The organism is Corallococcus sp. CA049B (assembly GCF_003611685.1).
Taxonomy (GTDB): domain Bacteria; phylum Myxococcota; class Myxococcia; order Myxococcales; family Myxococcaceae; genus Corallococcus; species Corallococcus coralloides.
Genome location: NZ_RAWC01000025.1, coordinates 1 through 54,501 on the forward strand (window position 1 = coordinate 1; position 54,501 = coordinate 54,501).

A 54,501-nucleotide genomic window follows, 5' to 3' on the forward strand; every position below is an offset into this window, starting at 1 on the left:
CCGCCGGACGGGGGGCCCGGGCCCTCGCCGGAGGCTGCCCAGGCCCCCGACCCGGGGGACCCCGAGGGTTCCTCTTCCGGGAGCCCGTAGGCTTCTGATAGGTAAGCCCCCCTTTGCTCCATTCCGGAGACCAGGAGCCACCCACATGGCCAACAGCAAGAGCAAGCACCGCCGCGTGCAGATGAAGATCCGTCAGCACTGGAAGAAGCGGATCAAGAAGCAGAAGGAAGCCGCCAAGGCCGCCGCCGCCGAAGGCAAGAAGAAGTAGTTCGTCTTCCCTGGCGCCGCTCCCGGCGGCCCTGGCTTCACTGCCGGGTCGCCGTGAAGGGGCGCGCCACGTTGCATCGCAGGGCGCTGGTCCCCTGGACGCGCGAGAACTGGCCGGTGAAGTTCCCGGACAGGCTGCTGCCCACGCCGCCGTCCTCGGGTCCGCCGGTGTGGGTCGCGTTGAGGGTGTAGACGGTGCTCACCCCGCCATCGCTGCTGGGCGGCGGCACGCCGGTCAGGGTCAGATCGCCGGTCGCGTACACCTGACCCGTCAGCGCCACCCCCGCCAGCGTGCCCGTGAGCATGCCGCCCTCGGTGCGCTGGATGTTCAGCACCTCGCCTTCGGCCAGCGGCTGCACGTTCAGGTTCACGCACTCGGCGGGCAGGCCCGCATCTCCGGTGAACCTCAGGGGATACGCGCCCTCCACGGCGGGGCAGTTGTCGGCGCAGGCCACGCTCTGGCTCTCGTCACAGCCAGCGGGACCGAGCAGCAGGAAGGCGCTGGACACCACGGCGGCGGCGACAGCTGTCAGGGGTGCGAAACGTCCAGAAGTCATGGATGGCCTCTTGGGGAAGGGAGGAGCGGACTTCCTGGTGGGAATAACCATTCCTACGTTGCGCGCAGTCGTACTGGGGGACGGGGTGGGGCGGTGACGGCGGGCGATTCGAAGCGGTGGTCCAATTTCATCTTCGCGGGGCTGTTCGCGCTCGCGCTGATTCTCTTTTCACGCATCTTGCTGCCGTTCCTGATGCCGGTGCTGCTGGGCGGCTTCCTGGTCGTCCTGTTCATGCCCATCCAGGACTCCTTGGACCGGCGGCTCCAGGGCCGCAAGTCCCTGGCGGCCGGACTGTCCACCCTCGCGGTGTTCCTGCTGATTCTGGCCCCGCTGGCGCTGGTGGGCTGGATGGTGGCCCGCGAGGTGCTCCAGTTCGTGGGCCAGGCGCAGGACCTGTTGGATCAGGTGGACCTGCGCCACCACTTCCTCAACAGCCTGCCCCGGGGCCTCTCCCGCTACGTGCACTTCGATCCGGAGAGCTCGGAGACGGAGCGCCTGCTGATGACCGCGGTGTCGGGCGGCGCGGGGCTGCTCGCGGACGTGGTGGGCGCCGGCACGGAGCTGCTCGTCAACATGTTCCTGATGACGGTGGCCATGTACTACTTCTTCCTGGACGGCCGTCGTCTGGTGAACGAGGTGGCCCGGCTGATCCCCCTGGAGCGCCGCTACTTCGACGCCTTCTCCCACGAGTTCACGGACGTCGCGTACGCCATCATCTACGGCAACACCGTCACCGCGCTGGTGCAGGGCGCGGTGGGCTTCGTGGGGCTGCTCATCGCCGGAGTGCCGCACGCCGGGGTGTGGGGCGCGGCCATGGTGCTGGTGGCGCTGGTGCCGGTGGGCGGCACCGCGCTCGTGTGGGGGCCCATCGGCGTCATCCTCATCGCGGCCAACCGGGTGAGCGAGGGCGTGTTCCTGCTCGCGTGGGGCACGTTCCTGGTGGGCAGCATCGACAACGTCATCCGCCCCCGGCTGTGCGGCTCGCGCATGGCGCTGCACCCGCTGCTCGTCTTCCTGTCCATGTTCGGCGGGCTGGCGGTGTTCGGGATGATGGGCCTGCTGGTGGGGCCGCTCATCGCGTCCATCTTCATGGCCATGGTGCGCATCTACCGGCGCGACTTCCTGGGGCGTGCGCAGGAAGCCCAGCCGGCTCCCGTGGTGTCCCAGGATTCCTCGCCTTCGCTCACCCCGCAGCCCGCGCCAGTGTCCTCCACGGCCGGCGTGGGTCACGTGATGAACGCCTGAGCCCCGAGCCTGGACTTCGCCCCGGCCCTGGGTGAACCTGCCCGGAGCATGACGACCACCCGAAGCGCGAGGGTCCTCTCGGGACTGCCGCGGACCCTGGCCCTCGTCGGAGCCCTGTCGGCTCCGGCCGCGGCGGCCTCCGACGTCCTGACGCCGCCGGCCTTCCATGGCACCCGGGAGTCCCCGGCGTGGCTGTCGCTGCGGCTGGGCAACGGCCCTTCGGGCAAGGCGCAGTCGAAGGCGGAGCCGGCACTGGAGGTGGGCGCGCCCACCTGGGTGCGGCTCAACCTGTCCCTGACGGCGACGTGGCGGCGCTTCTGCGCGCGGCCCGGCGTGGACAGCTGCGGCGCGTACGAACGGCTGCCGGAGGAGGATCAGCTCGGGGACACGTCGGACTTCTCGTCGTCGTATCCGTACCTGGGCCTGGCGCTGGAGGCGGAGGTGCTGCCGCTGGCGCGTCACCCCACGTCGGCGCTGCGCGGGCTGGGGGTCCAGCTGGGAGCGCAGCGGGGCTTCTCCAGCTCCGACGTGACGCTCACCGGGGACGGCGGTCAGACGCCGGTGCGCGAGGTGAACGCCACGGACACGGCCTTCACCGCGCAGGCGATGTACCGCTTCTATTTCCGCTTCGGCACGACGCGGCCGCAGCAGGGCTACGTGGGCGCGCGCGCCGGCATCCAGACGCGCGCGTTCGACGTGGAGCAGTCCACGGACACCCCGCTGACCGGCACGCACCGCGTGTTCCCGTCCGTGGCGTTGGACCTGTCCGTGCCGCTGTTCAGCTCGGTGCGGCTGGACGCGTCGGGCGGGCTCCTGCTGTCGCCCAAGCCGGGGCACTCGCCGGAAGCGGACGGGGGACGGCGGGCGCTGGAGGTCCGCGACTACGGCACGTCCGTGTCCAGCTTTGGCTGGAGCGCGGAGCTGGGCGTGTCCGGGGACATCTGGGGGCCGTTCGGCTACGACGTGGCCTGGCGGCTGGCGCACTTCAAGGACCGCTTCTCCGGAGCCGGGACGCTCACCGGGTGGAACGACGGTGGAGCGGCCGAGGAGACGTACTCCAGCCTGCACGTCGGCCTGATCGCGACGTACTGACGTTGACGCTGTCGGGCGTGAGACATCGCCCTGAAGCGCGGGTGTCGGCACTCCGGCACGATGACTACCCCTTGCCTCCACGGCCTGTCACGGGCCCGTGACGCAAGGGGGACGCTGCTCGGTGCGAACAAGGCGATGGTGGACGCGGGGACTGGCGGGGCTGGCGTGCTTCGCCCTGGTGGCGTGCGGCGGCGGTGACACCTCGTCGCCCACGAACGACACGCCTTCCGGCACGGCCTCCGACGCGGGCACGCACCCGCAATCCGGCGACGGCACGGCGGATGGAGGCACGCAGCCTTCCTCCGACGCGGGAACGGATTCGCAGCCCGATGCGGGCACCGGGACGCCGGACGCGGGCACGGCCCCGCTGGCCTGCGCGCCCACGGCGGGCGACACGCGCTGGGTGCTGGAGGGTGAGGCCCTCACCGCGCAGGTGACGTGTTCGACGGGCCTCAAGGAGGGCGGGCTGCGCTTCGGGGTGAAGAACCTGCCCGCGGGCGCCACGTTCGACGAGGCCACCGCCACGCTGCGCTGGACGCCCGCGCTCAACCAGGGCGCGGTGTGGATGCTCGCGCTGGAGGAGCGCACCACCGGGGAGACGGGCACGCTCAAGGTGGGCGTGGCCAACAACGACAACGCGCCGGGCAAGGCCGACATCGTCGACCCCGTGGCCTACACGGAGGAGTACGGGCTGCCCGTGGTGCACCTGTTCTTCGGGAAGGAGGGCCTGACGTCCGGCGGCTACCGGCCCGCGGAGGTCGTGTACCGGGGCCACCGCTTCACGATTGAAGCGAAGTACCGCGGGGCCACGTCCAGCGTGTTCCCCAAGCGCAGCATGACCTTCAAGTTCGCGGAGGACGACCTGTTCTCCGAGCCCGTCTTCGGCGACGGCTTCAAGGACCGCAAGCGCGTGGTGCTGATCACCACCTTCAATGACAACTCCTACCTGCGCTCGAGGCTGGCGTTCGACCTGTGGCACCGGCTGTCCCCGGACGCTGTGCGCATCCGCACCTTCAGCGTGGTGGTGTACGCGAACAACAAGTACCGCGGGCTCTACACGGCGGCGGACCACGTGGACAAGCGGCTGATGGAGTGGAACGGCATCGACGATGACTCGGACCTCTACAAGGCCGACACCGGGGACGCCAACTTCTCCCGCCTGACGCGCAGCGGGCAGACGAAGGAGCACCTCCACGTCGGCTTCGAGAAGGCCGAGGGCACGCCGGACGACAAGCAGCCCCACGCCTTCGACACGTTGCATGCCTTCGTCGCGTGGGTGGCGGACTCCAGCAACGACAGCTTCCGCCAGGAGTTCGGCACGAAGCTGAAGGCGCGCGACTACGAGGACTGGTGGATCTTCAATACGCTCATCCAGGGCAATGACTCGCAAGCGAAGAACGCCTATCACGCGTACGATCCGAAGGCGGGAGGCCCCTGGCGCTACATCCCGTGGGACCTGGACGCGAGCTTCGGGCAGAACTACGACACCACGCGCACCAGCGCCACGGCGCGGCCCACCTACGCGTCGGAGAACCTGCTCTTCAAGCGGATGCTGGCGGAGCCTGGCATCGCGGGCCCCATGCGTGAGCGCTACCGGCAGGCCTTGAAGAACGAGGTGAGCGAAGCCGCGGTGCAGGCGATGATCGACGGCTACGTGCGGGAGCTGGGGCCCAATGCGCAGCGCGACGAGGCGCGGTGGGTGGAGCAGTACCGGAACTTCGCGAAGCCGGAGGCGGGGAGCGACGGGGGCTACGGCAACTTCCCGGACTGGCACCTGCGCCAGGACTTCAAGACCCACGCGGAGGAGGTCGAGTACATCCGGCAGTGGGTGCACAAGCGGTGGGGCGCGTTCCAGTCACAGCTGCCGTGAGGTTGGCGGCGCGGCGGGGGGAGGACCTCGCCGCGCCCACCGGGACTACCACTGCGCAGGGTCAGCGTCGGCGAACGTCGTGCCGGCGGCGATTTCGTCAATCCAGATGCTGCGGGTGCCCTGCATGTAGCCGCTGTCGTGCCAGCCATTGGCGTAGAGGCCGACGCGGAACTGGAGGTAGCGGTCATCCGCCACGGTGGTGGCCAGGTTGAACTGCTCCAGGACCTTCACGCCGTCGAACCACAGCTTGATGAAGCCGGTGTTGTCGCTGGCCCACTTCACCTGCATGACGACCTTGTGCCACTCGCCGGCGCTGACGGTGGCCAGGTTGCGGAAGGTGGTCGTCTTCTGGTCGCAGACGGTGCCGTACTTCACGCGGGTCGTGAGCTGGTTGCCGGACAGCCACACCATGGTGGTGGGCATGTGGCCATCGCAGCCCGTGTCGGAGAAGTTCGCGATGAACTGGGCGATGTTGAAGGACTGCGGCTGGAACTGCCAGTCCTGCTGCAGCCGGAACATGAAGCCATAGAAGCCCGTGTCGCCCCGGCGGTACACGTTGTGCTTCACGACCTCCGAGTGGTAGCGCTCGGTGTAGTTCGGGTCGTAGACCTGCGTGGCCTTGATGGCGGTGGAGCCCTCGTAGACGACGTTGGTCACTTCCTTCAGCGAACCGTTGTGCTCCACGTTGAGCGAGTTCCAGCCCGTGAGGGTTCCGGTGTTGCGGAAGATCTCCGCCGCCTGCGCGCTCAGCGCCAGGGCGAACAGCGCCACGCCCGCGACGACGGCGAAATGCTTGGACCGCATTGAAAAGCCTCCACTGGAAATTTACGAATTTGTTGCGATTGCTGGTTTTTCTAGCTTAACAGGTTCGTGCCTCGTTTGTCTTGTTGGAGTGACGCCTCCCTTCCAGGAGGCTCCATGACATTGGGAGTACCTGCCGCCGGGTTACGACGACGCGCCCACGGAGAAGTTCCCGCTGGTGGTGATGCTGCACGGGACCGGGGATGCGGCGAACCCGGCGGCGCTGCTGACGCTCTATCCGGCGTGGGGCACGACTCGTGGGGCCGGACGTACGACGGCTCGGCGGGCCATGACGTCTACGCGTGGCTCTTGAGCCACAGCCTCTGATTCCCGTCAGTCCGGTCCGCGAACGAGGTTCAATGGCGTTCCATGAGCTTCGTTCGCGGGATCCGGCGATGACGGATGGGCGTAGGACCTCCGGGCGCGGCTCCATGGTCGTCAAGGGTCCTCGTTCATGCCGTCAAGCTGCTCCGTCGCAAGGTCGCGGTAGAAGGGTACGACCTCGACGGCGAGCACATCGCGCATCTCCTGTCGCGCGCCGTCCCAATCTCCCTGACGCTGGAGCTTCCACATCCGGTGCAGTGCGTCTGTCAGGCGATCGGACCCGTCGGTGATGCGACGGGCGCACTCGCGCAGGAGCGCAAGGGCTCCGGCGTCCGTCTGGAGCGCTGATGCGGCGTCGGAAACGGCCACTTCGGCGGCGGTCTGAAGCAGGAGCGCGCGCACGTCATCACTCAGGGTCAGCGGTGCATCCTCGCGAAGGACATGCCGTGCAAGGTCGAGGAGCGGACTCCAGTCGGGTGGGCTCATTCGGTCCTCATCGCTTCGGCTTGGCGGGGCGGCATGGATTGAAGGGCCATACGTGTTGGCCTTCGCACCGTCGCAAACAGTCGGTGCAAGGGCCGGAGAACAGGCCGTCCGCGCAGGCGTTCCAGTTTCGCATGCACCTGTTCTTCCACGCGGGTAGGCGCGGGTCGTCAACGTGGTCCTGTGTCGCGGCGCGGAGCTCGCCTCCTGCCGGGTGCCAGGCCGGTCCCCGACGAGGAAGCCTGAGCCGCCACCTCAAGTGGGTGGCGGAGGGCCCTCAACCCGGTTAGCTTCCGCCGCGCGTGCGGCGGCCCCGGGGTGGGGCCTCCGAGCCCGGACGAGGTGCGCCGTACCCGGTCACGACAAGACGACGCCTTCACGGGAGTCGTGCGCCATGTCGTCGTCGTGGATCCTCCTCATCATCGCCGGCCTGCTCGAAGTCTGCTGGACGATTGGCCTCAAGTACACGCAGGGCTTCACCCGCCCGCTGCCCAGCGTGCTCACCGTCGCAACCATCATCGCGAGCATGGGCCTGCTGGGCCTCGCGGTGAAGCAGCTGCCCATCGGCACGGCGTACGCGGTCTGGGTGGGCATCGGCGCGGCCGGTGCGGCCATCGCGGGCATGGTGTTCTTCCATGAGCCGGCCACGCCCTCGCGCCTGTTCTTCCTGGGACTGATGATCGTCGCCATCATCGGACTGAAGTTCACCAGCGGAACGCACTGACCGCGTGACCGTAGGGGAGTGAACCCTCCTCGCGGATGGGCTTCCAGAGCGCGCATCCCACGAGCACAGGATGCGCGCCGGTTCCCATCACGCGAGGTGACGGCGATGAGCGACGCGAAGTTCGAGCTGTACTACTGGCCCGGCATTCCCGGCCGGGGCGAGTTCGTGCGGCTGGTGCTGGAGGAGGCGGGCGCGGACTGGGTCGACGTGGGCCTGCAATCCGGCGCCAAGGCCGTCTCGGCCATGATTTCCAAGGGCCCCGTGCCCGCGTACGCACCGCCCGTGCTCAAGGTGGGCGACGTCGTCTTCTCCCAGGCGCCCAACATCTGCTCGTACCTGGGTGAGCGCTTCGGCCTGGTCCCCGAGGACGAAGCCTCACGTCTCCATGCGCGCCAACTCCAGCTCACCGTCGCGGACGCGGTCGCGGAAGCCCATGACACGCACCACCCGCTCGCCGTGATGAAGTACTACGACGAGCAGAAGGACGCCGCGAAGCAGCGCGCCGAGGACTTCCGCACCCAGCGCATCCCGAAGTTCCTGGGCTACTTCGAGCGCGTGTTGAAGGCAAACACGCAGGGCGGCGGGAAGCACCTCCTGGGCCGCGACTTCTCCTATCCGGAGCTGGCGCTGTACCAGCTGGTGGAGGGCCTGCTGTATGCCTTTCCCAATGCCATGCGCCGCATCGCGCCGGAAGTCCCCGGCGTGATGGCCCTGCGTCAGCGCATCGCGGAGCGCCCTCGCATCGCCGCGTACAAGAAGTCCCCTCGCGCGCAGCCCTTCAACCAGCAGGGCATCTTCCGGCACTACCCGGAGCTGGACGACCCGAACGCGACGAAGTGACCCTCGGGCACCTCGACGAGCTCCCGGGCGAAGAACAGGTCTTCGCCCAGGCCGGCCACGCGCACCTGGATGAGCGGGTCGCCCGGGTACTGCATGGCCGGGTCGTCGAACACCAGCGCCACGACGACGCCCACGCGGCCCAGGAAGCGCTCCGACACGGAGTCATCCGCTTCGGTGCGGACGATCATCACCGCCGCGCCCATGCGCACCGGCGCGCCGTCCACGTCTTGCGTCAAGATGAGCGAGGGATCGTGCTTCATGGTGCGTAGGTCCGGGGTTTGAGTCGTTTCGACAGCGCCCAGGTCGCGAGCGTCAACAACGCCCATGCCCCCAGGTGATAGGTGGCCACATGGCCGGGGCCCTGCTCACACGCCAGCTCGCCCACGACCGCGCCCACCGTCCCCACCGCGAGCCCCGCCACCGCCGCGCGCAGCGGATCGAACGCCGCCGACCGCAACGCCACCAGCGCCACCACCAGGGGCCCCAGCGCCAGCGCCACGTGGCTCACCGTGCACACCCACTCGGGGAGGGTGGAAGGGCCCCGCGGGGTGGCCCGCGTCAGCACCAGCAGCACGGAGCTCACCAGCGCCAGGCCCACACCCACCATGCGCAGCCTGCGCCCTCGCGGGGCCAGCGCCCCCCAGGAGCACACCGCGCTCGTGGACAGCAGCAACGCCAGCAGGGGCGCGCGGCCCAGCAGCATCGAGCCCGTGGTGCGCCCCAACGCCAGGAGCACGCCCATCACCGCGAGCGCCATGCCCGCGGACGCCGCGAACAGCCCCATCGCCTGCGAACGCCACCCGCGCACCGGCCGCTTCAACGCCAGCTCCGCGCGCGAGGCCGCCAGCGCCCGCTCCATCGCCTTCGGGTCCAGGCGGGGCGGGGGGGACCGCCACGGGTCGTTCGGAGGGCTCATGACACGTCCTCCAGTCCGCCCAGCAGCTCGCGCAGCTTCTCGTAGCCCCGGTGCGCCCGGAGCCGGGCCGCGCCCGCGCGGATGCCGCGCATCTCGGCGATCTCCTCGAAGGACCACCCCTCCATCTTGCTCAGCACCACCGCCTCGCGCTGCTCCACGGGCAACTGCTGGAGCGCGTCCTCGATGCGCCGGCGCATGGCCGGGTCCCCGTCCGGCGCGGGCACCGACGTGGGCCCGTCCTGCGGCGCTCGCGCGTGTGCGTCCACGTGCTGCTGATGCCGCAGCGCGTCCCGGGCCGCGTTCGCCGCGATGGTGAGCAGCCAGGGGGTGAAGCGGGTGCCCCGCTCGTAGCGGCCCCGGGCGCGGATGACGGACAGGAAGGTCGTCTGCATGAGGTCCTCCGCCAGCGGTCCGTCCCTCACCATGCGAGCCAGGAAGCCATGCACACGCCCGGCGTGCCGGGCGAACAGCGCCTCGAACGCCGGCTCGTCTCCCTGGCGGAACTGGTCCATGAGCACTTCGTCCGTGACGCCTTCCATCGTCTGGCTCACGAACGGCCCTGCCCGGAAATCGTTTCCAAGGGCGGCCGATTGCCTCCCCGGCCCCTCCAAAGCCTTGAAATGACAAGCGTTGGACGTGACATCGCTGGAGGGCTCGCTTCCAGGACCCGAAAGGGTAGTGTCGCGCGCCTTACCGGTTTCAACGCGTTTCCCCACTTCGAGCGTCCATGTCCCCGGCCGAGGTCGTCATCCAGTCCACGCTGTTCGAATCGCTGCTTCGCTGCGTGCGGTTGGACAACGGATTGCGCGAGCGCATGGCGGCGGCGGGCTACGATCCGGACAGGCCGAGGGCCAGCTATCCCGCGTCGGTGTTCCTGCGCTGCCAGAACCTGGTGCTGCAGGCCGCGTACGCGGGCCGGCCTCGCGAGGAGGCCCTGCGGCAGATGGGCCGGGACCTGGTGCGCGGCTACTTCGAGACGCTGGTCGGCAAGGTCGTGAACGTGGCCCTGAAGGTCGCGGGCCCGGAGCGCGCGATGAAGCGGGTGGCGCTGAGCTTCCGCTCCGTGATGGAGCCGGTGGAGATCACCTCCACGGAGCTGGGCCCCAAGGACTGGCGGGTGACCTTCCAGGGCTACCCCTTCCCGGCGGAGGCCGCGGCGGGGTGCTGCGAGGAGGCCCTGCGCCAGGCCGGGGCCGCCAACCCCAGCGCTGTCCTGGAGTCCGATGACGGGCACGGGCGCTTCGAGCTGCACATGCGCTGGTAGGACGTCCGTGTGCACGCCGTAACGGTGATCATCATCCTTCCACCGCGACATGACTGAATGCGCTATGAGGGCCCCATGAAAATCGGCAAGGACAGTGTTGTCGCCATTGACTACAAGCTGCACCTCGGCGACGGGAAGATCGTGGACGAGAGCGAGGCGGGCGAGCCGCTCGTCTACCTGCACGGCTACGAGGAGATCGTCCCCGGCCTGGAGAAGGCGCTGGAGGGCAAGGCCGCGGGCGAGTCGCTGAAGACGGTCGTCTCCGCGGCGGACGGCTACGGCGACTACGATCCGGAAGGCGTCGAGGAGGTCCCCCGGACCGAGTTCCCCGAGGACCTGGAGATCAAGGCCGGCGGCATCCTGAGCGCCACGGATCCGGAGGGCGACGAGGTCGACTTCCTGGTCAAGGAAGTGCGCAAGGACACGGTGCTGGTGGACTTCAACCACCCGTTCGCCGGCAAGGAGCTGCACTTCGAGGTCAGCATCAAGGAAGTGCGCGCCGCCACGCCCGAGGAACTCGAGCACGGCCACGCGCACGGCCCTGACGACGACCACGATCACTGACCGCTGGGGCCCCTTGGCCGGCCCTTGCCATGCGTCCGGGCATGCCGCCCGGGCGCCGCGCCTTCGGGCCGCTTGGAGCGCCCATGGTCGGCCTGGGGCGGTCCCGGGTCGCGCTGCTTCGCCGCGAACGCCTCCATCTCCCGCTTGAAGATGGGATCCCTCCGGGGAACCTCCGTGCGCGGAAGCTCCTGGCGGATGATGCGCTCGATGTCCTGGAGCGTGCGCCGCTCCACCTCCAGCGCGAACAACGACGCCCGCCCACTGGCCGCCGCGCGAGCGGTGCGGCCGATGCGGTGCACGTAGTCCTCGGGCCCATGCGGCACGTCCAGGCTGATGACGTGGCCAATGTCATCCACGTCCAGTCCGCGCGCCGCCAGGTCGGTGGCCACGAGGCAGCGGTACTGCCCCCGGCGGAAGCCCTCCAACGCCTGACGCCGCTGGGCCTGCGTGCGGCCCGCGTGCAGGGCGGCGGACTTGTGGCCCGCGGCGGCGAGCAATTCCTTCATCTTGTCCGCGCGCTGCTGGGTGCGCACGAACACGAGCGCGCTGGCCTGATCCTGTGAGAGCAGCGTGAGGAGCAGGGGCCACTTCTCCTCGGGCTTCACGATGTAGAGGTGCTGTTCGGCGCGAGGCGCGGGCGTGCCGCTGGGCGTCACCTCCACGCGCACGGGCCTGTGCAGGGCGCGCTGTCCGAAGCGCGTCACGTCCGCGCCCAGGGTGGCGGAGAACAGCAGCGTCTGGCGCTCGCGGGGCAGCGCGTGGAGGATCTGGTTGATCTGCGGCAGGAAGCCCATGTCGAGCATCCGGTCCGCTTCATCCAGCACCAGCGTCTGGATGCGCGACAGGTTCACGGCCTTCACGCCCAGCAGGTCCACGAGCCGCCCCGGCGTGGCGACGATGAGGGTGGGGCGCTCGCGCAGCGCATCCACCTGCGCGTTCATGTCCTCGCCGCCGACGATGAGGACGGGCAGGACGCCCAGGGGCTCGCCGAAGAAGCGGGCCTGCTCCTCCACCTGCTGCGCCAGCTCGCGCGTGGGGGTGAGGATGAGTCCCCGCGTGCCCTTCTCGCCCGCGAAGCGCTCGATCATGGGGAGCAGGTAGGCGGCCGTCTTGCCGGTGCCGGTGGCCGCGCAGCCGATGACGTCGCGGCCGGACAGCGCGGGCGGGATGGCCTGCGCCTGGATGGGCGTGGGGGTACCGAAGCGGGCACGCTTCACCGCGCCCAGCGTTTCGGGGGACAGGCCCAGGGACTTGAAGGAAGCACTCATGCCCCACGCCTCCCACGTCCGGGCCGGAGAGGGAAGGGGGATTGCGGGGCATGAGTGCCCGGGCCGCGCCTCAGCCCGCGTTCAGCGCGGTTCCATGGTGGCGCAGGTGGTCTTCCATGAACGTGGAGACGAAGTAGTAGCCGTGGTCGTACCCCTCCTGCATGCGCAGGGTGAGGGGCTGGCCCGCCGCCTCGCAGGCTTCCTTGAGGAGGTGCGGGTGCAGCTGGTCCGGCAGGAACTTGTCCTTCGTCCCCTGGTCCACGAGCAGCGCCGGCACGCGCCGGCCGGCCTTCAAGAGCTCCGTGGCGTCGTACTCGCGCCACGTCGCCTCATCCGGCCCCAGGTAGCCGCCAAAGGCCTTCTTGCCCCAGGGGCTGCGGATGGGCGCGCCAATGGGCGCGAACGCGGACACGGACTGGTACCGGCCCGGGTCGCGCAGCGCCGTCACCAGCGCGCCGTGCCCGCCCATCGAGTGCCCGAAGATGCCCTCACGGTCCATGCGCGCGGGGAAGTGCGCGCCGATGATGCCGGGCAGCTCCTGGGTGATGTACGTGCCCATGCGGTAGCGCGCCTTCCACGGCTCCTGGGTGGCGTCCAGGTAGAAGCCCGCGCCGGTGCCGAAGTCCCAGTCCGCGTCCTCGCCCGGGATGCCGGCGCCGCGAGGGCTGGTGTCCGGCGCCACGAGCATCAGCCCCAGCTCCGCCGCCACGCGCTGCGCGCCGCCCTTGGTGACGAACGTCTCCTCCGTGCAGGTGAGGCCCGCCAGGTAGTACAGCACGGGCACCTTGCCGTGCTTCGCCTGGGGCGGGGTGAAGACGCTGAAGCGCATCTCACCGCCGCAGGCCTCGGACGGGTGCTTCCAGAAGGACTGCGTCCCTCCGAAGCACGCGTGCTCGCTGACGAGCGTGGGCGTCACGGCGCTCATCCGTACTTCACCACGCTGCGGATGGACTTGCCCTCGTGCATCAGGTCGAAGCCGTGGTTGATCTCCTCCAGCTTCAGCGTGTGGGTGATCAGCGGGTCGACCTGGATCTTCCCGTCCATGTACCAGTCGACGATCTTCGGCACGTCCGTGCGGCCCCGGGCGCCGCCGAACGCGCTGCCCTTCCACACGCGGCCGGTGACGAGCTGGAACGGCCGGGTGCTGATCTCCTGCCCCGCGCCCGCCACGCCGATGATGATGCTCTCGCCCCAGCCGCGGTGGCAGCACTCCAGGGCCTGGCGCATCGTCTTCACGTTGCCGATGCACTCGAAGCTGTAGTCCGCGCCGCCGCCGGTGAGGTTCACGAGGTAGGGGACGAGGTCGCCCTCCACTTCCTTCGGGTTCACGAAGTGCGTCATCCCGAACTTCTCCGCGATCTCCTTGCGAGCGGGGTTCAGGTCCACGCCGACGATCATGTCCGCGCCCACCATGCGCGCGGCCTGCACGACGTTCAGGCCGATGCCGCCCAGGCCGAAGACGACGACCTTCGCGCCGGCCTCCACCTTCGCGGTGTAGACGACGGCGCCCACGCCGGTGGTGACGCCGCAGCCGATGTAGCAGACCTTGTCGAAGGGGGCGTCCTCGCGGATCTTCGCCACGGCGATCTCCGGCAGCACCGTGAAGTTCGCGAACGTGGAGCAGCCCATGTAGTGGTGGATGGCCTGCTTGCCCAGGCGGAAGCGGCTGGTGCCGTCCGGCATCAGGCCCTTGCCCTGCGTGGCGCGGATGGCCGTGCACAGGTTCGTCTTCTGGGACAGGCACGACTTACAGCCACGGCACTCCGGCGTGTAGAGCGGGATGACGTGGTCGCCCTTCTTCACGCTGGTGACGCCGGGGCCCACGTCCACGACGATGCCCGCGCCCTCGTGGCCGAAGATGGCGGGGAACAGACCCTCCGGGTCCGCGCCGGAGCGGGTGAACTCGTCGGTGTGGCACAGGCCGGTGGCCTTCAGCTCGATCAGCACCTCGCCCGCCTTGGGGCCCTCCAGGTGCACGGTTTCGATGCTCAGGGGCTTGCCGGCCTCGAAGGCGACGGCGGCGCGGACGTCCATGGTGGGGCTCCTGTCAGTGGGGAACGAAGACTCCCCACTGTAGAGGCCACGCACCGCGTCGTCCGTGAAAAGAACCGGGCCGGCCCATCAGGGCCCGCTACTAGACGGAGATGAGCCCCTTGCGGATGCCCTCGGTGACGGCCTCCACGCGGTTCGTCACCTCGAGCTTCCGGTAGATGTGCTCCAGGTGCGTGCGGATGGTCGCCTTGGAGAGCGACAGCAGCCGGGCTGCCTCGCTGTTGGACACGCCCTTGGCGATGAGCTGGAGGATCTCCCGCTCGCGGTCCGACAACGGCTTGAGCAGCGGTTCATGCGCGGAAGAGTCCTCGGCGGGAGCGGCGGACTCCACGGCGGACGGCGCCACGGGCAGCGGCTCAGTGGGCACGGGCGCGGTGTCCGGCTCCACTCGGAAGTGGCGCAGCAAGCGGCGCGCGAGGTTCGGCTGGATGACCGTGCCGCCCGCGCGCACCTCCTTGATGGCCTCCACGATCTTGTCCACCGTGGCGCCCTTGAGCAGGTAGCCGGACGCGCCCGCCTTCACGGCTTCGAGGACTTTGTCCTCCTCGTCGAAGATGGTGAAGATCAGGATCTCCACCTTCGGGAAGCGCGCCTTCACCTCGCGGGTGACGTCGATGCCGCTCATGCGCGGCAGGCCCAGGTCCAGGAGCAGCACGTCCGGCTGATCGCGCTCCACCTCCACCAGCGCGGCCTCGCCCGACAGCGCGGTGCCCACGATGTCGATGTCCGGGTGGCCTTCGAAGAGGCGCAGCTGGTTCTTCAGGATCTTGGTCTGGTCCTCCACGACGAACACGCGGATGGGGAGGGCGGCGGCATTCGGGGTCGGGTCCACGGGGCGGATCTCCGGTGCGTGTCAGGCGGAAAGACAGGGAAGGGAGAAGGCCACCTGGGCCCCGGCGCCGGGCGCCGAGTCCACCACGATGGAACCCCCGAGCTTCATGGCCCGCTCACGCATGTTGAGCAGGCCGTAGTGTCCGCGCGGCGTGCGGCCCGGGTCGAAGCCCTTGCCGTTGTCGCGGACCACCAGGTGCACGCCCTCCGCGCTGAAGTCCAGGCGCACCTGGACCTCCTTCGCCTCGGCGTGCTTCGCGGCGTTGGCCAGACACTCCTGGAGGATGCGGAACAGCGCCAGCTGCGCGTCCGGGGGCAGCTTGCGCGTCAGGCCCGTGCGCTCGAAGCGGATGGCCTGCCCAGTGCGGTCGCGGAACGTCTTGACGTAGTCCTCCAGGCCCTGCGCCAGCTCGAAGTCGTCGCGCATCATCCGCAGGTTGCGGCGCAGCTCCTCGATGGACTCCTCTGCGGTGGCCTTCATCTCGCGGATCTCCGTGCGCAGCCCGTCCTCGCGCGCGAGGTTCAGGATGTACTCCGCCTGGATGATCATCGAGGACAGGGACGCGCCCAGGCCGTCATGGATCTCACGCGCCAGCCGGTTGCGCTCCTCCACCACGGCCAGCTCCTTCAGGTCGCCCTGCAGGGACACCACCTCGCGGTGCGCGGTGGCCTCGCGCTCGTTCAGGTACACGAGCACGTAGACGATGATGAAGTTGAGCCCCAGGTACCAGAGCAGCGTGAGCAGCTCCACCGCCGTCACGGAGCGGTTGAGCAAGAGGTCCAACCGCGTGGTGATGGGCAGCGCCAGCAGCGGCGGCAGGATGGCCAGCGGCTTGGGGAAGAGGATGGCGAAGAGCGTGGTGAACAGCAGCTGCGTCGCCAAGAGCGGGCTCTGAAGGCCGCCGCCCACCTGCGGCCGGGCGATGAGCACCACGGTGATCAGCAGGTCGCAGCACAGCGACAGGTACGTGACCCACCGGCCCGCCTTCGGGTGGTCGATGACGAGCAGGTTCGCGACGCTGTAGAGGAGCATCGCGAAGTAGCCCAGGAAGGAGATGGGCCCGTTGAAGCCGAAGTAGCCGCTCCACGCGGGGACCGCGAGGATGAGCAGGCCCAACGTGAGGAACATCATCCGCGCGTAGAACAGCGCGCGGGCCCGGGCGACGAAGCGGTCCTGCTCCCAGGAGGCCGCCGCCTGCTCCGCGGACACGTTGTCCGTGAGGTTGCGGCGCTCCAGCACGGCGCGGACGCGGGCCTTCAGGTCATGGGCCGGGTGGTCATCGCCGGGTCGGGGGTCGCTGTCCATTCGAGCGGCAGCTTACGGGACCTTCCCGGGGAGCGGAATTCCCGGCAAGCCGCCAGGAGAGCATCCTGGCGGGTGCGGAAGGGGGGAGCGGGCTACTTGGAGGCGCCTTCGTCCACGCACGCCTTCTTGGCCTCGGGGTGGCGCTCGAGGACGAAGTCCAGGCGGTCCTTCGACTCGCCGGTGCGCTCGTCGAACAGGGGCGTGCCGCCCGCGTACATGGTGCCCTTCTGGCTGCCGTACTTGTCCAGGTTGTGGGACTTGAGCCAGCCGTCCACGCAGGCCTCCAGGGCCAGGCGGTCGCTGGCGCCCGAGTCGTAGCTCACGGCGCTCGCGTCCTTCGTGCCGGCCTCGGCGGTGGCCTCCGGGGGAGCGGCCTCGCGGCCCGACTGGAGCTCCTCCTTGACGGTGCCGGTCTGCGTGGCCGCGTCGGGGCTCTCGCCGGTGTTCTTGTGGCAGCCGACAGCCAGGGACAGCAGGGTGGAAAACACGAGCGCGCCGGTCAGGTTTTTCATATGTCCTGGCAGGTGAGGGCCGCTGGTGAAGGCGGCGGGTAGGGAAGGCTTCGGGAGCGTCCTGGGGCTTTGAAGCCGGGACGTGGACTCGCCGCACCATATTCGTTCGTACCTCGCGGAGCACCAGCCCCATGCACGGTTCCCCGGATACCGACCATCACGCACGCATTCCCCACGCCACCCGCATCGAGCGCGCGCGGGTGCTGGTGGTGGGAGCGGGCGGCCTGGGCTGCCCGGCGTCGCTCGCGCTGGCGCAGGGCGGTGTGGGCCACCTGACGTTGGTGGATCCGGACCGGGTGGACGTGACCAACCTGCCCCGGCAGCTCTGGCACCGCACCCGGGACGTGGGCCGCTTCAAGGCGGAGTCCGCCGCCGCCGGCCTGCTGCGCGCCTTCCCCGGCCTGAGCGTGGAGGCCCTGCCGGAGCGGCTGGATGCCAACAACGCCGAAGCGCTCTTCCGCGAGCACGACCTGGTGGTGGACGCCACCGACGGCGTCGCGACCAAGTTCTTCCTGTCGGACGTGGCGGTGCTCACCGGCGTGCCGCTCGTCTACGGCGGCGTGCTGCGCATGCACGGCCAGGCCCTGCGAATCGACCCCGGCGGCCCGTGCTTGCGCTGCCTCTATGAGGACGTGCCGCCCCCGGACGCGGTGCCCACCTGCGCGCAGGCGGGCGTGCTGGGCGCGATGGCGGGGCTCATCGGCGCGGTGCAGGCGCTGCTCGCGCTGGAGCTCCTGGCGGGCGCGTCCACGGGCCCCCGGGGACAGGCCACGCTGCACGTGCTCGACGGCGAGACGCTGGAGGGGCGCACCGTGAAGGTGACGCGCGCGCCCGGCTGCCCGGGGTGCAACATCCAGACGCTGCCCCCGTTCCCTTCGTCCCAGGAGGACACCGCATGCCCGACGTGACGGCGACGTTGGACATCACCCGCGAGGTGTGTCCGATGACCTACGTGCGCACCAAGCTGAAGCTGGAGTCGCTGCCCCCGGACACGCTGCTGGAGGTGCTGCTCAAGGGCGACGAGCCCCTGAAGAACGTGCCCCGCAGCGCGAAGGACGAGGGCCACGACGTCGTGTCCCTGGACGCACGCGGGGACGGCACGCACCGGTTGATCATCCGCAAGCGGGGGACATGAGCACATGGCCACGATTCGCATTCCGACGCCCATGAGGACGCTGACGGGCAACCAGTCCGAGGTCCAGGCCACCGGCGCCACCGTGGGCGAGGTGCTGCGCGACCTGGACGCGCGCTATCCCGGCATGGGCGCGCGCCTCTTCGACGACAAGGGCGCCGTGCGCCGGTACGTGAACGTCTTCCTCAACGACGAGGACGTGCGCGCCCTCAAGGCCCTGGAGACGCCCGTGAAGGACGCGGACCGGATCACCCTCATCCCCGCCATGGCGGGAGGCTGAAGAGAGGGCGTCATGGCGCTGCGCGAGGATCAGATTCTCCGCTACTCCCGGCAGATCCTCCTGCGGGACGTGGGCGGGCGCGGGCAGGAGGCGTTGCTTTCGGGCGGCGCGCGCGTGGACGGGCTGGGCGCGTCCGGCCTCACGGCCACCGCGTACCTGGCGGGCGGCGGCACCCCGGTGACGGGCGTGGGCTCGCTGACGATGGGGCCCTGGTCGCCGGGGTTCCTCGCGTCCGCGCACGACGTGGGCCAGCCCGTGGCGGAGGTGCTGGCGCGCGTGGTGCCGGAGGTGAACCCGGACGCGGTGGGCACGCCCGGCGGCGGGCTGCTCGCGGAGCTGCCGGCGGCCTGGAGCGGAGAGGCCCCCTGGGTCGCGCTGGGCGGTGACGGCGCGCGCGGCGCGGTGGTGTTCCGGGGCGCGGACGGGTGCGTCTGGTGCTTCGGTGAGACGGTGCGCCACCTGGGCACGCCGCCGGACGGGGCCCTGGGCGTGGCCCTGGGGGCCCTGGGCGCGCTCGTCTTCCAGCGGCTGCGGCTGGGCCTGGGCCCGTCGCTGGGCGGCCGGTGGCTGGGCGCCCCGGGCGTGATGACGGACCTGGAGCTCCGCCGGTGCTCACGCTGCGCCGCGGCGGAAGCGAAACCCTGATCCCACCGGAGGTCCTCGCACGGATGATCCGCCACCTGGAGGCCGCGTGGCCCCAGGAAGGCTGCGGCGTGATCCTCCGGAGCGGGGTGGGGCAGGGCGACTCCTGGCGGGTCGTCCCCCTGCCCAACGCCTCTCCCACGCCGCACGTCGCCTATGCCTTCGCGCCAGAGCAGTGGCTCCAGGTGTGCCTGGACGCGGACGCGCGACAGGAGGAGGTGGCCTGCGTCTTCCACTCGCACGTGGACGCGCCCGCGGTGTTCTCCACGGAAGACCGCCGCCAGGCCGCTCCCTCGGGAATCCCACTACTGCCTCAGGTGTCGTACGTGGTGGTTGCCATACGCGGAGGCCGTGCCGCCTCTGCCTCGCGGTCAGTTTGGCGTGCAGGGGATTTTCAGACTGTTCCGCTTGCATTGGCGGATTTCAGGTTTGAAAAACCCGTGTAAGGGCGGGAACTTGCCCGGCGAGCGACCCCACCTGGGGAAAGGTGGGTCCGAATTGTCAAGTCACTGGGTTTTCGTCTATAAAGCGGCGGTCTATTGGATCTGCCGCGTCCCACGCCGCGTGCAAGAAGCGCTCCGGACGCAGGGAGTAAGAACCCTTATGGCCACCAACACTGGATTCACCCTCTGGCTCACCGGCATGTCCGGAACCGGGAAGACCACGACGGCCGCCTACATCGCGGCCCGGCTCCGTCAGGTCGGACGTAACGTGGAGGTCCTCGACGAGGGCGAACTCCAGAACGACCTGTGGGCTGGCATCGGCGACACCAAGGACGAGCGCAACATGGTCGTGCGCCGCCTGGGCTTCGTCGCCGGCCTCATGGCCCGCAACGGCGTCGCGGTGCTCGTCCCCTGCGTGAGCCCCTACAAGTCGAGCCGCGAGGAAGTGCGCCGCTCGGTGGGCAAGTACGTGGAGGTCTACGTCGACTGCCCCACGGAGAAGCTCATCGAGCGCGACACCACCGGCAAGTACAAGAAGGCGCTCAACGGGGAGATCCCCAACTTCATCGGCATCACGGAGCCGTACGAGCCGCCCACCTCCCCTGAGGTGACCATCTACTCCGACACGGAGTCGGTGGAGGACGGCGGGATGAAGATCTTCCAGGCGCTGCTGGACCTGGGCCTGATGTCCACGGACGAGCTGAAGACCATCACCGGCAAGAAGATGAAGGCCAACCCGCTGCCGCCGAAGAAGGCGCGCCGCGACGAAGAGGACCCGCCGGCCCGGGTCGCCGCCGTGAAGGCCGCCAAGGCCCCCAAGGCGGACAAGGGCTCCAAGGGCGCCAAGGCGCGTCCGGCCACCCGCGCTGCCCGCGTGGGCAAGCCGGCCCCGGCCGCGAAGAAGAAGGCCGCCAAGAGCAAGGCCCGCTAAGGCCCACCGTCGTCCCCTGACTGTCGAAGGGCTCCAGGTTGCCCGCGCGATGCGCGTGCAATCCGGGGCCCTTCCGTTTTAGGAGTCCCCCATGCTGAGCCCCGAGCGGATTGAAGCCCTCTGTGAAGCGTCCCGCCCCAAGCTGGAGGCGATGCGCGACGCCCTGCGAGCCCACGGCAGCGCGCTGGTGGCGTTCTCCGGCGGCGTCGACTCCACCTTCGTCCTCGCGATCGCGGCGGAGGTGCTGGGCGAGCGCGCCCTGGCGCTCACCGCGCTGTCCGCCTCCGTCGCCCCGGAGGAGGAGCGCGAGGCCCGCGAGCTGGCGGACCGCCTGGGCGCCCGGCACGTCGTCGTCTCCAGCAACGAGTTGGCGAACCCCAGCTACGCCGCCAACCCCACCAACCGCTGCTACTTCTGCAAGACGGAGCTGTACGACCTCTGCGAGGCGAAGCGCGCGGAGCTGGGCCTCGCCGTCGTGCTGGACGGCTTCAACGCGGACGACTTCAAGGATCACCGCCCCGGTCACAAGGCCGCGAAGGAGCACCAGGTGAGCTCCCCCCTGGCGCAAGCGGGGCTCACCAAGGATGAGATCCGTGCGTGGAGCCGCAAGCTGGGGCTGCCCACCTGGGACAAGCCGCAGATGGCGTGCCTGGCGTCGCGCATCCCCTACGGCACGTCCGTGACGCGCGACCGGCTCCTGCAGATCGCCGCCGCGGAGTCGGAGCTGCGCGCGCTGGACTTCAAGCAGTTCCGCGTCCGCTACCACCAGGACGTGGCGCGCATCGAGCTGGCCAGCGAGGAGTACCCCCGCTTCTTCGAGGCTGGCATCCGCGAGCGGATCAACGGCGCCTTCAAGTCCCTGGGCTTCAAGTTCGTGGCCCTGGATCTGGAGCCCTTCCGCTCCGGCCGCCTCAACGAGGCCGCCGGCATCGCCCCCGCGGCCGGGGCAGGGCAGGGGACGTCCGAGGGCTTCAAGCTCCCGGTGGTGGGGTGAAGGGTCTCCTGATCGCCGGGACCCTGGCGCTGGCCACCCCCGCCGCCGCCGTGGAGTACCTGGACGACAGCCCCTACGCGCGCCGGCGCTCGCTGATCCTCACCGTGGGGCCCGGCGCCACGTACTCCGAACGGATCAGCGGGGACGCCGCCGTGTCCGGGCTCGCCGGGCAGCTGGACCTGGGGGCCGCGATCACCGTGGGTTACGAGGGGGACGAGGTGTTCCTCCTCGCGCGCGGCAGCACCGGCCGCCCGGGGGAGGAGCTGGCGCTGATCACCGGCTACCGCAGCATGTTTGGATCCGAGTCCTGGCGGACCTTCTTTGATCTCGGCGTTTCCGTGCGTCCGATTTCTGGGCCGTGGCTGGGGCCTCGCATAGGGTTCGGCGCCAGACACACCCTCTCGGATCATTTCGCGCTGTACGGCGGGCTCGGCTTCACGTTCGGGTTCGGCTCCGGACTGCGCGCGGACACCGAGCTCTTCACCGGGTTGCAGTGGATCATCCCGGTGGGTTCGGCCTCGTAGGTTGTTTTCTTGAGGTTGTCCGACATTGTGAGAGGGTGTGTGCATCTGTCGGAGGCCACGCACTTGGACATGAATCCCCGCCTCACCTCGGTCGTGTTTCGTCTCAACCGCGAGAAGCTGGACGCCCTGAAGGAGCTGTCGCGCACCACGCGCATCCGTCAGAGCGAGTACCTCCGGGAGGCCATCTCGGATCTGCTGGCGAAGTACGAAGCGCGCTTCGTGGACTGAAAGCGCCACACGTCAGCCCGGCGGCGCTCCCGTGAAGGGTGGCGCGTCGGGCAGACCGGGCGGGTGGAGGCGCTCGCCGGGCCCGAAAGGGTCCACCGCGGAAGGATAGCGGACCTCCCACAACACCAGCCCATGCGCCGGGGCCTTGAAGCCGGCCAGGGCCGCTCCCGAATCCAGCGCCGCGTGCCACTGCTCCTCGGACAGGAGCCCCGCGGCCACCTTCAGCGCGCTGCCCACCAGGTACCGCACCTGGTAGCGCGCGAAGCCGTCTCCCGTCAGCCGCGCCTCGAAGAGCCCTCCGCCCAGCTCCCGCAGGGTGGCGGACTGAAGCGTGCGCGGCTTCTGGGGACTGGAGCGCTCGTGGAACGCGGTGAAGTCCCGCGTGCCCACGGCGCGGGCGAGCAGCGCCTCCAGCTTCTGGGGCGTCACCCGGTGGCCCGCCTGGAGGGTTTCGTCCGCCGCTACGTCCAGCGCGTACGGCCTCCAGGCTTCCGGGGGCGGAGTGCCCAGCGTCAGGTGGTAGCGGTACTCCTTGCCGCTCGCGCTCCACTGGGCGTGGAACGCGCCCGGCGGCCGCTTCGCGATGCACAGCCCCACGTCCGGGGACAGGTGCGGCCCCAGCCGAGCGGGCAGCGACTCCAGGGGCACGTCCTCATTGAGGCGCAGGCTGATGACCTGCATCCGCGCGTGTACGCCCCGGTCGGTGCGCCCGGACGGCATCACCGTGGCCGGTGAGCCTGCCTGCTCCAGGGCGTCTTCGAGCGCGTCCTGGACCGTGGGACCTTCCACCTGGCGCTGGAAGCCGCGGAAGTTTCCACCGCGATACCAAGTCCACAGTACGGCGGGAATTCGTCTGGGGGAGGACCTGGGCACGGCGTTGCGGTGTCGACGGGAGAAACACGATACTCCCGCGCGAATGCTGGCCGCTCAAGAACTCGCGATGGACAGTGATGGGCAGTGGCTTTTCCGACAGGGCGACCTGGTGCTGGGGCCCATCACCGCGTCCCAGGTGGTGGAGAAGCTCTACACGGGGGAGCTGACCCCCGACAGCCCGGTGGCCCCGGCCGGTGAGCGGGAGTTCCGCAACCTCCGGGACACCGCCGCCTTCCAGGTGCACATCGCGCGCTTCGAGGCGCAGGGCCGCGTCGCCCAGACGATGCTCGTCGAGCAGGCCCGCAACCAGAAGCGGGTGAAGGTGCTGGCCGGCGTCGCCGCGGGCGTGGCGCTCCTGTTGGGCGTCACCGGCTGGTACCTGGCGCGCAACGCCGCCGTGTACGGCCTGTTCGGCGCGACGGAGGAGGGCGACGGCATCACCATGGACCCGCCCACCATCCGCCTGGCCCAGGCGCGCGTGGACGACGAGGACCTCTTCGCCTATCCGTCCAATGATCCGCGCCGCCCGGAGCGCCCCGCGGGGCAGGGCAGTGGTGGCGCCAAGACAGGCGGAAGTGGCGCGGTGGCCACCGCCGCCGTCGCGGGCAGCCGGCCGCCGCCCCGCACGGGCAGCGTCTCCACGGATCCGGACGGCCTGGAGATGGCCCAGCAGTTCGACCAGGGCGCCATCAACCGCGTCGTCGCGGGCAACCAGTCCAAGCTCTTCCGCTGCTTCAAGGAAGAGGCCGAGCGCACGCCCGGCCTGGCCGCGAAGATCCCCATGGAGTTCGTCATCGGGAACGACGGGCGCGTGAACAAGCTCTGGGTGGACAACCCCCAGTTCAAGCAGGGCCCGCTCTACGAGTGCCTGTTCTCGGAGCTGAAGAAGTGGCCGTTCAAGGCCTACGACGGCGAGCGCGCGACCGTGGGGCTTTCGTTCAACATCGGCAAGCGAGGGTAGGGCGACTTTCTTGCCCACCCCGCGGACGTGCCCGATACAACAGGCATGTCCGCCTCTGTCGCCGAAGTCGAAATCGCCAAGAAGGCCATGAGCGTCCCCCCGGGGACGTTCCGCCACACCGTCCTGCTCGCCGCCAAGCGCTTCAAGTCCACCTGGGCGGAGCTGGGCAAGCTGCTCGTCCAGGTCCGGGATGAAGCGAAGTACGAGGAGTGGGGCCACGCCTCCTTCGAGGCCTACTGCCTCAAGGAGCTGCACATCAAGAAGCAGACGGCGCTCAAGCTCACGCGCTCGTTCAGCTTCCTGGCCAAGCACGAGGCCCCGGAGGAGCTCCAGCAGCACGAGTTCCCGGAGAAGGCCCCCGCCTTCGAGGTCGTGGAAGTCCTGGCCGACGCCGAGGAGCGGGGCCAGCTGTCCCCCACGGAATACAAGTCGCTGCGCGACAGCATCTGGAGCCCGGAGAAGTCCCCCACGGAGCTCAAGAAGGAGTTCGCCGAGCGCTTCCCCCGGCCCCCGCCCGAGCCGCCCCCGGAGAGCCTCCAGGTGCGGAAACTGGCGCAGCTGGCGCGAAAGCTCGCCTCCGAGCTGGCGGGGAGCCGTCGAGTCCCCAACGCTGTCGCCGAGCGGGCGGCCTCCCTGGCGGACGATGTCGAAGAACTCGCGTCGAGCGTGACGGACGCCTGAGTCGCTGTTATCCAAGGTCGACCCGTTGACCTGGGCTGAACGCTCCCAGGAAAGGGCGCTTCCACCGGGCTTCCTGCCCGACGGGGAGGGCCCTATAGTGGGTTCAGGGCCTGTAGCATGTGGGCCTGGAGCCGTCGTAAAGACGTGGGCGGCTTCGCGGGTGTTGGAGTGCGGTGGTCGGCGGAGAAGGTCCCGAACCGGGACCGGCGAACTCGGAGGCGGCAGTGAAGAAGGAGCACCACGTCAACCTGTCCTGCTCGTTCTGCGGCAAGTCGCAGCGCGAGGTCCGGAAGCTCATCGCCGGACCCACGGTCTACATCTGCGACGAGTGCATCAAGCTGTGTAACGACATCATCGCGGACGAGAACGAACGCGAGGAAGGCAAGCCGCAGGTCAGCCTGCCCACGCCGCTGGAGATCAAGGCGTTCCTCGACGACTACGTCATCGGTCAGGACCAGGCGAAGAAGGTCCTCTCGGTCGCGGTGTACAACCACTACAAGCGCATCTATCAGAAGAAGCCGGCCGCCCGGCCGCGCCCCGGGGTGAAGGCCCCTGGCGGCGAGGACGTGGAGCTGCAGAAGAGCAACATCCTGCTCATCGGCCCCACGGGCTCTGGCAAGACGCTGCTCGCGCAGTCCCTGGCGCGCTTCCTCAATGTCCCCTTCACCATCGCGGACGCCACCAGCCTCACCGAGGCCGGCTACGTGGGTGAGGACGTCGAGAACATCATCCAGAACCTCCTCCACAACGCCGACTACGACGTGGAGAAGGCCGCGCGCGGCATCGTCTACATCGACGAGATCGACAAGATCGCGCGCAAGGGCGACATGCCCAGCGCCACCCGCGACGTGGGCGGCGAGGGCGTGCAGCAGGCCCTGCTGAAGATCATCGAAGGCACCCGCGCCAACGTCACCCCGCGCGGCGGCAAGAAGTACAACCAGCAGGAGTACGTCCAGGTCGACACGACGAACATCCTCTTCATCTGCGGCGGTGCCTTCCACGGCATCGACGGCGTGATCAAACGCCGCGTGGGTGAGAAGGGCCTGGGCTTCGGCGCGAAGATCACCCACAAGGAAGAGCGCAGCGTGGGTGAGCTGCTGGCGATGACGGAGCCGGAAGACCTGATGAAGTTCGGGATGATCCCGGAGTTCATCGGCCGTCTGCCGATGATCGCGACGCTCAACGACCTGAAGGAGGATGACCTCGTCACCATCCTCACGATCCCGAAGAACGCCCTGGTGAAGCAGTACCAGAAGATGTTCGAGATCGAGAAGGTGAAGCTCACCTTCACCAAGGAAGCGCTGCGCGCCATCGCTCGCGAGGCGATGCGCCGTCACTCCGGAGCGCGCGGCCTGCGCGCCATCATGGAGGACGCCATGCTGGAGATCATGTACGACGTGCCGTTCCGCGAGGGCGTCAAGGAGTGCAAGATCACCGAACAGGTGATCACCAAGCACGAGCCCCCGCAGATCGTCATGGAGAAGGAAAAGAAGACCGCCTGAGGTTTCCCTCGGCGGTCGTTGTGCCCACCCGGCGCCCCTCGCCTCTCAGCAGGCAGGGGCGCCGTGGTGTTTCCAGCGCCTCTTCAGCTCTGCGTGACGCGCACCGTGGTCTTCATCTCGCGGCCGGTGGCGGGGTCCTTCGCGCGCATGGTGAGGATGCCCTCCACGCTCACGTCGAAGATGATCTCCACGTTCACCGTGCCGGCCTTGGCGGGCATGATCCCGGAGAAGGTGAACTCGCCCAGCAGGTCGTTGCGCGCCACCGTGTCGTGGTCGCCCTGGTAGATGCGCATGGCGAGCTCGGTCTGGTTGTCGATGCTCGTCGTGGCCAGCAGCTGCTTGGCGTTGGGGATGGACGCGTTGCGCGGGAAGACGACGTGGAAGCCGCCGTCGCCGCGCTCCAGGCCAATGGCCATGGGAATCACGTCCAAGAGCTGGATGCGCAGGTTGGTGTTGTCCTCGAGCGAGTGCGCGTAGAGCGCCGCGCCAATGGCCACGGCCTCGTCCGGGTGCACGCCCTTGCTGGGCGGCTTGCCGAAGAACTTGGTGAGCCGGTCCTGCACGACGGGCATGCGCGTCTGGCCGCCCACCAGCATCACCTCGTCGATGTCCTTGGTGGACAGGCCCGAGTCCACCAGCACGCGCGCCACCATCTGCAGGGTGCGGTCCACCAGCTGGTTCGTCAGCTGCTCCAGCATCTTGCGCGTGAACTTCATCTCGATGTTCAGCGGCTGGCCCTGCGCCGTCATCGTGATGAAGGGGATGTTGAAGGGGACCTCCTCGCGCGCGGACAGGTCGATCTTCGTGCGCTCGGCCAGGTCCTTGATGCGCTGCATGGCCACCGGGTCCGTGGCCAGGTCGATGCCCGTCTTGGCCGCGAAGTCCTTGAGGACGTGGTGGATGATGGCGTTGTCGAAGTCGATGCCGCCCAGGAACACGTCGCCGCCGGTGGCCTTCACCTCGAAGACGCGGTCGCGGATCTCGATGATGGAGACGTCGAAGGTGCCGCCGCCCAGGTCGTAGATGACGACCTTCTCCTTCAACGTCTTGCCCACGCCGTAGGCGAGCGCCGCCGCGGTGGGCTCGTTGATGATGCGCACCACCTCCAGGTCGATCAGCTTGCCGGCGTCCTTCACCGACTGGCGCTGCCGGTCGTTGAAGTACGCGGGCACCGTCACCACCGCGCGCTTGATGGGCGTCTTCAGGTAGTTGGAGGCGACATCCCGGATCTTCCCCAGGATCTTCGCGCTGATCTCCTGGAGGGAGAACTCCTTCTTGCCGACGTCCAGGGTGACGTCGTTCTTGCTGCCCGCGCGCATGTTGTACGCGACGGCCTTCTTCATCGTGCCGACGACGTCACTGCTGAAGTTGACCCCGACCAGGCGCTTGGAGCCGTAGACGGTGTTGCGCGGGTTGAGCTGCCACTGGCGCTTCGCCTCGAAGCCGATGAGCTCGTTGCCCTTGTCGTCGATGGCGAAGATGGAGGGGATGGTGTACTCGCCGCCCTTGTAGGGGATGAGCTTGACGTTCCCGCTGTCCTCGACGATCGCCGCGCACGAGTTCGTCGTGCCGAGGTCGATGCCGATGATGGGCTCCTTGTGCATCGCGTGTGGGCTCCGGGTGAGGCGCTACGGCTGGATGGGGTGTGGCTTGCCGGGACCGTATCTCACCCGTCCCGGGTGCGCGAATCGCGAACCATCCGTCATCCGACGGACGCCCTCAAACTTCCAGCGCCCCTGAACCCGCCACCCCTGGGCCGCCCGCCTGGCCGGGTGGGACACGGGCGGCATCCAAGCGCGCGCCCCCGAACACACCGCCCGCGAGGGCAGGGCGGGTCGCTTTACATCCCAAGGGCCGGGAACGAAGGTCAGCCCCGGGGGTTCACATGCGACGGCGAAGCGCCGTGGCTACATCCGAGAGACCACCCATCCACAGAGGGGAGCCGCCGTGGAAGCGAAGGGCTATCTGCAGGAGGTGGGCGCACAGGTCAGCGCCGACTTCGTCAAGAACCGGTCCATCCTGTCCTTCGAGGAGTACCTGTCGCTCTTCTTCACGGACCCGAAGGGGCAGTCGCGAAACGCGGCGCAGTACCTGCGGGACGTGATGGACCACTACGGCACGGAGATGGTGCCGCACCCCACCGGCACCATCCGGCGCTTCAAGGTCTTCGACGTCCCGTCCGCCGAGCATGACGGCCGCGTCGCCGGGCAGGAGGAGGTGCAGAACGCCCTCTACCGCATCCTGGGCAACTTCGTGCGCGCGGGCCGCATCAACAAGCTCATCATGCTGCACGGCCCCAACGGCAGCGCGAAGTCCAGCCTGGTCAACGCGCTGAAGCAGGGCATGGAGGACTACTCCCGCCAGGCTCAAGGGGCCCTCTACCGCATCGCGTGGGTGTTCCCGTCCGAGAAGCTGATCAAGGGCTCCATCGGCTTCGGCGAGCGCGCGGGCGCGAAGTCCGCCGAAGACGACCTCACCACGTACGCCCACCTGGACGCGGAGTCCCTGGACCTGCGCATGCCCTGTGAGCTGCGGGACCATCCGCTGTTCGCGGTGCCTCCGGCGGAGCGCAAGGGCCTGCTGGAGGGCGCGCTCAAGAAGAAGGGCCTGGGCAACGGCGACGGGGCGGCGGGGGACTTCCTGCTGTCCGACTACGTGCGCGAAGGCGAGCTGTGCGCCAAGTGCCGCCGCATCTACACGGCATTGCTCAACGCCTACGGCGGGGACTACCTCAAGGTCCTGCGCCACGTGCAGGTGGAGCGCTTCTACGTGTCGCGCCGCTACCAGGTGGGCACGGTGACGGTGGAGCCGCAGATGAGCGTGGACGCCGCCGCGCAGCAAATCAGCGCGGACCGCACCCAGCTCAACCTGCCCGCCGCGCTGCACAGCACGGTGCTCTTCGAGCCGCACGGCCCGCTGGTGCACGCCAACCGCGGCCTCATCGAGTACGCGGACCTGCTCAAGCGCCCGCTGGAGGCCTTCAAGTACCTGCTGGGCTTCAGCGAGACGGGCGAGGTGCCCCTGGAGCCCTTCGTGCTCCAGCTGGACGAGGTGCTCATCGCGTCCTCCAACGAGAAGCACCTGAACGCCTTCAAGGAGCTGCCGGACTTCGCGTCGTTCAAGGGCCGCATCGAGCTGGTGCGCGTGCCGTACCTGCGCCGCTACAAGGTCGAGCAGGAGATCTACGACGCGCAGATCACCGCGACGTCCGTGGGCAAGCACGTGGCGCCGCACGCCACGGAGGTGGCCGCGATGTGGGCGGTGCTCACGCGCCTGAAGAAGCCCATCCCGGACCGCTACCCGGCCAACGTGAAGCCGCTGGTGGATCAGGTGGCCCCGGTGGAGAAGCTGCACCTGTACCAGGAGGCGGGAGTGCCCGCGCGGCTGTCCTCCGCGAACACCAAGGAGCTGCTCAAGCTGCGCGAGGAGATGTACGAGGAGTCCGACGCGTACCCCAACTACGAGGGGCGCTCCGGCGCGAGCGCGCGGGAAATCAAGACGGCCCTCTTCAACGCCGCGCAGAACCCCGACTACAAGTGCCTCCACGGGCTGGCGGTGCTGGAGGAGCTGCACGCGCTCTGCAAGGACAAGAGCGTCTACGAGTTCCTCCTCCAGGAGGTGATGGACGGCTACCACGACCACGAGACCTTCGTGCGCGTGGTGGAGGGCGAGTACCTGGACCGCGTGGACTCAGAGGTGCGCGACTCCATGGGCCTGGTGTCCGAAGGCCAGTACCGCGAGCTGGTGGAGCGCTACATCCAGAGCGTCAGCCACTGGGTGCGCGGGGAGAAGATGCGCAACCGCGTGACCGGTGAGATGGAGAAGCCGGACGAGGCGCGCATGGCGGAGGTGGAGGCCATCGTGATGCCGCTGGGCGAGGCCCCTCCGGACTTCCGCCGCGGGCTGATTGCCAGCATTGGCGCGCACCGGCTGGACAACCCGGACGGCGCCATGGACTACCCGCGCATCTTCCCGGACATGTTCAAGCGCCTGCGCGACCACTACTTCGAGGAGCGCAAGCGCGTGCTGCGCAAGAACAAGGAGAACGTCCTCAAGTACCTCTCCGAGGACCGCAACCAGCTCTCCGCGCGCGAGCAGTCCCAGGTGCAGGACACGCTCAAGACGATGGCGGAGCGCTACGGCTACTGCGAGTTCTGCGCGAAGGACGCCATCCTGTTCCTGATGCGTCAGCGCTACACCTGACGGGTGGAGGAGGGCAGGCATCCTGGAAGCCGATGCCTGCTCGTCTGCTTCCCAATCCGGGCCGAGGCTCGGGATGATGGGACCTCACACCGGGTTTGCGCGTGTGTCGTCGTCTTTCGTCCCTCCTCATCCTTGCGCCTGGAGAGTTGATGAACCGGTTGCTGTTGGGCACCCCCCTCCTGTGGGCCCTCGTGTCGTGCGCCAGTGCCCCGTCGCAGTCCACCGCCGACGCGCCGGTCGCGACGCACACGCAGGCTCCGCTCCGGGTGGAGCGGGCGCTGTCCCGGCCCGAGCCCGCGCCGCAGCCCACGCGCAAGGCGATGGTGCGGCGCATCCTCCCGCTCAACGTGCGGCTGGTGACGACGGAGGACGGCAAGGTGCGCCGCTCGGCGTCGGGCGTCGTCATTGGCGCGGAGGCCGGTGAGGCCGGGCCCGTCAGCTACGTGCTCACCAACGCGCACGCGGTGGAGCAGGGCGACCTGAAGGACCCCGTGCTCAAGGTCATGTTGGACCGGCGCGCGGAGACGCACGAGCACCTGGCGGAGGTGGTGGCCACGGGCCAGGTGCCGGACCTGGACCTGGCGCTCTTGCGCGTGACGGGCGTGACGTGGCCCGTGGCGGAGCTGGCCGCGGACGACGAGCCGGAGCCCGGCGAGGACGTGGTGGTGGCGGCGTCCCCGTACGGCCGCGCGCTGTCCATCTCCGGCGGCATGGTGTCCCAGGTGGAGTGGGACAAGGAGACGAAGCACCCGCGCATGCTGAAGACGGACGCGCCCATCGGCTACGGGGCCTCCGGCGGCGGCATCTTCAGCCTGGAGACGGGGCGGCTGCTGGCCATCGTGGAGGGCTACCGCACCGCGAAGGTGGACTTCGAGGTCGCCTCCCAGAACTTCAGCTTCGACGTGCCCATGCCCGGCGAGACGTTCGCCGCGCCCAGCGCCAAGGTGCGCGGCTTCCTCCAGGCGAAGGGCTTCGGCCGGCTCCTGGAGCGCTCCTCGGACGCGGAGGGTGCGGGGCCCCAGAAGACGGCGAGTCGCTGAGCCAACAGCCCCGGACCGAGAAATTGGTGCGGGCAGGATCCAGCGTTAGAGCTGCGGGTTCTTTCGCTGGAGGGTTCACGCGCATGTCCGCTCGGGGCAATTGGGATCAGTACTTCATGGACATCGCCCTGCAGGTGGCCACGCGCGCCACCTGCGACCGCAAGCACGTGGGCGCGGTGCTGGTGCGGGACAAGACCATCCTGTCCACCGGCTACAACGGCGCCATCCGCGGCCTGCCCCACTGCGATGAGGTGGGCCACATGATGGAGAACGGCCACTGCGTGGCCACCGTCCACGCGGAGGCCAACGCCATCATCCAGGCCGCGAAGAACGGCGTCGGAATCGACGGGGCGACCATCTACACGACCGCCAGCCCCTGCTGGCCTTGCTTCAAGCTGATCGCCAACAGCGGCTGCACCCGCATCGTCTTTGGCGAGTTCTACCGGGACCCGCGCATCTTCGAGTACGCGGCCCGGCTGGGCCTCCAGCTCGTGGGCCTGGGCGCCGCCGCGCAGCCGCCGTCACCGGCAACCGGGACCTGAGGGCGGACGCGCTGTCCGGGGGTGGACAACCCCTGGACACGCTGATCGCCCGGGATGGGGTTCCCGTTCGTTGAATGACACTTGTGAGCGCTCCTAAGTGGCTGTTCCGACACGGGAATTTTAGAACTCCGGCAAGAATTACCGACCCAGGGTTGACGATCCCAGGGGTGCTCCCTAAATCCTGGCCTCGGTAGGGCGGCGGCGGGGGTGGGGCGACGGAAATTCCTAGGAGTTCCAGGTGGTTAACTCATCTCTCATGGCCAGCAGTGTGCCTTCTGTCCAGGAAGTGTCGGACCCGGTGGTGGGCGCGGCCCGCTACGACGCGGTTCCGCCCTTGATGGACAGCCTGCTCCACGACGTGCGCAACCCGCTCAACGCGCTGGCCATCCACCTCGAGGTTCTCTCCGAGAAGCTCAAGGGCGAGTCCGGCCAGGTGCCGGCCACGCAGGAGAAGAACCTCAAGGCGATGCGCGAGCAGATCGCCCGCGTGGACGGCCTGCTCAAGCTCTTCTCGGACTTCATCGTGTTTCGCGGGGCGGGCCCCTCCGGGGACGCGCCGCTGTCGGACGCCACCGGCAAGGCCCTGGACGTGCTGGGCCATGAGAGCCGCCGGCGCCGCCTCCAGGTCCAGCGCCTCATCGAGCCGGACGTGCAGGCCCGCCTGGAGGACACCACCGAGCTGGGGTTCTTCCTGGTGCAGGTGCTGATGCGCGCCTTCCAGCGCGCGGAGTCCGGCGCCACCGTCGTCGTGTCGGTCCGCGCGGAAGGGCCGAGCGCGGTGCTGGAGGTGTCGGACGGCTCCTCGGCGCCCGAGCGGGCGACGGACACCGTGGCCGCGCTGACGCTCCGCTCGGCCCAGCTGGGCATCGAATTCGTCGTGGAGGCGGGGACGTGCCGCCTCGTGTTCCCGCGCGCCTGAGGTTCCCCCCTTCGGGCGCGGTCGGTCTTCCATCCGGTTTCATCACGCTTCATCGCAGTGGAGGTTTTCACCTTGGGCAGCGCACGAATCCTGGCCGTGGATGACGAACGTGAGACCTGCGAGGCCCTGGCGGAGATGCTGTCCGCCTGGGGTCACAAGGTCGAGACCGCGTTCGACGGGCATGACGCCCTCCGCAAGGCCGGTGAGTTCCGGCCCGACGTCGTCCTGTCGGACCTCGCCATGCCGGAGACGGATGGCCTGTGGCTCTTGCGCAACCTGCGCGACGAGCTGCCGGACTGCCCGGTGGTGTTCCTCACCGGCCGCGGCACCATCGACACCGCGGTGGAGTCCATCCGCGAGGGCGCCTACGACTTCATCGTGAAGCCGCTGGACACCGCGCGGCTCAAGGTCTGCATCGACCGCGCGCTGGAGAAGAAGGAGACGATGCGCGAGGTGCAGACGCTCCGGCGCCGCCTCAAGCAGCTGGGCTCCACGGACCTCATCGCCGGCTCCACCGGGATGCGCAAGGTCATCGAGATGATCGAGAAGGTGGCCCCCTCCAAGGCCAGCGTCTCCATCAGCGGCGAGTCCGGCACGGGCAAGGAAGTGGTGGCCCGCACGGTGCACAACCTGTCCCTGCGCCGCGACAAGCCCTTCATCGCCATCAACTGCGCGTCCATCCCCGCGACGCTGATTGAGTCCGAGCTCTTCGGCCACGAGCGCGGCGCCTTCACCGGCGCGGATCAGCGCCGCCCGGGCGTGTTCGAGATGGCCCACGGCGGCACGCTCTTCCTGGACGAGCTGGGTGAAATCCCCATCGACCTGCAGGCCAAGCTGCTGCGCGTGCTGGAGGAGGGCCGCCTGCGCCGGCTGGGTGGCAAGGTGGAGATCGAAGTGGACGTGCGCGTGCTGTCCGCCACGAACCGCGACCTGAAGCAGGAGATCAAGAACCAGCGCTTCCGCGAGGACCTCTACTTCCGCCTCAACGTGTTCCAGCTGCACCTGCCGCCCCTGCGCGAGCGCCGGGACGACGTGCCCATCCTGGTCCAGCACTTCGTGGACAAGTTCCGCGGGGACTCGGCCAAGCGCGTGTCCGGCGTGCACCCGGAAGCGATGGAGGTGCTCAAGAACTACGACTGGCCGGGCAACATCCGCGAGCTGCGCAACGCCGTGGAGCGCGCCGTCATCCTCTGCGACGGGGAGCTGATCACCCGCGAGCACCTGCCGCCCGACATGGCCGGCAAGAGCCCGGAGCGCCACACGTTCAAGCTGCCGTTCGGCCTGAGCCTGGACGCCGTGGAGCGCGAGTACATCCTGGGCAGCCTCCAGCGGAACGGGAACAACAAGGCCCGCACGGCGGAGGTGCTGGGGGTGAGCGAGAAGACGCTCTACAACAAGCTCAACCGCTACGCGGCGGAGAACCGGGCCCAGGGCACCCCGGGTGGTGGCAGCCCCCTGGGGGGACAGGGCAACGACGGCCCCATGAGCGCCAGCAGCTTCCTGACCCGCTGATCCGCACGCCGTCCCCCGGCCCGGCGCCCCGCGGCCGCTCGCCGCTGACCTGACGGGTAGGCAAGAAGGCCCGGATTCCGGGCCCTTGGCAGGGCTCCTGGAGAGCGCGCACGGGGCCGCCCCAAGCCGGTTTAAAGGGGCGGGGGAGGTCTCGAAAACCCCTGTCAATTCTTGACTTTTCCCCCCTGGACGGGGGATCCTCCGAGCCTCTCCCACCCGTTGGTGAGGGCCCGGCCGGGACGTTTCATTTCGGGCCACGTCCGCCCCCCATGGTGCGGTCGTCCGACGTGAGTCATCTGGGGTGCCGCCGGGGGGGCACAAGGAAGGCCACAACGCAATGAGCGACGCGCGAGTTCTTCACTTCTTCGGCGGCAAGGGCGGGGTCGGCAAGACCACGCTTGCGGCAGCGTACGCGGTGAGGCTCTCCGAAGAAGCGCCCAAGCACCGGGTGCTGGTCGTCTCGTTGGATCCGGTCCAGTCCCTGTCGGACCTCGTGAAGAAGAAGCTGCCGGCGAAGCCCACCAGGCTCCAGGCGGGCAAGGGCGAGGGCGGCCTCTTCGGCGCGGAGCTGAACCCGCCCGCGCTGCTCAAGCCGTTCCTGGCGGAGTACCTGCCGGCGCTGGCGAAGGCGGCGGTGAAGGGCACGCACCTGTCGGACGAGGAGCTGGGCAAGCTCTACCAGCAGGCGGTGCCCGGGCTGGAGGAGCTGGTGGCCCTCTTCCACGTGGTGGAGCTGCTGGAGTCCGGCGACTACGACCGCATCGTGGTGGACACGGCGCCCACCAGCCACACGCTGCGCCTGTTCGACATGCCGGCGCAGCTGCGCAAGTTCCTGGGCTTCGTGAAGGCCGGCCAGGACCGCGCCGCCCCGGCCCCCAGCGGCAAGGGCAAGAAGGCGGCCGCTGCCGCCGCGGCGGCGGAGGGCTCTGGCGGCTTCCTGGATCAGGTGGGCCAGAAGGCGGAGAAGCTGCTCGCGCTGCTGAAGGATCCGGCGCGCACGGCGTTCCACCTGGTGGCGCTGGCGGAGCCGGTGCCCGAAGCGCAGACGCGCATGTACTTCACCCAGCTGCGCGAGCGCGGGCTGCCGGTGACGGAGGTGGTGGTCAACCAGGTGGAGGACCACGAGGGCTGTCAGGCGTGCCAGGGCCGCCGCGGCCTGCAGGCGCCGCACGTGCGCAAGTACCAGGCGCTGGACAAGACCGTGCCCGTGAACCTGCTGGGCCGCCGCGAAGTGGCGCCCCGGGGGCTGGACGGGCTGAAGGAGTTCGCCAAGGAGTGGGCGGCGGGCAAGGAAACCAAGGCGCTGGAGTTCAGCGCGGCCGAAGGGCCTCCGGCGCTGGTGCGCGCCCCGTCCATGCCGCCCATCGCGGCGCCTCCGCTGCCGCCCACGCGGCTCATCTTCTTCGTGGGGCAGGGCGGGGTGGGCAAGTCCTCCTGCGCGGCCGCCGCGGCGGTGACGCTGACGGAGAAGGAGGGGCCGGTGCTCCTCATCTCCACGGACCCCGCGCACTCGCTGTCGGACGTGCTGCAGAGCCGGCTCACCGACACCGAAACCCAGGTGAAGGGCACCAAGGGCCTGTACGCGCGCGAGCTGGACATGGCGGGTTGGTTCAACGCCCTGCGCAAGCGGCTGAAGGAGAAGGCGGAGAAGGCCTTCGAGGGCGCGCCCAAGGCGGGCAACGACGTGCCGGCGGACCTGCTCTACCTGCGCAACCTGCTGGAGTGCGCGCCTCCGGGCATCGACGAGCTGGCGGCCATGTCCGTGCTGACGGACGCGCTGGTGCAGGAGCGCTTCAAGCGCATCGTGGTGGACTCGTCGCCGCAGGTGACGAACGTGCGCGTGGTGGAGCTGGCGGACACGGCGAAGACGTGGCTGGGCGCGCTGCACGGCATCCTCAACAAGCACCGGGCCAAGGGCCTGGGCGAGCTGGCGGATGACCTGGCGGCGATGCTCAAGCACGTGAAGCGCTTCGAGGACGCGCTGGCGTCCCCCAGCGAGTCGCGCTTCGTGGTCGTCACGCGCGGCGAGGACCTGGCGTCGTCCCGCACGGAGCGGCTGGTGGAGTACCTCAAGGAGAAGAAGCTCCAGGTGGAGCGGGTGCTCGTCAACCGCGTGGGCCCCAAGTCCACCTGCGAGAAGTGCGAGAACCGCCGCAAGCTGGAGCTGAACGCGGCCAAGGCCATGGAGAAGAAGATTGGCCTGCCCGTGACGATGGCGCCCGCGCTGGGCCGCCACCCCGCGGGGCTGCGCGAGCTGAAGGCGTTCCGCACCGCCTGGTACGCGCTGTCCGCGCCGCCGGCGAAGATCAAGGCGGCCTGAGTTTTTCCGCCGCGCCGGGCTCCTCTAGCGGGGGCCCGGCGACAGCAGGGACAGGGGCAGCCGGTGGGGATCCGCCCGGCGCACCTGGCCCAGCAGGTCCACGGCGGTCGCCTCGAGTGAGCGCACCGTCGGGGCCGCCGGCACCTTCAGGTGCTGATGGAGGACCCAGCCCGGACCCAGGAGCATCAGCGCCACCGCCGGCACGATGCACAGGGTCACCACCACGCTGGCTCCGCCCACCGTGCCCAGCACGCGCAGCATTGGTGACGCCTGGATGCGCGGGCGCTGCAGGGCCGCGAGGATGCGCGCGAAGAGGGCGCCGCCCACGAGCCCCAGCACCGTGGCCAGCCCCCAGCTCAGCCCACCCACCGGCGTGCCGAGCACCGGCTCCAGCAACTGGGGCGCCGAGGCTCCCAGCACGAAGGCGAGGATGACGGGCGCGACCGCGATGATGGCGACCAGCCCCCAGTGTCTGGCGTTGAGTTGGTGCACGGCTTCCCCCCCTCGGCTACCGGAGGAAGGTGGGCATCGGCAGGCAGGCGCGCCAGGGCGATGTCCCCCCGGACGCGGGTAGGCGTGCACGGGGCGTCACTTCACGGCGCCTCACCTCAGGCTTCGCACTCCGACGGGCTGTCGGTGAAGCCGCCCAGGGGCTCCGGGAAGGTGAGGGCGCCCGCCTCGCTGAGGGTGCCGGTGACGGGCGCGGCGTTGGGGAGCTTCACCTCCACCGTGCGGCCCTTGACGGTGTATCTGCCCGGCGTCCGGGACTCGCGGGGCGTGCCGGAGTCGTCCACGTCCCGCTTCCAGAGCTCCACGCGGCCCCCGCCCTGGAACTTCAGGGCGCGGGTGGTGCCGTAGACGCCCACGCCGGGGCCGTACCAGGACACCGCCCGCAGGAGGGCCGGCACGTCGGCCTCCTTTTCGGGCGTGCGGCCCAGCAGCTTCTGCCAGCCGAGCGTGTCCCGGATGACGTCCAGGTCCCGGTCCTCCTTCGCCCGCTGGAGGCGGCGCGCGTCCAGGCGCACGGCGGTGGTCAGCTTCTCCAGGATGACGTCGCGGTGGGCGCTGTACTCGCACACCTTGCCCTGCTTGCGCAGGACGCCCAGGGTGGCGGCGGCGTTGTAGTGGGCCAGGGCGTAGTCCGGGGTGGCCTGTGCGGCAGCCTGGAACTTCTCCAGCGCCTCCGGATAACGGCCGGACTGGTACAGCCGGAACCCCTGCGTGTTGAGGGCCCGGCCGGAAGGAGGCGTGGCCGGAGCGGCGGACAGCGTCAGGGCCAGCAGGGACAGGGCGAGGACCATGTTGCTCCAGACGGGCGGTCTCCCCGGACATTCCAGGGGGTGCGTAACCGCTTGCGCGTTGATTGGCCTGAACCCTGGTGCTAGTTCGGCGCCATGGCAACCGGCATTGGCTACGCGCTCGACTTCGAGCGCCCGCTCATCGAGCTGGAGAAGAAGATCGAGGAGCTGAAGGTCCTCTCCACCAGCGGAACGGTGGACTTCTCCTCCGAAATCTCCAAGCTGGAGAAGAAGGCGAAGAAGCTCCAGACGGAGATCTTCAGCGACCTGACCCGCTGGCAGATGGTGCAGCTGTCGCGCCACAGCTCGCGCCCGTACTTCCTGGACTACGTCCAGCACCTGTTCACGGACTTCTTCGAGCTGTGCGGCGACCGGCACTTCGGCGAGGACCCGTCCATCGTCGGCGGCTTCGCGCGCTTCGACGGCAAGACGGTGATGCTCATCGGCCACCAGAAGGGCCGCAACACGCGCGAGAACATGGCCCGCAACTTCGGCATGCCGCGCCCGGAGGGCTACCGCAAGGCGCGCCGGCTGATGGAGCTGGCGGAGCGGATGGAGAAGCCCATCCTCACCTTCGTGGACACGCCGGGCGCGTACCCGGGCATCGGCGCGGAGGAGCGCGGGCAGGCGGAGGCCATCGCCGTGAACCTGGAGGTGATGAGCCGGCTGCGCGTGCCCATCATCGCCACGGTGATTGGCGAGGGCGGCTCCGGCGGCGCGCTGGCCATCGGCGTGGGCAACCGCGTGCTGATGCTCCAGAACAGCGTCTACTCCGTCATCACCCCGGAGGGCTGCGCGTCCATCCTCTTCCGTGACGCCAGCAAGGCGGACAAGGCCGCGGACGCGATGCGCCCCACCGCGCCGGACCTGCTGGAGATGAAGATCATCGACGAGATGATTCCCGAGCCGCCGGGCGGCGCGCACCGCGATCCGGCCAAGACGGCGGAGACGCTGGGCAAGGTGCTGCGCAAGCACCTGGGCCAGCTGGCGGAGCTGAGGCCGGACGCGCTGGTGCGTGACCGCTACGACAAGTTCCGCGCCTTCGGCGTGTTCTCCGGCAAGTAGAGGTTCCTACCCCATGCGACCGCTCGTTCCTCCCTACGTCGAGACGCTCAAGGCCTACGTTCCGGGCAAGCCCATCGAGGAGACCGAGCGGGAGTACGGCCTCAAGGGCGTCATCAAGCTGGCCTCCAACGAGAACCCGCTGGGCCCGTCGCCCCGCGCGGTGGAGGCCATGCGCAACGCCGCCGCGCAGGTGAACCTGTATCCGGACGCCACCAGCTTCCACCTGGTGCGCAAGCTCGCCGCGCACCTGGGCGTGAAGCCGGAGGAGGTGGTGCTGGGCAGCGGCTCCAACGAGCTCATCGAGCTGTTGATGCGCACGTTCACGACGCCCGAGGAGGAGATCCTCCTGTGCAAGGGCTCGTTCCCCGCGTACCGCATCTCCGCGCAGGCGCACGGCCGCGCGTTCGTGGAGGTGCCCATGCGCGAGGGCTTCCGCTACGACCTGGAGGCCATGGCCCGCGCCGTCACGCCGCGCACGCGCATGGTGTTCCTGGCCAACCCGGACAACCCCACGGGCACGACGTTCGGGCGCAAGGACCTGGAGACGTTCCTCGCGGCGGTGCCGAAGGACGTGCTCGTCGTCCACGACGAGGCCTATGCGGAGTTCGTGGACTGGCCCGACTACGCGAGCGCCGTGGAGCTGTTCCACGCGCACCCGAACCTGGTGGGGCTGCGCACCTTCAGCAAGATCCACGGGCTGGCCGGCATCCGGCTGGGCTGCGCGGTGATGGACGCGAAGCTCGCGGGCTACGTGCACCGCACGCGCATGCCGTTCAACCTGACGACGGTGGCGCAGGCGGCGGGCATGGCCGCGCTGGAGGACCCGGAGCACGTGGAGCGCACGCGGGAGAACAACCGCGCGGGCCTGCGCTTCTACGGAGAAGCGCTGCCGAAGCTGGGGCTCACGCTGACGGACAGCCACGCGAACTTCGTCTTCGTGGACTGCCACCGTCCGTCCGGTGAGGTGTACGAGCAGCTCCTGCGCCGGGGCGTCATCGTGCGGCCCATGGCGGGCAACGGCCACCCGAACTGCCTGCGCATCTCCGTGGGCACGCCCGAGGAGAATGCCCGGTGCGTGGCCGCGCTGAAGGAGGCCCTGTCATGAGCACGCGTCCGTTCATCGTCGCCATCGACGGGCCGGCCGGTGCGGGCAAGTCCTCCGTCTCCAAGCTGCTCGCGCGGCGGCTGGGCTTCGCGCTGGTGGACACGGGCGCCATCTACCGCTGCGTGGCGCTGATGGCCTCGCGCGAGGGCATCGCCTTCGACGACGACGCGAAGCTGGGCGAGCTGCTCGGGCGCGTGCGCATCCACTTCCAGGTGGTGGGCGAGGAGAACCACGTCTTCCTGGGCGGCGAGGACGTGTCGTCGGAGATCCGCACGCCGCCCATCTCCATGGGCGCGTCGCAGGTGTCCGGGCGGCCGGTGGTGCGCGCGGGGCTGCTCGCGCTCCAGCGCCGGCTGGCCCTGGAGGCGGCGTCGGGCGCCATCCTGGAGGGCCGGGACATCGGCACGGTGGTGTTCCCGGACGCGGACGTGAAGTTCTTCCTCCAGGCGAACCCGGAGGTGCGCGCGCGCCGCCGCTTCGAGGAGCTGTTCCAGAAGGGCGTGGACAGCAGCCTGGAGGGCGTCCTCCAGGACCAGACGCGCCGCGACGCCGCGGACTCCGGCCGTGAGGTGGCGCCCCTGAAGCCCGCCGAGGACGCGGTGCACGTGGACTCCAGCAGCATGCCGCTGTCGGAGGTGGTGCAGTCGCTGGAGCTCGAAGTCGAGCGCCGCCGGGGCTCGCGCGGCGCCTGAAGTCGTCCCCGTCGCCTCCTAGAAGCTGACGCCGTCCGTGGCGGGGGCGGGCACCGTCATGGCCAGCCGGGCCTGGGTGCCGTCCTTCTCGTAGAAGCGGTGGTAGAGGTACAGGTCCGCCATCACCTGCTTCACGTAGCCGCGCGTCTCCCGGTACGGGATGGACTCCACGAACAGGTCCAGGGGCAGGCCGCCGCGCTCCTGCGTCCAGCGCACCGCCGCCTTGGGGCCCGCGTTGTAGGCCGCCGCCGCCAGCGCCGGGTGCGCGAAGCGCTTCATCAGCTGCGCCAGGTACCACGCGCCGTAGCGGATGTTGCGCTCCGGGGCGAACAGGTCCGCGGGCGCGGGCGCGGGCTCCGCCATCTTCTGGGCGATCTCCGTCGCCGTGGGCGGGATGATCTGCATCAGGCCGCGCGCGTCCGCCGCGCTCATGACCTCCGGCCGGAAGGCGCTCTCGCGCCGCATGATGGCCCACACGAGGAACGGATCCAGCGCCTGCCGCGTGGCCTCCGTCTCCACCGCCTGGGCGAACGCGCGCGGGTAGAACGCGGCCAGCGCGTCCGGTGCCTTCGCCCCGAAGGCCCGGCCCCACAGGTGACGCGCCGCCACGACGTGCGCGTGGCCGAACTCGCCCAGCTGCAAGAGCGCGTGCGCGAACGGCAGCGCCTGGTCCGGGCCGCGCAGGCCCGACACGCGCGACCGCACTTCATCCGCCGCGTCGCGGAAGAGGCCCGCGCGCGTCAGCGCCACCGCCAGCTCCAGCTCTGGCGGGCGGGGCAGGGTGAGCTGCTTCGGAGGCTGCGGGAAGGCCGCGGGCGGCGTGCGCCCCAGCTCGCGCAGCCGCTCCGTGGCGAGCAGCGCGTAGAACGACGCGGGCGCCGCGCTGATGACGGCTTCATAGGCGGGGCCCACCGTCGCCGGCTTGCCGCCGCCCAGCTCCTCCGTGCGCGCCTGCCAGTAGCGCGCCTGCGGCGCCATGCTCGTCTTCGGGTACGCGGTCACCAGGTCGTCCAGCGCCTGGCGTGCCTTCGCGTACTGCTCCAGCCGGATGTGCGAGAGGGCGCGGAACCACATCGCCTCGTCGCGGCGGCGCGAGCCCTTGTAGCGCTTCTCGTAGTCCGCGAAGGACTTCGCCGCGTCCTCGAAGCGGCCGCCCTGCAGGTCCAACCACGCGGCGAAGAACGCGCCTTCCTCACCGGCCGCTTGAGAGGGGTAGGCCTTGTCCAGCGCCGCCATCAGCTTGCGCGCCTTCTCGTTGTCGTCCGACTTCAGCGCCCGGCGCGCCACCACCAGCGCGGCCTCCGCGGCGATGGCCGGCGGCCCCTTGCGCGCCACCGCGAGCGCCTTCTCCGCCTCCTCGCGCTTGCCTCGCGCGAAGAGCACCTGCGCGCGCAGGAGCGCCACCTGGGCCTGGGCGGGCGCGCCCTTCACCAGCCCCCGCTTCTCCGCCGTGACGAGCTCCTCCTCGGCCCGCGTCGCCGCGCCGTCGGAGAGCAGGCCCCGGGCGCGCTGGAGGTGTTCGGGCAGGGTGAGCTTCACCGCGGGCTTCAGCGCGGCCAGCTGCTCCAGCGCCTCGTCCGCGTAGGGGTGGGTGGGGAAGCGCAGCGCCACCGTCTTCAGGTCCGCCCTCAGTCCCGCGGCGTTGCCGGTGGCCGCGCGCGTCTGGGCGCGCTGGAAGAGCAGCTCCGGGGTGGGCTGCGCCGCCGCCGCGGACTCCAGCACCGGGGCCGCGTCCTTGGGCCGGTGTGCGTCCAGGAGCGACTCACCCAGGCGGGCGCGGGCGCGCACGGCCAGGGCCGGGGAGGCCTTCTCCAGGGCCCGCTCGAAGTCCTTCGCCGCGCCGTTGGGGTCGCCCGCGTAGAAGCGCGCCTGGCCCAGGTAGAAGGCGTGGAAGGCCTCCAGGGGCGCGGGGGGCGCGTGGCGGGTGAGCAGGTCCCGCGCCTGGACGGCGTCCCCGTCCGAAAGGACGAGTGTCCCGGCGAGCAGGCCCAGGCGGCCCGCGTCCGGGCACTTCGCCTGCTCGCAGGCGGTGAGCTCCGCCCGGGCGAGCGACGCCGCGTCGGACCGGTGCAGGCGGACGGCCTCCAGCGTCGCCGGGGACTGCCCCAGCGCCACCCCCGTCACCCAACCCGCCACCCAGCCGGTCCAACTCATGGGATTCTTCCTTTCACTTCGCGGCCTTGCGGCTTCGGAACGAGAGGTTCGCAGTCGACATTCCCCACCAGGTGGGCGGGGGTCGGTTTGACAGTCGGCCCGACAAGTCCTAGATCCCGCGCCCACGGGCTGGTCCCGCGGGGTTGTCGGCCCGTTGCGCCATCCGGAGGGAATCCTTACGTTGCGCCGCCGTTGAGCGCTACTCCGGACCGCCGTCGTGTCAGGAAGACCTGTCGTCGGTAGCACCTGCTCGTTCACAGACCTCGGGGGGGGAAACAGCTCATAGGGGAGGCTCCATGAAGCCGTGTCCATCCGATCTGCCGCAGACCATCAATCCCGAAGCAGGCCCGAAGCGGGCAGGCGTCGAGACGCATCGCAATCTGAACTGCAACCACTACGACAACTGCCTCGATGAGGCCGTCCGTCGCGGCTGGCAGTCGTTCACGTGCATGAAGTGCCCGATGTACGCCAACCTCGCTCCTCCGCAGATGGGGCTGGAGGCGTACGCCACGCAGCGCCGTCCTGTCTAACCGGGACGTCTGACATGGGGCCCGTTCCACCGGGCCCGCGCGAGCTTGCACCCGGTCACGCCCGAAGCCCGGTCGTGGCCGGCGTCCGCGTCGGCGTTCCTCTTTCGAAGCCAGCGCTTCAGGGGACCGCGGCGTAGATGACGGCCACCCAGTACTGACCCTGGCCGAAGCGCTTGGAGTCGCCCCGCACCAGCCCCACACCCACCCGGGTGTAGGTGGCGGTGGCCAGGCTGCGTGACTCCGGTACGGCGCCCGGGTCGCCCACGACGAAGAAGTCCACCGAAGCGGTGCCCGCGTCCGGCAGCGCGGAGAACACGCGCTCGTGCAGCGGGGACGGGTCTCCGTCTCCGGCGGTGGGCTCGTCCTGCGCCAGCGCGCGCCGGGCGTGGTCCCGAGCCAGCCGCTCCAGCGCCTCGCTGCGCGCCAGGGGCGGCAGCTTGAGCGTGGCGCGGTGCCGGGACAGGGCGTCGTAGACCTCCGACACCGGGTCCACCGTGAGCGCCGCGCCGGGCGAGGCCGCGGTGAAGACCTCCGTGATGATGGCCTGGTCGCGGCCGTCCACCTTCTGGAACGCCACGCCCACGCCCATGAAGCGGAACGCGGGGTCCATCAGGTTCTTGCGGTGGCCGGGGCTGTGCTCGATGCCGAAGTGCGCCGCGAGCGGGCCCGCCGCCAGCCCCAGGTTCTCTCCGGCGCGCACGTAGCGCGTGCCCTCCGGGAGGCGGCGGGTGAGCGTGGAGCCGTCCGGCGCGATGTGCGCGAAGAAGCCCTCCGTCGCCATGCGCGTGCTGTAGCGCAGCGACACGTCCTCCAGCGTCGGATCCGGCGTGAGCTCCGGCAGCTGGTACGCTCGGCGCAGGGTGTTGATGCGCTCGTAGAGGGCGGTGCGGGCCTCGGCCTGCGTGGTGGGTTCGCGCTGCGACGCCTGTCCGCCGCGCGCGGAACGGGCGCCCACCTGCACGAGGAACAGCGACGTCACCTCCGGCCCCGCGCTCGCCTGGCCCACCACCTCCACGGTGTAGCTGCCGGGGGTGTCGAAGCTCACCAGGGCGCAGAAGCCGTTGGTGCCGGTGGGCGCGCGGCTCAGGGCCACGGCCTCCACCTGTCCATCCGGCCGGGTGACGAAGACCTGCGGGCTGCGCAGCGGCGACACGAGCCGGCCGCACACGCGCTTCTCCGTCCCGGCCTTGGCGAGGGTCCGGGGGAAGGGGAGCACCTCCGCCTTGCGGTCCGCGACGAGCAGCACCAGCGCGGCGCGCTCGCCCAGGAAGGCCACGCCCACGCCGAAGTGGCTCACGCGCTCGTCGTTGAAGTCCGTGCGGGCGAGGAACGTCTCGATGGCGTGCGCGTGCACCCAGGCGCGGATGACCAGCGCCTTCGGGGACGGATCCGCGGCGCCCGAGTCGCTGACCGCCTCCGTCAACGTGAGCAGGTCCGGGGCGCCGGTGGTGAACTCGCTGAGTGCCTCGCGCGCGAGCCTCCGGGCCGCGGCCTCCAGCGCCTTGTCGCTCGTGGGGGCGCGGCGGCCCACGCGCTCGAACTCGCGCAGCACGTGCAGCCGGGCCCGGGCCTCCTGGGCCTGGGGCGTCTCCTCCGGGGCAGGGACGGAGACGGAGGCCACCTCCGGGGACGGCGGCGCGGCGGACGCGGGCAGGGCGGAGGCGCCCGCGAGCAGCAGGCCCAGGAGCGCGCGCTTCATCGCGACTCCAACTGGAACGCGAGCGTCTTCACGGTGCCGGCGCCCAGCTTCTCGTTGAGCCGCTCGCGCAGGGAGTCGGCCTGGCGGGAGAGGACCTGGGCCCACTCGGCGCTCTCCACGGAGATGATCAGCGTGCTCCCGTCCAGCTGGTGCGGCCGGCTGTGGCGCGCGATGTGCTCTCCCACCGCGGCGGTCCAGAGCGGCATCAGCGACGATGCGCGGCCCGACTCGCCCGCCAGGCGCGCCAGCACCCGGGGCAGCAGGCTCTCCAATGTCTTTGGTTCACCACGCGCCATCGTCGGTCCGATTCTGGAACCCCTGGCGACGGAAGCCAACCGACACTTGCCTGCCCGCCCGTCTGATTCTTCCGGGGCCTCGGTTCCAGGTGTCCGGCGAAAGGGGGTTCCGCCGCCATCGCCGGTCGCGTCGCGGCCCTTCCCCCTGTAAGGTCGGGGCAAGGCCGGTCCCCCTCGGAGTCCCCATGCGTTCCATCCCCCACCCGGTCCGGTCCCCCGGCCTCGTGCTCGCATGCCTGCTGGCGTGCGCCATGGGCTGCGCGATGTCCGACATGGATGCGCCGTTCATCCATGGGGGCAGGACGGACGCCTCCTGCACGGTGGATCAGGACTGTGGGGATCCGGCGCTGTTCTTCTGCAACACCGCCCTGTCGCGCTGTGAGCCCGCGTGCCGGACGGACCTCGAGTGTTCGGTGAAGCGCCGCGGGGAGCTGAACGCCATCGCCGCCTGTGAGTCCCAGGCGCTGGGCTGCCGCTGTGACGCCAGCCGCTGCGTCCCCGCGCTCTGCACCGGAGACAGTGACTGCGAGGACGGGGAGCTGTGCCGCGACGGCGCCTGCGGGCCGCCCCCGCCGTCGTCCAGCGTCGAGTCCTGCCGCGTGGTGCCCGAGCGCATCATCGCGCCCGTGGGCACGACCCTGCGCTTCGAGGCCTGGGTGTCCGATGCCACGGGCCAGCCCTTCGTCCCGCGCAACGGGCTCACCTGGTCCGCCGTGTCGGCGCGCGTGAAGGGCGGGGGCACCGGCTCCGGGGCCACGTTCACCCTGGAGACGGCGGGCGCGGAGGAGGAGGCGGTGGAGGCCCGGGTGGGCACCGTCGCGTGCCGTGCGCGCGTCACCGTGCTGCCCCCGCATACGGCCTCGGGGCAGGTGCGGGTGGTGGTGACGGACGCGCTCTCGGGGTACCCCGTCGAGGGGGCCTCGGTGGTGGTGGCGGACGCGCTGGGCGGCGTGACGGCGAGCGGGTCCACGGACGCGCAGGGCGTGGCCGTGCTCGTGTCCCGGAGCGATTCGACGGTGTCCGTCTTCCACCCGGACTTCGGCTACCTCACCGTGGCGAACTACGACATGACCGGATCGAGGGACCTGCGGCTGCCGCTGCGCCGCAACCCGGCGGACCGCGTGGGCGGAGTGAACGCCCGGTTCACCCACCTCGCGCCCGTGGGGACGGGCGGCGCGCTGGCCCTGGGGATGGCGGGCCTGTCCGTGCCGGGCCTCCCGTCCGAAGCGGCCCCCGCGCAGGTGCAGGGGCCCGACCGGAGCGTGGAGCTTTCGCTCAGGGGGGTGATGCGTCCGTTCCAGCTGCCCGCGAACGTCTGGGTGAGCGGGCTGGGCGTCCTTCCCCAGGAGTCCGTGGAGGTGCCGGGCCTCGCCGGGGTGTGCGACACGGCGCTCGCGGACGGAACGGATCCGGAGACGGCCACGCGCTCGGGGACCTGTGGCACCCGCACCGCCTGGGCGCTCACCGTGCAGGTGCCGTCCGGCGAGCTGCCGGCGGGGATGATGGATCCGGGCACGGATCCGCTGGTGCTCCTGGCGCGCGCGCTGCCGCAGTCGGGGAGGTTCTCCTCCGCCGTCCAGCGCGACGTGCGCTTCCCCCTGTATGCGCCGACCGAGGGGAAGCTTCCGCCCCACGGGCCCGTCACGTCGCTGGACTTCCAGCAGGTGCCGCTGGCCTTCCCGTTCGTGGTGCGCGTCCCGCCGCTCCCGCGCTTCCGCGACAGCTACCTGTGTCGCGCGCTGGTGGTGGGTTCAGTGACCGCGCCCGGACAGGGCACGGTGCCGCTGGGCCTGGGCGCCGCCGTCAACGCCAACCCGGTGGATCCGAACACGGACACGCAGCCCCTGTTGTCCTCGCCGGGCCTGGTGCGCGTGCGCATGGCGCCGGCCCATCACGGCCTTGAGGGACAGCCGTACCGGCTGGTCGCGGTCGCGTCGTCCGGAGCGCTGGGCGGCGAGGAGCCCGTGGGCCTGGCCACCAGCGCGGTGATGACAAAGCTGGACGCGCCCCGCTTCGATCCGGAGGGCCTCCAGCCGGTGACGCTCGGGGACATGTTCCTCGGCGTCCCGGTGGGCGCCCGCTACAACCCGGACGCGTCGCCGTGGCACGGCCTGCTGCCGCGCGAGTGGCGCATGGACAGCTCCCTGCTGGGCGCGACGATCGTGCGCGCGACCTTCACCAACGCTGCCGGCCGGCGCTGGACGGTCTGGGTGGACAGCCGCCGGTCCGTGACCGGCGTGCGCCTGCCCGTGCCACCCTCGGGGATGGAGGACCGCACCTTCCAGGGCGACACGGAGGGCTCGCGCGCGTCGCTGTCGGTGGAGGCGTTGAACGTGGCCATGTCCGAGGGCCGTTCGATGAACCTCTCCGCGCTGGCGGAGACCGGGGGCATGGCACCCGAGCGGCTCGCCGAGTCGGTGCTCGCCGCGTCCACGCTGAACTACGGCCGGCCCCAGGTGACGTGGCTGGCGCCCGCCGAGGGCGCGTCGCTGGCTCGCGGCGCCACCGTGCGCGTGCGGGTGGACGGCTTCCAGGTGGGGACGGACGCCGCCAACGGCGACGAGGGTGGGGTGCTGCTCACCGTGCGCGATGGCGGCCCGGGCTGCGACCTGTCGGTGGTGCGCGGCGACGTGGCCACGCATTCGGGCGAGGTGGAGCTCTCCCTGCCCACCGCCTGCTCCGGGGCGGAGGTCACGCTGGTGGCGTCGCTGGTGGACGGGCTCGGGCTGCCGCTGCGCCCCTCCGTCAGTGCCGCCCGCACGGTGCGGGTGCCCTGACGTGCTGGGGTGTCAGTGCGTCTGCGACCTGGCGGGGCACCCGTTCCGGCCGTGAATTCGCTTTCGCGAATTGCGCGGTGATACGTTTCGCTCCATGGGCCAGAAGGAGACGGTCGTCACCGTCATCTCGAAGATCTCCGAGCGCCCCGTCAACCTGGACGCGGCGCTGGTGGTCATCTACGGCCTGGACCTGGGCCGCAAGTACGACCTGGCGCGTGAGGAGACGCTGATCGGCCGGTCGTCCAAGGCGGACATCCAGATTGATCAGGAGGCGGTGAGCCGCAACCACGCGCGCATCACCAACACCACCAAGGGCGTGCGCATCGAGGACCTGGGGTCCACCAACGGCACGTTCGTCAACGACGACGTCGCCTCGTCGGCGCGGTCGCTGCAGAACGGCGACCTGGTGAAGATTGGCCGCACCATCTTCAAGTTCATCGCGGGCGGCAACATCGAGGCGGCGTACCACGACGAGATCTACCGGCTGACCACCATGGACGGCCTCACGCAGATCTACAACCGCCGCTACTTCGACGAGCAGCTGGACCGGGAGATCTCCCGCAGCCGCCGCTACGAGCGCGTGCTGTCGCTGGTGATGTTCGACCTGGATCACTTCAAGGACGTGAACGACACGTACGGGCACCTGGCGGGGGACTCGGTGCTCAAGCAGCTGGCGTCCACGGTGCGCACGCGCATCCGGCGCGAGGACGTCTTCGCCCGCTACGGCGGTGAGGAGTTCGCGCTGCTCCTGCCGGAGATCAACCTGGCCGGCGCCCGTCAGCTCGCGGAGAAGGTGCGCAAGCTGGTGGAGCGGCAGCGCTTCGAGTTCGACAAGCAGGTCATCCCCGTCACCCTGTCCATGGGCGTGGCCACGCTGGAGCCGCAGCACCGCGAGCCCGCGGACCTGGTGCGCACGGCGGACGAGCACCTCTTCGCGGCGAAGAGCCAGGGGCGCAACCGCATCTGCGGCTGACGCCCCCGGGGGACTGCTCGAAGCTTCAGCCCGTGAAGACGGAGCGGCGCTCGCGCAGCAGGGCCTGGAGCATGCCCTGGATGGACTCGCGGGTGCGCTCGGTGAGCCGCTGCACCTCGCCCAGGTCGTCCGCGGCCTCCGGCGGCAGGCCCTCCATGGTCAGCGGCTCGCCGAAGCGGATGGTCCACTTGGCGGGCAGCGGGCCGGGCGCGGTGAGCGGCAGCGACGGGAACCCAAGGAAGCCACCGGGGAGGCGGCCCAAGAGCGGCGACGTCTCCTCCGCGCCGACGATGGCCACCGGGACGATGGGCGCGCCGGTGCGCAGCGCCAGCTTCACGAAGCCGCCGCGGCCGAAGCGCTTGAGGCGGTAGCGCTCCGCGAACGGCTTGCTCGCGCCCTGGTAGCCCTCCGGGAAGACGACGAGCGGCCGGTGCTCGTCGAGCAGCCGCAGCGCGTTCTCCGGCGAGGCGCGCACGGCGCCCAGGCGGTTGAAGAGCGTGCCGAGCATGGGCGCGTGGAAGACCTGATCCTCCACCAGCCAGCGGGCCTCGGGCAGATCCGGGCGCTCCCGCAGCAGCGCCTGCGCCATCACGAGGCCGTCGTAGGGCAGGGCGCCGGAGTGGTTGGCGACGAGGATGGAGGCGCCGCGCGGCACCTGATCCACGCCCTCCACGGAGACGCGCCAGTACTGCTCGTAGAGGAAGTCCAGGACGGGCTGGAGGCTGTCCACCAGGCCCGCGTCCTTGCCGTAGTCATCCAGCCGGCTGCCGCCGCCGGTGCCCAGGCTGGTGCGCATGGCCTCCATCAGGCCATGCATGGCGCCCACGGCGCGGCCCAGGCCTTCGCTCGCGAGCGCCTGTCCGGCGATCTCCTTCGCCAGGGAGAACATGCCCGCGGCGCGGCCCGCGAAGCCGGACGGCGGGGCCGGTTCTTCCGGGCGGTCGAAGCCCCGCGCATCCCGCTCCGCTTCCTCCGCGAGGGGCGCCTCGCCGGGGTCGCTCACGAGCGACAGGGGCCGGCGGCTGGGGGGCAGCTCGTCGTGGGACTCGTCGGGCAGCTCCACCTCCGGCTCCACGTCCGTGCGGGCGGCGCCTTCGATGATGGAGACGGAGATGTGCACGCCGTTCTCCTCGACGCGCTCGACGCCGGTGACCCGGTCGTCCTCGTCCGGGTCCTCCGGCGCGGCCATGCCCTCCGGGTCGCGGCGCCAGGCGTCAGCGGTCCAGAGGTCCCCGGTGTCCTCGGGAGGAGGCATGTCCTTGGGGTCGCGGACCCAGGCGTCGGTGGGCCAGCCCTCCTCGGCGCCTTCGCCCTCGTCCAGGTCCCGCGCGTCGCGCTCCTCGGCGGAGGGCAGGGCGCGCTCCTCGGGGCTGGTGGCGTTGCGGTCCAGCACCTCGTCCACGGCGACGCCCGCGGTGGCCTCGGCCACCTGGGTCGCGACGGCGGTGGCCACCTCCCGCTCGGCGGCGTCGCCATTGCCTTCGTCCAGCACCTGTTGCACGGCGGACTCGGCCACCTCGGCGACGAGCTCCGTCGCGAGGACGCGCTCGATGTCGCGGTCCGGACCCTGGCGTCCCTCGAACAGCTCGTCCACGGCCGTCTTCGCCGCGGCCTCCGCAGCGTCCGACGCGAGGGCCTCCGTCAGGGCGCGGTCCACCTTGCGCTCCTGGGGACGCGAGGCGTGCACCTCGTCCGCCAGCACCTGGGGCCGCGACGGCCGGGGCTCGGCGGCGGGGCCCGGCACGGAGGGCTCGCGCAGGGGCGAGACCTCCTCGCTGGCGGGATGCTGGCCCGAAGCGTGTGCGTCCTGCGCTGGCGGGCGCCCGCTCCTCGCCCCGGAGTCATGCTCCACGTCGCGCGCGTCCTCTTCATGCCGCGCACCGCCGCGTCCATTCGCGCGGGCCTCGAACATGTGGACCTTGGCCGCGGGCGTCTTCGGCGCCGCGGCGGCCTTCTTCGCCTCCGCGGCCTTGCCGCCCTTGGGCGCCTTCGCCTGGGCGCCGGACTTCGACGCGCCTCCCCTGGCGCTCTTCGACTTGCCCGCTGGCTTCGCACCCTTCGCGGACTTCGACGCCGCGGACTTCTTCGCGGCCTTCGGGTTGGCCGCGTCGTCCTTCACCTCGCCCGTGCGAGGCGCGGCGCCCCGTTGGAAGGGATCATTCCCGAGGACACCCTTGGTCATGACTGGCTCCTTCTGAGCGCCGAGGCGGCGTCCCTGACATGGTGGAGGGGCACGAACCCCAGCGCGGACTCGGCGCGCTCCCCGTCCGCGACCCAGGAGTAATGCATGTAGTCGAGCAGGGCCACCGGCAACGTGCCCGCCCCCACCACCCCGAGCGCGCGAAGTGCTCCACGAAACAACGGCCCCGGCAGGGGGAGCGGTTGCGCGCCCGCCTGGCGGATGAGCCCTGACAGGGGCAACACCCCGCGCCCCACGACGTTGAACTCTCCCGCGGCCTCCGCGCGCAAGGCCAGGTGCAGGGCTCGGCCCGCGTCCTCCTCGTGGATGGCCTGCCAGAGCGGGTCGAATCCCAGAAGCGTGGGCACCACCGCGTGCGACAGCAACCGCGTCGCCGGATTGTCCAGGCTCGGGCCGAGCAGGGGAGCGAAGCGCAACACCAGCGTGCGGGTGTCGGGGTTGCGCTCGCGGAAGGCCCGCACCTGGCCCTCCACCTCCACCTTGTCGTTCACGAAGCGGCTGTGCGGACAGCCGAACAGCGGCGAGCCCTCGCGCAGGAGCGCCGGGTTGTTGCCCCGCGCGCCGTACGTCGCCGTGAGCGACGGCACCACCAGCCGGGGCAGCCGGGCGCGGCCCACCGCCGTCAGCACGTTCATGGTGCCGATGACTTCCAGTTCGTGCGCCAGCGGGCCGTTGAGGATGGGCCCGAAGAGGAACGCCAGGTGGAAGAGGGCGTCCACGGGGCGCTCGGTGAGCGCGTCCGTCAGCTCACCTTCCGCGTCGTAGCGGGTGAGGTCCACGCGGTGGAACTCCACCTTGCCCGTCCCCTGAGGCTCCTTCGTGTCCAGCACGAGGATGCTCTCCACGCCGGGGTCCGCTTCCAGCCTGGGCAGGAGCAGCCTGCCGTAGTCGCCATTGGCGCCTGTCACCGCGATGCGCATCGGGCCCTTGCCTGCTCGGATCACTTCCATTCGCAGGGGCGGGTGTTAGCCCAGCCGTCCGGGAATGTCAGCCGAGTGCGCCCGTGATGTTCTGGACAACGTCATCCAGGTGGCGGAGGGTGGTTGATCGCCATGTCCCGAATCGCGCGCCTGAGCGACGTGCTCATCAACAAGATCGCCGCCGGTGAGGTGGTGGAGCGCCCCGCCTCCGTGGTGAAGGAGCTGTGCGAGAACTCGCTCGACGCTGGCGCCCGCACCGTGCGCGTGGAGCTGGAGGCCGGCGGGGTGGGGCGCATCACCATCTCCGACGACGGCCACGGCATGAGCCGCGAGGACGCCACGCTCTGCCTGGAGCGCCACGCCACCAGCAAGCTGCGAGAGCTGGACGACCTCTTCCACATCGACTCCATGGGGTTCCGGGGCGAGGCCATCCCCGCCATCGCCTCCGTGTCCCGCTTCACGCTGCACACCGCGGAGCCGGACGCGCACGAGGGCACGAAGGTGTCAGTGGAGGGCGGAGGCGCGCCCACGGTGGAGGACGCGCCGCCCCGCGTGGGCACGGTCATCACCGTGGAGGACCTGTTCTTCAACGTGCCCGCGCGCCGCAAGTTCATGCGCCAGGGCGCCACCGAGCTCAAGCACTGCGAGGAGGCCGTGGTGCGCCTGGCGCTCGCGCACCCGGAGGTCGGCTTCTTCGCCTCGCACGAGGGCAACGAGCTCTTCTCCAGCCCCGCCGCCGGACATGATCCGCGCGAGCGCATCGCCGCGGCCCTGGGCCCCGCGTCCTTCCCGCACCTGTTCCCGGTGGAGGAGCGCCGGCTGGGCGTGGTCGTCACGGGCTACCTCGCGTCGCCGGAGTACACGCTGCCCAACGCGCGCGGCCTCTACACCTTCGTCAACCGCCGCTACATCCGCGACCGCGGCCTCATCAGCACCGTGCAGCGCGCGTTCCAGGACTTCCTGCCCGCGGGCCGCCAGCCGGTGGTGGTGCTGCACATCGACGTGGAGCCCGCCGCGGTGGACGTCAACGTGCACCCGCAGAAGATGGAGGTGCGCTTCGCGGACGCCCGGGGCGTGCAGGACGCGATCAGCGCCGCCCTCTCACGCGTGCTGCGCGCGGCCCCGTGGCTGGGCTCGCCGGAGGAGCAGGCCGCGAACCCGCAGCCCCGCGACGCCGCGCACTACGCGCACGCCGTGGAGCGCTTCCTCACCCGCGCGCAGGAGGCCACCTGGGGCGCGCCGCTGCCCACCGCGATGGACGCACCGGGAGGCTCGACGCCCGCGCGCCCGCTGACGCCGTCCTACTTCACGCCGAACGGTGGAGCGCAGGGCAGCGCGTTCCCCGGTCCGTTCCAGGGCCCGCAGGTGCCGGGCCGCACGCTCGGGTTCGGCGAGGCGCAGCCGCAGCTCAACGAAGCTCCGCCCCCGGGCTACTTCGCGGCGCTGCGCCCCATGGGCCTGCTGGGCAGCCGCTTCCATGTGTGTGAAGGCCCCGGCGGCACGCTGGTGGTCTTGGATCCGCACGCCGCGCTGGAGCGCGCGCGCCTCACCGCGTACCTGCGCCGGCTGGAGGACGACACGAAGGCGCCGCCTCCGTCGCTGTTCGGCACCACGGTGGACCTGTCCCTGGCGGCGGTGAAGGCGCTGGTGGACGGCCGCGAGGCGCTGCTCAAGCTGGGCGTGGACGTGGAGCCCTTCGGCGGCACGGCGCTCGCGCTCAAGTCGGTGCCGGCGGGCCTGGAGGGCGTGGACCCCCGCGCGCTCCTGGAGGCCCTGTCGCGCGCGTTGCCTCCGCGCAGCGCTCCGCTGGACGTGACGAGCCTGGCGGAAGCGGTGCGCGTGATGGCCTGTCACGCCGCGCGCCGCGCGTCTTCTTCGCCGCTCACCGACGCGCAGCTGCGCGCGCTGCTGGGCGAGTTGGATCGCGCGGACTTCACACCCCCGTGCACGCACGGCACGGTGGTGGTGCTGGAGATGCCGCTGCTGGAGCTGGAGCGGCGCGCCCGTTGACGGCTCAGGCCTTGGCCTTCGCCTCGACCTGCGCGCGAAGCGCTTCTTCCTTCGCGCGATGCTCGCCGGTGGGGTCACTGGGCGCGAAGTCCTCCGCGGAGTACACTTGGCGCACCTCCACCTGTCCGTCCTTGAAGGG

Annotated in this window: 55 protein-coding genes and 1 riboswitch (1 of these 56 only partly in view); of the genes, 33 read left to right on the plus strand and 22 right to left on the minus strand. The window is 70.4% G+C overall.

All coding sequences use genetic code 11. From position 1 onward, the window contains the following. The first annotated feature begins 145 nt into the window (after positions 1–145). The gene (locus D7W82_RS08370) at positions 146–268 is read left to right on the plus strand and encodes a hypothetical protein (protein ID WP_014396669.1); all 123 of its coding nucleotides are present in this window, start codon (positions 146–148) and stop codon (positions 266–268) included. A 37-nt stretch (positions 269–305) separates the two neighbouring features. On the opposite strand, the gene D7W82_RS08375 is transcribed toward D7W82_RS08370, so the two are convergent. Next, positions 306–824, minus strand: coding sequence for a hypothetical protein (locus D7W82_RS08375; protein WP_147439265.1), 519 nt, complete (start codon positions 822–824; stop codon positions 306–308). 93 nt (positions 825–917) lie between these two features. Here D7W82_RS08375 and D7W82_RS08380 point away from each other — a divergent pair, with 93 nt between their 5' ends. The 3 genes from D7W82_RS08380 to D7W82_RS08390 all read left to right on the plus strand — a co-directional run bounded on the left by D7W82_RS08380 (position 918) and on the right by D7W82_RS08390 (position 5,031). Next, entirely contained in the window at positions 918–2,069 is a 1,152-nt protein-coding gene (locus D7W82_RS08380) for an AI-2E family transporter (protein ID WP_120617834.1), read from the plus strand. 48 nt (positions 2,070–2,117) lie between these two features. Then, a complete protein-coding gene (locus D7W82_RS08385) occupies positions 2,118–3,161 on the plus strand; it encodes a hypothetical protein (protein WP_120617835.1) in 1,044 nt (347 codons plus the stop codon). A gap of 121 nt (positions 3,162–3,282) precedes the next feature. Further along, positions 3,283–5,031 carry a CotH kinase family protein gene (locus D7W82_RS08390; protein WP_120617836.1) on the plus strand — a complete coding sequence of 583 codons (1,749 nt, stop codon included), beginning with the start codon at positions 3,283–3,285 and terminating at the stop codon, positions 5,029–5,031. Positions 5,032–5,076: 45 nt separating this feature from the next. On the opposite strand, the gene D7W82_RS08395 is transcribed toward D7W82_RS08390, so the two are convergent. After that, positions 5,077–5,835, minus strand: coding sequence for a polysaccharide lyase (locus D7W82_RS08395; protein ID WP_120617837.1), 759 nt, complete (start codon positions 5,833–5,835; stop codon positions 5,077–5,079). A gap of 435 nt (positions 5,836–6,270) precedes the next feature. After that, entirely contained in the window at positions 6,271–6,642 is a 372-nt protein-coding gene (locus D7W82_RS08400; RefSeq protein WP_120617838.1) for a DUSAM domain-containing protein, read from the minus strand. Positions 6,643–6,946: 304 nt separating this feature from the next. Further along, positions 6,947–7,016: riboswitch (guanidine-III (ykkC-III) riboswitch) on the plus strand. 17 nt (positions 7,017–7,033) lie between these two features. On the opposite strand from D7W82_RS08400, the gene sugE reads away from it, so the two are divergent. Both sugE and D7W82_RS08410 read left to right on the plus strand, forming a co-directional pair. Next, a complete protein-coding gene (gene sugE / locus D7W82_RS08405; protein ID WP_120617839.1) occupies positions 7,034–7,363 on the plus strand; it encodes a quaternary ammonium compound efflux SMR transporter SugE in 330 nt (109 codons plus the stop codon). Between the two features lie 105 nt (positions 7,364–7,468). Further along, positions 7,469–8,203 (plus strand): glutathione S-transferase, encoded by a 735-nt coding sequence (locus D7W82_RS08410; protein ID WP_120617840.1) that lies wholly within the window; start codon positions 7,469–7,471, stop codon positions 8,201–8,203. On the opposite strand, the gene D7W82_RS08415 is transcribed toward D7W82_RS08410, so the two are convergent. The 3 genes from D7W82_RS08415 to D7W82_RS08425 are packed head-to-tail and all read right to left on the minus strand — an operon-like array spanning position 8,167 to position 9,658. Then, positions 8,167–8,463 carry a Carotenogenesis protein CarS gene (locus tag D7W82_RS08415; protein ID WP_120617841.1) on the minus strand — a complete coding sequence of 99 codons (297 nt, stop codon included), beginning with the start codon at positions 8,461–8,463 and terminating at the stop codon, positions 8,167–8,169. The two genes, D7W82_RS08410 and D7W82_RS08415, sit on opposite strands and share 37 nt — an antisense overlap. Beyond that, positions 8,460–9,119 carry an NrsF family protein gene (locus tag D7W82_RS08420; RefSeq protein WP_120617842.1) on the minus strand — a complete coding sequence of 220 codons (660 nt, stop codon included), beginning with the start codon at positions 9,117–9,119 and terminating at the stop codon, positions 8,460–8,462. The genes D7W82_RS08415 and D7W82_RS08420 overlap by 4 nt, the downstream gene beginning before the upstream one ends. Further along, a complete protein-coding gene (locus D7W82_RS08425) occupies positions 9,116–9,658 on the minus strand; it encodes an RNA polymerase sigma factor (protein WP_120617843.1) in 543 nt (180 codons plus the stop codon). Before D7W82_RS08425 ends, D7W82_RS08420 begins: the two co-directional genes overlap by 4 nt. 188 nt (positions 9,659–9,846) lie before the next feature. On the opposite strand from D7W82_RS08425, the gene D7W82_RS08430 reads away from it, so the two are divergent. Next, the gene (locus D7W82_RS08430) at positions 9,847–10,383 is read left to right on the plus strand and encodes a DUF2378 family protein (RefSeq protein ID WP_120617844.1); all 537 of its coding nucleotides are present in this window, start codon (positions 9,847–9,849) and stop codon (positions 10,381–10,383) included. A gap of 75 nt (positions 10,384–10,458) precedes the next feature. After that, complete coding sequence (locus tag D7W82_RS08435) at positions 10,459–10,947, plus strand: peptidylprolyl isomerase (RefSeq protein WP_120617886.1); 489 nt, start codon at positions 10,459–10,461, stop codon at positions 10,945–10,947. On the opposite strand, the gene D7W82_RS08440 is transcribed toward D7W82_RS08435, so the two are convergent. The 6 genes from D7W82_RS08440 to D7W82_RS08465 all read right to left on the minus strand — a co-directional run bounded on the left by D7W82_RS08440 (position 10,941) and on the right by D7W82_RS08465 (position 16,916). Beyond that, complete coding sequence (locus tag D7W82_RS08440) at positions 10,941–12,215, minus strand: DEAD/DEAH box helicase (protein WP_120617845.1); 1,275 nt, start codon at positions 12,213–12,215, stop codon at positions 10,941–10,943. The genes D7W82_RS08435 and D7W82_RS08440 overlap by 7 nt on opposite strands. A 70-nt stretch (positions 12,216–12,285) precedes the next feature. Beyond that, the gene (gene fghA, locus D7W82_RS08445; RefSeq protein WP_120617846.1) at positions 12,286–13,140 is read right to left on the minus strand and encodes an S-formylglutathione hydrolase; all 855 of its coding nucleotides are present in this window, start codon (positions 13,138–13,140) and stop codon (positions 12,286–12,288) included. Then, positions 13,137–14,249 carry an S-(hydroxymethyl)glutathione dehydrogenase/class III alcohol dehydrogenase gene (locus D7W82_RS08450; protein WP_014396689.1) on the minus strand — a complete coding sequence of 371 codons (1,113 nt, stop codon included), beginning with the start codon at positions 14,247–14,249 and terminating at the stop codon, positions 13,137–13,139. Before D7W82_RS08450 ends, fghA begins: the two co-directional genes overlap by 4 nt. Before the next feature lie 100 nt (positions 14,250–14,349). Next, positions 14,350–15,099 carry a response regulator transcription factor gene (locus tag D7W82_RS08455; protein ID WP_120617847.1) on the minus strand — a complete coding sequence of 250 codons (750 nt, stop codon included), beginning with the start codon at positions 15,097–15,099 and terminating at the stop codon, positions 14,350–14,352. A 21-nt stretch (positions 15,100–15,120) separates the two neighbouring features. Beyond that, positions 15,121–16,404 (minus strand): sensor histidine kinase, encoded by a 1,284-nt coding sequence (locus D7W82_RS08460; protein ID WP_120617848.1) that lies wholly within the window; start codon positions 16,402–16,404, stop codon positions 15,121–15,123. 92 nt (positions 16,405–16,496) lie between these two features. After that, entirely contained in the window at positions 16,497–16,916 is a 420-nt protein-coding gene (locus tag D7W82_RS08465) for a hypothetical protein (RefSeq protein WP_120617849.1), read from the minus strand. A 131-nt stretch (positions 16,917–17,047) separates the two neighbouring features. Between D7W82_RS08465 and D7W82_RS08470 the strand changes: the two genes are divergently transcribed. From D7W82_RS08470 to D7W82_RS08510, 9 genes are all read left to right on the plus strand, one after another. Continuing rightward, positions 17,048–17,824 (plus strand): HesA/MoeB/ThiF family protein, encoded by a 777-nt coding sequence (locus D7W82_RS08470; RefSeq protein WP_120617850.1) that lies wholly within the window; start codon positions 17,048–17,050, stop codon positions 17,822–17,824. Further along, positions 17,812–18,051 (plus strand): sulfurtransferase TusA family protein, encoded by a 240-nt coding sequence (locus D7W82_RS08475; RefSeq protein ID WP_120617851.1) that lies wholly within the window; start codon positions 17,812–17,814, stop codon positions 18,049–18,051. Before D7W82_RS08470 ends, D7W82_RS08475 begins: the two co-directional genes overlap by 13 nt. A gap of 4 nt (positions 18,052–18,055) precedes the next feature. Next, positions 18,056–18,328, plus strand: coding sequence for a ubiquitin-like small modifier protein 1 (locus D7W82_RS08480; RefSeq protein ID WP_120617852.1), 273 nt, complete (start codon positions 18,056–18,058; stop codon positions 18,326–18,328). Positions 18,329–18,340: 12 nt separating this feature from the next. Further along, positions 18,341–18,973 (plus strand): ThiF family adenylyltransferase, encoded by a 633-nt coding sequence (locus tag D7W82_RS08485; RefSeq protein ID WP_120617853.1) that lies wholly within the window; start codon positions 18,341–18,343, stop codon positions 18,971–18,973. Continuing rightward, entirely contained in the window at positions 18,937–19,416 is a 480-nt protein-coding gene (locus tag D7W82_RS08490; RefSeq protein WP_120617854.1) for a Mov34/MPN/PAD-1 family protein, read from the plus strand. Before D7W82_RS08485 ends, D7W82_RS08490 begins: the two co-directional genes overlap by 37 nt. Positions 19,417–19,573: 157 nt before the next feature. Further along, positions 19,574–20,344, plus strand: coding sequence for an adenylyl-sulfate kinase (gene cysC / locus D7W82_RS08495; protein WP_120617855.1), 771 nt, complete (start codon positions 19,574–19,576; stop codon positions 20,342–20,344). A gap of 91 nt (positions 20,345–20,435) precedes the next feature. Beyond that, positions 20,436–21,338, plus strand: a complete 903-nt coding sequence (gene larE, locus D7W82_RS08500) for an ATP-dependent sacrificial sulfur transferase LarE (protein ID WP_120617856.1) — start codon at positions 20,436–20,438, stop codon at positions 21,336–21,338. Next, positions 21,335–21,862, plus strand: a complete 528-nt coding sequence (locus D7W82_RS08505) for a hypothetical protein (protein ID WP_120617857.1) — start codon at positions 21,335–21,337, stop codon at positions 21,860–21,862. The genes larE and D7W82_RS08505 overlap by 4 nt, the downstream gene beginning before the upstream one ends. A gap of 63 nt (positions 21,863–21,925) precedes the next feature. Beyond that, positions 21,926–22,090, plus strand: a complete 165-nt coding sequence (locus D7W82_RS08510) for a ribbon-helix-helix domain-containing protein (RefSeq protein ID WP_014396701.1) — start codon at positions 21,926–21,928, stop codon at positions 22,088–22,090. 12 nt (positions 22,091–22,102) lie between these two features. Here D7W82_RS08510 and D7W82_RS08515 read toward each other — a convergent pair whose 3' ends face one another. Beyond that, entirely contained in the window at positions 22,103–22,963 is an 861-nt protein-coding gene (locus D7W82_RS08515; RefSeq protein WP_120617858.1) for a tRNA pseudouridine(38-40) synthase TruA, read from the minus strand. 43 nt (positions 22,964–23,006) lie between these two features. On the opposite strand from D7W82_RS08515, the gene D7W82_RS08520 reads away from it, so the two are divergent. From D7W82_RS08520 to clpX, 3 genes are all read left to right on the plus strand, one after another. Then, positions 23,007–23,924: an AgmX/PglI C-terminal domain-containing protein gene (locus D7W82_RS08520; protein WP_120617859.1), complete on the plus strand. Its 918-nt coding sequence runs from the start codon at positions 23,007–23,009 to the stop codon at positions 23,922–23,924. 27 nt (positions 23,925–23,951) lie between these two features. After that, positions 23,952–24,605, plus strand: coding sequence for a hypothetical protein (locus D7W82_RS08525; protein WP_169826248.1), 654 nt, complete (start codon positions 23,952–23,954; stop codon positions 24,603–24,605). Between the two features lie 224 nt (positions 24,606–24,829). Then, positions 24,830–26,107, plus strand: coding sequence for an ATP-dependent Clp protease ATP-binding subunit ClpX (gene clpX, locus D7W82_RS08530; RefSeq protein WP_014396705.1), 1,278 nt, complete (start codon positions 24,830–24,832; stop codon positions 26,105–26,107). An 83-nt stretch (positions 26,108–26,190) separates the two neighbouring features. On the opposite strand, the gene D7W82_RS08535 is transcribed toward clpX, so the two are convergent. Further along, positions 26,191–27,711, minus strand: a complete 1,521-nt coding sequence (locus D7W82_RS08535; protein WP_120617860.1) for an Hsp70 family protein — start codon at positions 27,709–27,711, stop codon at positions 26,191–26,193. Positions 27,712–28,054: 343 nt separating this feature from the next. On the opposite strand from D7W82_RS08535, the gene D7W82_RS08540 reads away from it, so the two are divergent. From D7W82_RS08540 to D7W82_RS08565, 6 genes are all read left to right on the plus strand, one after another. Then, positions 28,055–30,310: a PrkA family serine protein kinase gene (locus tag D7W82_RS08540; protein ID WP_120617861.1), complete on the plus strand. Its 2,256-nt coding sequence runs from the start codon at positions 28,055–28,057 to the stop codon at positions 30,308–30,310. 149 nt (positions 30,311–30,459) lie between these two features. Further along, positions 30,460–31,350 (plus strand): serine protease, encoded by an 891-nt coding sequence (locus tag D7W82_RS08545; RefSeq protein WP_120617862.1) that lies wholly within the window; start codon positions 30,460–30,462, stop codon positions 31,348–31,350. A gap of 83 nt (positions 31,351–31,433) precedes the next feature. Beyond that, positions 31,434–31,892 carry a cytidine/deoxycytidylate deaminase family protein gene (locus D7W82_RS08550; protein ID WP_120617863.1) on the plus strand — a complete coding sequence of 153 codons (459 nt, stop codon included), beginning with the start codon at positions 31,434–31,436 and terminating at the stop codon, positions 31,890–31,892. Positions 31,893–32,148: 256 nt separating this feature from the next. Further along, positions 32,149–32,811: a histidine kinase dimerization/phospho-acceptor domain-containing protein gene (locus D7W82_RS08555; RefSeq protein ID WP_199727710.1), complete on the plus strand. Its 663-nt coding sequence runs from the start codon at positions 32,149–32,151 to the stop codon at positions 32,809–32,811. Between the two features lie 72 nt (positions 32,812–32,883). Further along, the gene (gene nla6 / locus D7W82_RS08560; RefSeq protein ID WP_120617865.1) at positions 32,884–34,323 is read left to right on the plus strand and encodes an enhancer binding protein Nla6; all 1,440 of its coding nucleotides are present in this window, start codon (positions 32,884–32,886) and stop codon (positions 34,321–34,323) included. 337 nt (positions 34,324–34,660) lie between these two features. Beyond that, the gene (locus D7W82_RS08565) at positions 34,661–36,643 is read left to right on the plus strand and encodes an ArsA family ATPase (RefSeq protein ID WP_120617866.1); all 1,983 of its coding nucleotides are present in this window, start codon (positions 34,661–34,663) and stop codon (positions 36,641–36,643) included. Between the two features lie 24 nt (positions 36,644–36,667). On the opposite strand, the gene D7W82_RS08570 is transcribed toward D7W82_RS08565, so the two are convergent. Both D7W82_RS08570 and D7W82_RS08575 read right to left on the minus strand, forming a co-directional pair. Beyond that, positions 36,668–37,135 (minus strand): hypothetical protein, encoded by a 468-nt coding sequence (locus D7W82_RS08570; RefSeq protein WP_120617867.1) that lies wholly within the window; start codon positions 37,133–37,135, stop codon positions 36,668–36,670. Between the two features lie 116 nt (positions 37,136–37,251). Further along, complete coding sequence (locus tag D7W82_RS08575; RefSeq protein ID WP_120617868.1) at positions 37,252–37,944, minus strand: tetratricopeptide repeat protein; 693 nt, start codon at positions 37,942–37,944, stop codon at positions 37,252–37,254. 93 nt (positions 37,945–38,037) lie between these two features. On the opposite strand from D7W82_RS08575, the gene D7W82_RS08580 reads away from it, so the two are divergent. Genes D7W82_RS08580 through cmk form a run of 3 tightly spaced genes read left to right on the plus strand, consistent with a single transcriptional unit; the run spans position 38,038 to position 40,803 of the window. After that, positions 38,038–39,006: an acetyl-CoA carboxylase carboxyltransferase subunit alpha gene (locus tag D7W82_RS08580; RefSeq protein WP_120617869.1), complete on the plus strand. Its 969-nt coding sequence runs from the start codon at positions 38,038–38,040 to the stop codon at positions 39,004–39,006. Between the two features lie 13 nt (positions 39,007–39,019). Then, on the plus strand, positions 39,020–40,111 hold the full coding sequence (gene hisC, locus D7W82_RS08585; protein WP_120617870.1) for a histidinol-phosphate transaminase: 1,092 nt from the start codon (positions 39,020–39,022) through the stop codon (positions 40,109–40,111). After that, positions 40,108–40,803, plus strand: coding sequence for a (d)CMP kinase (cmk, locus tag D7W82_RS08590; RefSeq protein ID WP_120617871.1), 696 nt, complete (start codon positions 40,108–40,110; stop codon positions 40,801–40,803). The genes hisC and cmk overlap by 4 nt, the downstream gene beginning before the upstream one ends. A gap of 18 nt (positions 40,804–40,821) precedes the next feature. Here the strand turns inward: cmk and D7W82_RS08595 are convergent, their stop codons facing one another. After that, on the minus strand, positions 40,822–42,957 hold the full coding sequence (locus tag D7W82_RS08595; RefSeq protein ID WP_120617872.1) for a transglycosylase SLT domain-containing protein: 2,136 nt from the start codon (positions 42,955–42,957) through the stop codon (positions 40,822–40,824). A 296-nt stretch (positions 42,958–43,253) separates the two neighbouring features. Between D7W82_RS08595 and D7W82_RS08600 the strand changes: the two genes are divergently transcribed. Next, positions 43,254–43,487, plus strand: coding sequence for a hypothetical protein (locus tag D7W82_RS08600; protein ID WP_014396719.1), 234 nt, complete (start codon positions 43,254–43,256; stop codon positions 43,485–43,487). 118 nt (positions 43,488–43,605) lie between these two features. On the opposite strand, the gene D7W82_RS08605 is transcribed toward D7W82_RS08600, so the two are convergent. After that, positions 43,606–45,186, minus strand: coding sequence for a CAP domain-containing protein (locus D7W82_RS08605; protein WP_120617873.1), 1,581 nt, complete (start codon positions 45,184–45,186; stop codon positions 43,606–43,608). Beyond that, on the minus strand, positions 45,183–45,482 hold the full coding sequence (locus D7W82_RS08610; RefSeq protein WP_120617874.1) for a DciA family protein: 300 nt from the start codon (positions 45,480–45,482) through the stop codon (positions 45,183–45,185). The genes D7W82_RS08605 and D7W82_RS08610 overlap by 4 nt, the downstream gene beginning before the upstream one ends. A 185-nt stretch (positions 45,483–45,667) precedes the next feature. Here D7W82_RS08610 and D7W82_RS42160 point away from each other — a divergent pair, with 185 nt between their 5' ends. Further along, entirely contained in the window at positions 45,668–48,259 is a 2,592-nt protein-coding gene (locus tag D7W82_RS42160) for a carboxypeptidase regulatory-like domain-containing protein (RefSeq protein WP_120617875.1), read from the plus strand. 94 nt (positions 48,260–48,353) lie between these two features. After that, complete coding sequence (locus D7W82_RS08620; protein ID WP_120617876.1) at positions 48,354–49,232, plus strand: GGDEF domain-containing protein; 879 nt, start codon at positions 48,354–48,356, stop codon at positions 49,230–49,232. Between the two features lie 25 nt (positions 49,233–49,257). On the opposite strand, the gene D7W82_RS08625 is transcribed toward D7W82_RS08620, so the two are convergent. Both D7W82_RS08625 and D7W82_RS08630 read right to left on the minus strand, forming a co-directional pair. Continuing rightward, positions 49,258–51,414, minus strand: coding sequence for a lysophospholipid acyltransferase family protein (locus tag D7W82_RS08625; RefSeq protein WP_120617877.1), 2,157 nt, complete (start codon positions 51,412–51,414; stop codon positions 49,258–49,260). Beyond that, the gene (locus D7W82_RS08630; protein ID WP_120617878.1) at positions 51,411–52,382 is read right to left on the minus strand and encodes an SDR family oxidoreductase; all 972 of its coding nucleotides are present in this window, start codon (positions 52,380–52,382) and stop codon (positions 51,411–51,413) included. The genes D7W82_RS08625 and D7W82_RS08630 overlap by 4 nt, the downstream gene beginning before the upstream one ends. Positions 52,383–52,484: 102 nt before the next feature. Here D7W82_RS08630 and mutL point away from each other — a divergent pair, with 102 nt between their 5' ends. After that, positions 52,485–54,362 carry a DNA mismatch repair endonuclease MutL gene (mutL, locus tag D7W82_RS08635; protein WP_120617887.1) on the plus strand — a complete coding sequence of 626 codons (1,878 nt, stop codon included), beginning with the start codon at positions 52,485–52,487 and terminating at the stop codon, positions 54,360–54,362. Positions 54,363–54,366: 4 nt separating this feature from the next. Here mutL and D7W82_RS08640 read toward each other — a convergent pair whose 3' ends face one another. Beyond that, positions 54,367–54,501 carry the 3' end of a YciI family protein gene (locus tag D7W82_RS08640; RefSeq protein WP_120617879.1) on the minus strand. The gene runs 291 nt beyond the window's last position, so 135 of the gene's 426 nt are visible here — the last part of the coding sequence; its start codon lies beyond the right edge, outside the window; it ends in the stop codon at positions 54,367–54,369.

Excerpts from the sequence above, each read along its gene's own strand:
- D7W82_RS08370 (WP_014396669.1), top strand. The coding sequence starts at position 146 with ATGGCCAACAGCAAGAGCAAGCACCGCCGCGTGCAGATGAAGATCCGT.
- D7W82_RS08375 (WP_147439265.1), bottom strand. The coding sequence starts at position 824 with ATGACTTCTGGACGTTTCGCACCCCTGACAGCTGTCGCCGCCGCCGTG.
- D7W82_RS08385 (WP_120617835.1), top strand. The coding sequence starts at position 2,118 with ATGACGACCACCCGAAGCGCGAGGGTCCTCTCGGGACTGCCGCGGACC.
- D7W82_RS08395 (WP_120617837.1), bottom strand. The coding sequence starts at position 5,835 with ATGCGGTCCAAGCATTTCGCCGTCGTCGCGGGCGTGGCGCTGTTCGCC.
- D7W82_RS08400 (WP_120617838.1), bottom strand. The coding sequence starts at position 6,642 with ATGAGCCCACCCGACTGGAGTCCGCTCCTCGACCTTGCACGGCATGTC.
- sugE (WP_120617839.1), top strand. The coding sequence starts at position 7,034 with ATGTCGTCGTCGTGGATCCTCCTCATCATCGCCGGCCTGCTCGAAGTC.
- D7W82_RS08410 (WP_120617840.1), top strand. The coding sequence starts at position 7,469 with ATGAGCGACGCGAAGTTCGAGCTGTACTACTGGCCCGGCATTCCCGGC.
- D7W82_RS08415 (WP_120617841.1), bottom strand. The coding sequence starts at position 8,463 with ATGAAGCACGATCCCTCGCTCATCTTGACGCAAGACGTGGACGGCGCG.
- D7W82_RS08420 (WP_120617842.1), bottom strand. The coding sequence starts at position 9,119 with ATGAGCCCTCCGAACGACCCGTGGCGGTCCCCCCCGCCCCGCCTGGAC.
- D7W82_RS08425 (WP_120617843.1), bottom strand. The coding sequence starts at position 9,658 with ATGGAAGGCGTCACGGACGAAGTGCTCATGGACCAGTTCCGCCAGGGA.
- D7W82_RS08430 (WP_120617844.1), top strand. The coding sequence starts at position 9,847 with ATGTCCCCGGCCGAGGTCGTCATCCAGTCCACGCTGTTCGAATCGCTG.
- D7W82_RS08435 (WP_120617886.1), top strand. The coding sequence starts at position 10,459 with ATGAAAATCGGCAAGGACAGTGTTGTCGCCATTGACTACAAGCTGCAC.
- D7W82_RS08440 (WP_120617845.1), bottom strand. The coding sequence starts at position 12,215 with ATGAGTGCTTCCTTCAAGTCCCTGGGCCTGTCCCCCGAAACGCTGGGC.
- fghA (WP_120617846.1), bottom strand. The coding sequence starts at position 13,140 with ATGAGCGCCGTGACGCCCACGCTCGTCAGCGAGCACGCGTGCTTCGGA.
- D7W82_RS08450 (WP_014396689.1), bottom strand. The coding sequence starts at position 14,249 with ATGGACGTCCGCGCCGCCGTCGCCTTCGAGGCCGGCAAGCCCCTGAGC.
- D7W82_RS08460 (WP_120617848.1), bottom strand. The coding sequence starts at position 16,404 with ATGGACAGCGACCCCCGACCCGGCGATGACCACCCGGCCCATGACCTG.
- D7W82_RS08465 (WP_120617849.1), bottom strand. The coding sequence starts at position 16,916 with ATGAAAAACCTGACCGGCGCGCTCGTGTTTTCCACCCTGCTGTCCCTG.
- D7W82_RS08470 (WP_120617850.1), top strand. The coding sequence starts at position 17,048 with ATGCACGGTTCCCCGGATACCGACCATCACGCACGCATTCCCCACGCC.
- D7W82_RS08475 (WP_120617851.1), top strand. The coding sequence starts at position 17,812 with ATGCCCGACGTGACGGCGACGTTGGACATCACCCGCGAGGTGTGTCCG.
- D7W82_RS08480 (WP_120617852.1), top strand. The coding sequence starts at position 18,056 with ATGGCCACGATTCGCATTCCGACGCCCATGAGGACGCTGACGGGCAAC.
- D7W82_RS08485 (WP_120617853.1), top strand. The coding sequence starts at position 18,341 with ATGGCGCTGCGCGAGGATCAGATTCTCCGCTACTCCCGGCAGATCCTC.
- cysC (WP_120617855.1), top strand. The coding sequence starts at position 19,574 with ATGGCCACCAACACTGGATTCACCCTCTGGCTCACCGGCATGTCCGGA.
- larE (WP_120617856.1), top strand. The coding sequence starts at position 20,436 with ATGCTGAGCCCCGAGCGGATTGAAGCCCTCTGTGAAGCGTCCCGCCCC.
- D7W82_RS08520 (WP_120617859.1), top strand. The coding sequence starts at position 23,007 with ATGCTGGCCGCTCAAGAACTCGCGATGGACAGTGATGGGCAGTGGCTT.
- D7W82_RS08535 (WP_120617860.1), bottom strand. The coding sequence starts at position 27,711 with ATGCACAAGGAGCCCATCATCGGCATCGACCTCGGCACGACGAACTCG.
- D7W82_RS08545 (WP_120617862.1), top strand. The coding sequence starts at position 30,460 with ATGAACCGGTTGCTGTTGGGCACCCCCCTCCTGTGGGCCCTCGTGTCG.
- D7W82_RS08550 (WP_120617863.1), top strand. The coding sequence starts at position 31,434 with ATGTCCGCTCGGGGCAATTGGGATCAGTACTTCATGGACATCGCCCTG.
- D7W82_RS08555 (WP_199727710.1), top strand. The coding sequence starts at position 32,149 with ATGGCCAGCAGTGTGCCTTCTGTCCAGGAAGTGTCGGACCCGGTGGTG.
- D7W82_RS08565 (WP_120617866.1), top strand. The coding sequence starts at position 34,661 with ATGAGCGACGCGCGAGTTCTTCACTTCTTCGGCGGCAAGGGCGGGGTC.
- D7W82_RS08575 (WP_120617868.1), bottom strand. The coding sequence starts at position 37,944 with ATGGTCCTCGCCCTGTCCCTGCTGGCCCTGACGCTGTCCGCCGCTCCG.
- D7W82_RS08580 (WP_120617869.1), top strand. The coding sequence starts at position 38,038 with ATGGCAACCGGCATTGGCTACGCGCTCGACTTCGAGCGCCCGCTCATC.
- hisC (WP_120617870.1), top strand. The coding sequence starts at position 39,020 with ATGCGACCGCTCGTTCCTCCCTACGTCGAGACGCTCAAGGCCTACGTT.
- cmk (WP_120617871.1), top strand. The coding sequence starts at position 40,108 with ATGAGCACGCGTCCGTTCATCGTCGCCATCGACGGGCCGGCCGGTGCG.
- D7W82_RS08595 (WP_120617872.1), bottom strand. The coding sequence starts at position 42,957 with ATGAGTTGGACCGGCTGGGTGGCGGGTTGGGTGACGGGGGTGGCGCTG.
- D7W82_RS08600 (WP_014396719.1), top strand. The coding sequence starts at position 43,254 with ATGAAGCCGTGTCCATCCGATCTGCCGCAGACCATCAATCCCGAAGCA.
- D7W82_RS08605 (WP_120617873.1), bottom strand. The coding sequence starts at position 45,186 with ATGAAGCGCGCGCTCCTGGGCCTGCTGCTCGCGGGCGCCTCCGCCCTG.
- D7W82_RS08610 (WP_120617874.1), bottom strand. The coding sequence starts at position 45,482 with ATGGCGCGTGGTGAACCAAAGACATTGGAGAGCCTGCTGCCCCGGGTG.
- D7W82_RS42160 (WP_120617875.1), top strand. The coding sequence starts at position 45,668 with ATGCGTTCCATCCCCCACCCGGTCCGGTCCCCCGGCCTCGTGCTCGCA.
- D7W82_RS08620 (WP_120617876.1), top strand. The coding sequence starts at position 48,354 with ATGGGCCAGAAGGAGACGGTCGTCACCGTCATCTCGAAGATCTCCGAG.
- D7W82_RS08625 (WP_120617877.1), bottom strand. The coding sequence starts at position 51,414 with ATGACCAAGGGTGTCCTCGGGAATGATCCCTTCCAACGGGGCGCCGCG.
- D7W82_RS08630 (WP_120617878.1), bottom strand. The coding sequence starts at position 52,382 with ATGGAAGTGATCCGAGCAGGCAAGGGCCCGATGCGCATCGCGGTGACA.
- mutL (WP_120617887.1), top strand. The coding sequence starts at position 52,485 with ATGTCCCGAATCGCGCGCCTGAGCGACGTGCTCATCAACAAGATCGCC.